Here is a 57,671-nt window from a genome sequence, read left to right as displayed (position 1 = left end):
GGGGCTATGCCAGCCTCGACTACGAGCCGGCCGGGGAGCAGTTGGCCGATCTGGTGAAGGTCGACATCCTGTTGCAGGGGGAGACTGTCGATGCCTTCTCGGCGATCGTGCACCGTGAGAAGGCCTACGCCTACGGCGTGTCCATGACGACCAAGCTGCGCGAGCTGATTCCGCGCCAGCAGTTCGAGGTGCCGATCCAGGCTGCGATCGGCAGCCGGATCATCGCGCGGGAGAACATCCGCGCCATCCGCAAGGACGTGCTCGCCAAGTGCTACGGCGGCGACATCACCCGCAAGCGCAAGCTGCTCGAGAAGCAGAAGGAGGGCAAGAAGCGGATGAAGACGATCGGTCGGGTCGAGGTGCCGCAGGAGGCCTTCATCGCGGCGCTGTCCACGGACACCGGCAAACCGGCGGTGAAGTGAGTCCGGTGCGGGGCCGACGCGGGACCGTGGTGCCATCCGCCTGTTCAGTGAGTCGGCCGTTCAGYGGGTCGGCAGGGGGCTGGCCGGGAGGCGGATCGGTTCGGTGGCCGGTTCGGGGAACGACAGGTCCGCGACAGGGGCGGCGGCGCTGGAACGGTACACGGTGGTTCGGGGCGGGAGCAGTTCGAAGATCTCGTCGAGAACGGCCCTGGCGTCGTCGTCCATGACCGGATCTTTTCGCACCGACGTCGATCGGTCCATGGTGAACCACCCATATTTTCCCTTCTGTGCCCAACGATGACAAAATGTCATTACACCCGGCCAACATCGCCGAAGTGGGTATTCCGRCCTTATCCCTAGGTGGTCCTCGTGTGGCCACCCCTGGCCCGCCCGCGTGGTTGGCAAACGTAGCGTTGCCGCGAGAGCACACGTTGGGGGCACACTGGGGGCATGYCACAAAAGCCTCCCGACGGCTCGCTTCCGCCGGACGACGGTGCCCTCCCGGCGGCCGCRCTGGCCGAGGTGACCCGGCGGCCGTTCGGGGTCTACGTGCATGTGCCCTATTGCGCGGCGCGCTGCGGCTACTGCGACTTCAACACCTACACGGYGGCCGACCTAGGCGGCGCCCTGGTGTCGTCGGTGGGCCTCACGACGTTCGTCGACATCGCGACCGGCGAGGTCCGGCTCGCGCGTACCGTGCTTGGTGAGCAGGAGCTGGTGGTCTCCACGGTCTTCGTCGGTGGCGGCACGCCGACCCTGTTGACCGCGGACGATCTCGGGCGGCTGTTGCGGATCCTGGACGACGGGTTCGGGCTGGCGTCCGACGCGGAGATCACCACCGAGGCGAATCCGGAGTCGGTGGATCCGGCGCAACTGGAGCAGCTGCGCGCCGCCGGTTACACCCGGATCTCCTTCGGGATGCAGAGTAGCCGTCCGCACGTCCTCGCCGCCCTGGACCGGCGGCACACCCCTGGCCGCGTGCCCGAGGTGATGCGCTGGGCCCGCAAGGCGGGCTTTGACCAGGTCAGCCTGGACCTCATCTACGGGGCTCCGGGCGAGTCGGAGGCGGACTGGGCGGCKAGCCTGGACGCGGCGATCCAGCTCGGCCCGGACCACGTCAGTGCCTACGCGCTGACGGTTGAGGAGGGCACGAAACTGTCCCGCCGGGTCCGCCGGGGCGAGCTGCTCGAACCCGACGACGACCTGCTTGCCGACCGCTACCTGCAGGCCGATGACGCTCTGTGCGCGGCCGGCCTGACCAGCTACGAGGTCAGCAACTGGTCGCGGGGGACCGATACCCGGTGTCGGCACAATCTGGGGTACTGGCGCGGAGATCACTGGTGGGGGATCGGTCCGGGCGCGCACAGCCACGTCGGCGGGGTGCGATGGTGGAACGTGCGTCATCCGGCGGAGTACGCGGCCCGGCTGGGGGCCGGGCGCAGTCCCGCGGCCGCCCGGGAGGAGCTCGACGCGCAGGCCCGCCGGGTCGAGCGGGTCATGCTGGGCGTCCGGTTGGCCGAGGGACTGGCCGTCGGTGAGCTGGACGGGCCCGGCCGGGAGGCCACCGCCGGGCTCGCGAAGTCCGGCCTGGTGGAACCCGGTGCCCTGGAGTTCGGCCGGGTGCGTCTCACTCGTCGCGGTCGTCTGCTCACCGACACGGTCGTGCGAGCCCTGCTGCCCGACTGACGCCGCTGCCCGACCGGCGGCCGTCCGGTGGCCCGATCGGGCGGGACCGGAACCTGGGTACCGGCATGCTCGTTTCGTTACGAGGACGTCGCCGGGCCCTTACCGGTCATTCGCGGGGTGGCTCATGTTCTGTGCTTCGACCTGAGCAGGCGGCTACACTTGGCACTCACTGCGGCCGAGTGCCAAGCTGGGTGTCCGCCGCTGCACACACCGTGGCCCGGCCACGTCCCGCCTGGTGAAGGGGGTGCGACCGCGTGCTGGAGGATCGGCGGCTCGAAGTCCTTCGGGCGATTGTTGAGGACTTTGTGCTGAGCAACGAGCCGGTGGGTTCCAAGGCGCTGGCGGAGCGGCATAATCTCGGTGTATCGCCAGCTACTGTCCGTAATGACATGTCCGCCCTGGAGGAAGAGGGGTATATCACACAGCCTCATACCAGCGCAGGACGGATACCGACGGACAAGGGCTACCGGTTGTTCGTGGACCGGTTGTCGGGGGTGAAGCCGCTGTCCCGGGCCGAACGTCGGGCGATCCAGAGCTTCCTGGAGGGCGCCGTCGACCTGGACGACGTGGTGCGCCGCTCCGTGCGGCTACTCGCCCAGCTCACCCGGCAGGTGGCCGTCGTGCAGTACCCCTCCTTGTCGAGCAGCAGCATCCGGCACATCGAGGTTGTCACGCTCGGCCCGTACCGCCTGCTGATGGTCCTCATCACCGACACCGGCCGGGTCGARCAGCGTATCGTCGACAGCCTCGTAYCCGTTGACGACGAGGTCGCCGGCGAGCTGCGTTCCGTGCTCAACTGCGCGCTGGCCGGCCGGCGCYTGGTCGACGCCCCCGACATCGTCGCGGCCCTGYCCGACAGCACCCGCTCCGAGCTGCGCCCCTACCTGACCACGGTGRCCGGTGCCGTGCTGGAGTCGCTGGTCGAGCGGCAGGAGGAGCGCATCGCGATGGCTGGGACGGCGAATCTCACGCGGTCCCCGGTCGACTTCGCCGACTCGTTGCGGTCGATACTTGAGGCGTTAGAAGAACAGGTCGTGCTGATGAAACTCATCGGCTCGGCGCGGGAGACCGGTACTGTAACGGTACKGATCGGTCGCGAAACGGATGTGGACGCCCTCCGGTCCACCGCGGTGGTGGCCACGGGATACGGTCGTGGTCCCTTCGCGCTGGGTGGGATGGGGGTGCTCGKCCCGATGCGCATGGACTATCCGGGGACGATGGCGGCCGTCCGGGCCGTCGCCAAATACGTGGGTGAACTCTTGGGTGCCGACTGATGGCAGTGGATTATTACGCCGTTCTGGGCGTACGCCGGGAAGCGTCGAACGACGAGATCAAGCGGGCCTACCRCAAACTGGCCCGTGAGCTGCATCCGGATGTCAATCCAGATCCGGATGCACAGCAGCGCTTCCGGGGCGTCACGGCCGCGTACGAGGTGCTCTCCGACCCGGAGAAGCGCCAGATCGTCGACCTGGGCGGCGATCCGCTCGCGCCCGGTGGCAGCGGCGGTGGCGGTTCGCCGTTCGGCGCCGGTTTCGGCGGCCTCGGTGACATCATGGACGCCTTCTTCGGCGGCGGGTCGAGCCGTGGGCCCCGGTCCCGGGTCCGGYGCGGCAACGACGCGCTGCTGCGCATCGAGCTCGACCTGTCCGAGACCGCGTTCGGCGCCACGCGCGAGATCACCGTGGACACGKCGGCGGTGTGCTCGACGTGTACCGGTGCCGGTGCGGCTCCCGGCACGCACCCGTCGACCTGCGGCACCTGCGGCGGGCGGGGCGAGGTCCAGCAGGTCACCCGTTCCTTCCTCGGCCAGATGGTGACCTCCCGGCCCTGTCCGCGGTGTTCGGGTACCGGCACCGTGATCGAGCATCCCTGCCGGGACTGCGGCGGCGACGGCAGGGTGCGCAAGCGCCGGACGCTCACTGTGAAGATCCCCTCCGGGGTCGAGGACGGCATGCGCATCCGGCTGTCGGGCGAGGGCGAGGTCGGGCCCGGCGGTGGGCCGCCCGGTGACCTTTACGTCGAGGTCTCCGAGAAGCAGCACCCGGTTTTCACCCGGGAGGGCGACGATCTGCACTGTGAGCTGCCGCTGCCGATGACCTCGGCGGCGCTCGGCACCTCCGCCACGCTGGAGACCCTCGACGGCACCGAGACCATCGCCGTGAAGCCCGGCACCCAGCCCGGTGAGGTCATCAAGCTCGCCGGCCGCGGGGTTCCGCATCTGCGGGCCGCCGGGCGCGGTCATCTGCACATCCACATCAACGTCGAGACTCCGACGAAGCTGGACGGCGAGCAGGAGCGGCTGCTACGAGAGCTGGCGAAGCTGCGCGACGAGGAGGCACCGGCCGTCGTGGGCGGATCCGCCGGCGGCGCGGCGGGGCTATTCCGGCGGCGGGGCACGCGCCGCGGCCGTTAGCCCGGTCATCGGCCGTGACCGCTGCGGAGAGGATGCATCCTGACCAGCGCCCTGTTCCGGCTGTCGCCGCTGCCGATCGCGGACTCGTTCACCCTCGCCGGTCCGGAGGGTCGCCATGCGGCCATGGTGCGCCGGCTGCGGCCGGGGGAGCCGGTCGACGTGACCGACGGTCTCGGCCGTGCGGTGGAGTGCGAGGTCGTTGCCGCCCGGCGGGATGAGATCGACTGCGCGGTCCGGCGCCGGGTCGCCGCCGCGGCCCCGAGCCCCCGACTGGTTGTCGTGCAGGCCCTTGCCAAGGGGGATCGGGGCGAGCGGGCGGTGGAGATGCTGACCGAGGTCGGTGTCGACGAGATCGTCCCGTGGTCGGCGGCCCGGTCCGTGGCCCGCTGGGAGGGTGTCCGTGGCGTGCGGGCCCGGGAACGCTGGGTCAGAGCCGCGGAGGAGKCGTCGAAGCAGTCCCACCGACTGCACTGGCCGGTGGTGGGCGAGTTGGCCGGCCTGAAGGAGGTTGTCGAGCGGGTGCGGGCGGCGGCGCTTGCCGTCCTCCTGCACGAGGAGGCGACCATCCCGTTGGTTGGCCTGGCCCGCTCGGTTGAGGTGTCGGAGCGAGTGRCTCCGGCCGCCTCGGCGGCGGAGCTGGTGCTCGTCGTGGGCCCCGAGGGAGGGGTGTCCGAGTTGGAACTGGCCACGCTGGGCGAGGCCGGAGCGATCGTGTCGCGGCTCGGTTCGACGGTGCTGCGCACATCCACCGCCGGCGTCGTGGCCRCGGCGGTCGTGTTCGCGGACCTCGGTCGTTGGGACGGCCCGGCGCGATGATGGATAGACTGGTCAGGTAGCGTCCGTGGTCCGCCTCGCTGGGCGGTCCCTCCGGCTGGAGGGGTTCTGTCCGGTGTCGGCCGTCCGCGCCGCGCCACCCACCGCGATCATCAATCCTGAGAGGTGCCCCGGCCTCGCTGGCCGCTCTTTATGCCCGAATCCGTTACGCCACCCGTCGCGCCCGACACCAGGGTCCAGACGCGCATTGTCGTACCCGGTCCGCACAGCATGGTGAGTCTGCTCGGTCACCAGGATCAGCTGCTCCGTACCATCGAGAAGGCTTTCTCCTCGGATATCCACGTGCGTGGCAACGAGATCACCATTACCGGCGCTCCGGCTGAGAACGAGCTCGCCGCCAGGTTGTTCSCTGAGCTCATCGCGCTGCTCGACGCCGGGACGGAGCTCAGCCCGCAGCATGTCGACCATTCGCTGGCGATGCTGCGCAGCGGCGCCGAGGAGCGGCCGGCCGAGGTTCTCACCCTCAACATCCTCTCCAGCCGGGGCCGGACGATACGGCCGAAGACGCTGAACCAGAAGCGGTACGTCGACGCGATCGACCAGCACACCATCGTTTTCGGGATCGGGCCGGCCGGCACCGGCAAGACCTACCTCGCCATGGCGAAGGCCGTTCAGGCGTTGCAGGCCAAGAAGGTGAACCGGATCATTCTGACCCGCCCCGCGGTCGAGGCGGGGGAACGCCTCGGGTTCCTGCCGGGGACCCTGTACGAGAAGATCGATCCCTACCTGCGGCCGCTCTACGACGCGCTGCATGACATGATCGATCCGGACTCGATCCCGCGGCTGATGCAGAGCGGCACGATCGAGGTGGCCCCACTGGCCTACATGCGCGGCCGGACGCTGAACGACGCCTTCATCATCCTCGACGAGGCCCAGAACACCTCGCCGGAACAGATGAAGATGTTCCTTACCCGGCTCGGCTTCGGCGCGAAGATCGTCGTTACCGGGGACRTGACCCAGGTCGACCTCCCCAGCGGCACCCGCAGCGGGCTGCGGGTGGTCCGGGAGATCCTCGACGGCCTCGGCGACGTCCATTTTGCATCCCTGACCAGCTCCGATGTGGTTCGGCACCGGCTCGTGAGCGAGATCGTCGACGCCTACGCCCGCTGGGACGCGGCCAGTGCGCCGCCACCCGCTCCGGCCCGGTCTGCTCGTCGGGACCGACGGTGACCGTCGCCGCGGTCGGAGAGGACCGCTGATGGCCGTATTCGTTGCCAACGAGTCGGGCGCGAGTGACGTCGACGAGGTGAGGCTGGCCGCGCTCGCCCGGTTCGTGCTCGACGCCATGAAGGTGAACCCGCTCGCCGAGCTCTCGGTGATGCTGGTAGAGCCGAAGGCGATGACCGATCTGCACGTCCGGTACATGGGCGAGGAGGGTCCGACCGACGTCCTGTCCTTCCCGCAGGACGATGCCTTTGACGCCTCGTGGTCGGAGTCGGTCGACGACGATCCGACTACCCTGCTCGGCGACGTCGTGCTGTGCCCGGACGTCGCGCGGCGGCAGGCGGAGCAGGCCGGTCACTCCTTCGATCGCGAGCTGTCCCTGCTGTGCACCCACGGCATCCTGCACCTGCTCGGCTACGACCACGCCGAGCCGGACGAGGAACGCGAGATGTGGAAGGTACAGAGCCAGCTGCTCGCGTCGTGGGACGGCGCGGACGGCGCGGACGGCGCCCGCGGTGCCGCGGACGGCGGCGAGGGCCGCCGTGGTGACCAGGGCCGCCGTGGTGACCAGGGCCGTGGCGGTGGCGCCGGAGAGCCCCCTGCCGCGCCCGCACGCTGACCCGGCACAAGGGGGTCCGCATGAGTTCCGGTGATCTTTTTCTCGTCTTCATCGCCGTGATGGGCTCGCTTGCCGCGGCGGGTCTCGGCGGCATCGACGCGGCCCTGACCCGGGTCTCCCGGGTGACGGTCGAGGGTTTCTCCCGCCAGGGCCGGGCCGGCGCCCGGAACCTGGCGACCGTCGTGGCCGATCCGGGCCGCTACCTCGCGCTGCTGCTGCTCCTGCGCATCGTCGCGGAGATGCTCGCCGCGGCCTGTATCACGGTGCTGTTCGTGCACGCCTACGGGGCCGGGTTCGCCGCGATCGGCCTMGGGACGCTGGCCTCGACCCTGGTCGCGTACATCCTCGTCGGGGTGATGTTCCGCACCCTGGGCCGCCAGCACGCCCCTGCGGTGGCGTTGGCCAGCGCCGGTCTCACGGTCCGGCTGGCGCGGATCTTCGGGCCGTTGCCCCGGCTGCTGATCGCGTTCGGCAACGCGGTCACCCCCGGTCCTGGTTTCCGGGATGGTCCCTTCGCATCCGAGGCCGAGCTGCGCGATCTCGTCGACCTCGCCGAGGAGAACGAGGTCATCGAGCGTGAGGAACGCGACATGATCGCGTCGGTGTTCGAGCTCGGGGACACCCTGGTGCGCGAGGTGATGGTGCCGCGTCCGGACATGGTCTTCATCGAGTCGACGAAGACCGTCCGGCAGGCTCTCGCGCTGGCCCTGCGCAGCGGCTTCTCGCGGATCCCCGTCATCGGGGAGAGCGTCGACGACGTGGTGGGGATCGCCTTCCTCAAGGACATGGTCCGCCGGGAACGGGAGGGGGGCGAGGATGGTGCGATCGCCGAGATCATGCGTTCACCCGCACTCGTGCCCGAGAGCAAGCCCGCGGACGACCTGCTCCGTGAGATGCAGGCGTCGCGTACCCACATGGCGATCGTCATCGACGAGTACGGTGGAACCGCCGGACTCGTMACCATCGAGGACATCCTTGAGGAGATCGTCGGTGAGATCACCGACGAGTACGACAACGAGGTTCCGCCGGTGGAGTGGATCGACGCCAACACCGCGCGGGTGACCGCCCGGCTCGACGTCGACGATCTGGCGAAGCTGTTTGACTTCGACGTGGACGACCTGCCCGGTGCGGATGACAGCCTCACCGTCGGTGGCCTGCTGGCCACGGCCCTGGGACGGGTGCCCATCCCGGGTGMGACGGTCACGGTCGGTGGGTTGCGGCTGTCGGCGGAACGGGCCGCCGGCCGGCGTAACCAGATTGGCACCGTGGTCGTCCAGCGGTTGCCGCATCCGTCGAACGGCGACGACGGCTCGCCGCCTCCCCGATCCGACGACGGCGGCGAACCMGTGCGCAGCTCGTCGTCGGACAGAAAGGTGAATTCGTGACCGCCGACGCGACCCGGTCGGGAACCGTGCCTGCCGATGGCAACTCGGCCGACGGCGCCCCGGCTCTCGACCTCGCCGCAGAGGACGCGAAGCTCGTGGTGCTGGCCAGGGCGGCGCGGCTGCGTGCCTACGCCCCCTCGGGCGACCCTGCGGAGGGTGCGGCGCTGCGCGACACCGACGGTCGCACCTACGCGGCGGCGACTCTCGGCCTGGGCCGGGCCGAGCTAGCGATCTCGGCGCTGCGCGCGGCGGTGGCCGCCGCGGTCTCCAGCGGCGCCCGCCGGTTCGAAGCCGCCGCGGTGGTCACGCAGAAGGACGAGCTCGACCGCGCCGACCTGGCGACGTTGGCCGAGTTCGGCGCCGGGATCCCGGTGTTCCTCGCCGGCTCGGACGGCGTCGCCCGGACCAGGGTGACCACCTAGCGTGTCGACAACGACCTCGGTGCCGTTCCGGGCCGGCTTCGCCTGCCTCGTCGGGCGACCCAACGCCGGCAAGTCGACGCTGACGAACGCGCTGGTAGGGACGAAGGTCGCCATCACCAGCGGGCGACCACAGACCACTCGGCACGCCATCCGCGGCATCGTCCACCGCGACGACGCCCAGCTCGTCCTGGTCGACACCCCGGGGTTGCACCGGCCRCGCACGCTGCTCGGGCAGCGRCTCAATGACGTGGTGCGGGCCACGCTGTCCGAGGTCGACGTCGTCGGTTTCTGCATGCCCGCGGACGAGCCGGTCGGCCGGGGGGACCRCTTCATCGCCGAGGAGCTGTCCCGGCTGCCCAAGCGCACCCCGGTGGTCGCCATCCTCACCAAGACAGACCGGGTCGCCGATCCCGATCGGATCGGCGCCCGCCTGCTCGAGATCGCCGGGCTCGGCGAGTTCAGTGACATCGTTCCAGTCAGCGCGGTGCGCTCCTACCAGGTCGACGTGCTTGCCGACGTGCTTGTCGCCCGGCTGCCCGCCGGGCCCGCGCTGTACCCCGGTGGGGAGCTGACCGACGAACCGGAACAGGTGATGGTCGCCGAACTCGTCCGTGAGGCCGCGTTGGAGGGGGTCYGCGACGAGTTGCCGCACTCGCTCGCCGTCGTGGTGGAGGAGATGGTCTCCCGGGAGGGCAGGCCGGCGCAGCGTCCTCTCCTCGACGTCCGGGTGAACGTCTTCGTCGAGCGGCCCAGCCAGAAGGCGATCGTCATCGGGACCGGCGGATCCCGCCTCAAGGAGGTCGGTTCYCGCGCCCGCACGCAGATCGAGGCGCTGCTCGGTACCCCGGTCTTCCTCGATCTACATGTCAAGGTCGCCAAGGACTGGCAGCGCGATCCGCGCCAGCTGCGTCGCCTGGGGTTCTGAGCCGGCTCGCCGCCGGCCCCACCGAGGCGCCGTCAGCACCGCATCCATGCCGCATCCATGCCGCAATGTACTGMCATACCTACCCCCCGGCTATGGACCGGGATGTCCTGCGGGTTCCTCAGGAGAACATCCGGCCGGTACCGGCCATCTGCCGGGCGACCTCGCTTCACCGCATGAACTCGGGACCGTGCAACCATGGGCGGGTGCCGGTGTATCGCGACGAAGGTGTCGTCCTACGCACGGCCCCCCTCGCCGAGGCCGACCGCATCATCACCGTGCTCACCCGTCGGACCGGTCGGGTGCGGGCCGTCGCCAAGGGTGTCCGCAAGACGTCCTCGCGGTTCGGGTCGCGGCTGGAGCCGGGCACGTACGTCGATCTGCTGCTGCATTCCGGCCGGGCGCTGGACACGGTCACCCAGGCGGACATCATCTCTCCCTACGGCGCCACGATCGCCGTTGACTACCCGAGGTACACTGCGGCCGCGGTGATGCTCGAGACCGCCGAGCRGTTGACCAGCGAKGAACSCCAGCCCGCCCTGCGGCTGTTCCTCCTGCTCGTGGGTGGTCTGCGTACGCTCGCCGGCGGCGAGCGCCCACCCGCGCTCGTCCTCGACGCGTTCCTGTTGCGGGCGCTCGCGGTGTCCGGGTATGGGATGGCCCTGGACCACTGCGCGCGTTGCGGTGGGCCCGGGCTGCACCTGTCGTTGTCCGTGCCGGGCGGYGGCGTAGTGTGCCCGCAATGTCGCCCGCACGGTGCGGCGTCGGTGTCCGCGGGTGCGGTGCGGCTGCTCGCGGATCTGTTGCGCGGTGACTGGGACGGTGCACTGGTCAGTGACGCCCGCGCCCGGCGGGAGGCCGGTGGCATCGCCGCCGCCTATCTCCAGTGGCATCTCGAACGCGGGCTTCGCGCACTGCCTTATCTGGAGAGGGCGTGACGCGGCCGGGCGCCGTGGTGGAGGTCTTGCGTGTGGGCCGGGACGGTCATCCCCGCGAGGCGGGCCGGGCGGCCTGGGTGCGACCGCCGGSGAACGGGACCATGAGAGCGGGACGGCGGTGGGACGGGCCGTGGCGGAAGGACGAGGACGGACATGGTGAGGCGGAAAGCGGCGGTGGGTGCGTCCGGCGCGACCCGGCGCCGACGGGGGGACGATGTGGTGATGGCTGGGACCGGCAGGACGGATTGCGGCGTGAAGCCGCCCCGGACGGGTGCGGGGAGGTAGGCGGTGGCGCTGCGTAATGATGTGAAGACGCGGTTTCGCGATCCGCATCCCCATCCCTCCGGCGCGCGACCTCCGGTCCTGCCGTCGCGTCTCGTCCCGCGGCATGTGGGCATCGTCATGGACGGCAACGGACGGTGGGCGAAGATGCGCGGGCTGGCGCGAACAAAAGGACACGAGGCCGGCGAGGACGCCCTGTTCGACTGCGTCGAGGGCGCGATCGAGCTCGGGGTCCGATGGTTGTCGGTGTTCGCTTTCTCCACGGAGAACTGGAAACGGTCACCGGACGAGGTGGCGTTCCTGATGCGCTTCACCGACGGGGTGTTCGGCCGGCGCATCGAGGACATGCACGCGCTCGGTGTGCGGGTTCGCTGGGCGGGTCGTCGTCCCCGGCTGTGGGGGAACGTGATCAGGCGGCTGGAGTCGTCCGAGGAACGTACCCGTGACAACGACCGGCTCACCTTGGTGATGTGCGTGAACTACGGCGGCCGGGCCGAGATCGCCGATGCCGCGGCGGCGATCGCCCGGGACGTGCGGGAGGGCCGGCTGCGCGTCGATCGGATCGATGAGGCGACCATCGGCCGTTACCTGGACGAGCCCGACATGCCCGATCTGGACCTCGTCATTCGGACTTCCGGGGAGCAGAGGCTCAGCAACTTCCTGCTCTGGCAGGCCGCCTATGCCGAGTTCTCGTTCGTCGAGACGCTCTGGCCGGACTTCGACCGGCGCGATCTGTGGTCCGCCTGTGAGGACTTCGCCCGACGGGACCGGCGCTACGGCGGAACCGTCGCCCATCACGTCTGATGCCCGGGCCCGACGTTCCGACCGTGCCCGACGTTCCGACCGTGCCCGACGTTCCGACCGTGCCCGACGTTCCGACCGTGCCCGACGTTCCGACCGTGCCCGACGTTCCGACCGGACCCGACGTTCCGACCGGACCCGACGCTTCCACCGTGCCCGACTGGGCGGCGCCGACGGCCGGTGCTCCGGTCGTCGCCCAGATCGCCTTCGCCGTGCCCGGGGACGCCGTACCGGGGGACGCCGTGCCGGGCGGGGCGGGGTTCGCCGCGGCGGCACGTCCGGCGCTTGACGCGCTCGCCCGGGCCCCGGGATTTCGTGGTGGGCGGATCGCCCAGGCGCTCGACGAACCCGGCTCGTGGCTGATGACCACCGAGTGGGACGGGCCGGGCGCGTGGCGTCGCGCGTTGTCCGCCTTCGAGGTGCGATACGCGCTGACGCCGCTGCTCGTCTTCGCGGTTGACGGGCCTGGCACCTTCGAGGTGCTGGTGTCGGTGGACGGGCCGGGCGGCTCGGCGCGGACCCATCGGTCCGACCGTACGCCGGACGCCGACACCGCGGCCCCCGGCGAGCCGCCGCGCTCCGTCGGTGCGCCGGGCGCCGGCCGGCCGTGACCAACCGCGGGATTGTCGGTGGGTACCGGTAGCCTCGACTCAGCATCATGGAATCTACGATCTATGGATTGTGGATCTATGATTTGCAGATCTATTGATCATGAATCTATGGATCATGGATTCGGAGTGTCGATGTCCCGTGGACAGTCCCCTCCCTGATCGCCTGACCGCTCTCTTCGGACACCGGTCGCCGGCGGACCGGTGTCCGGTCCCCGGAGCCGGGGTGTCCCGCACCACTCGTGACCGCGACAGCGAAATGCCGAGGCTCGCTCGATGTTGACCATGCAGGACGCGCTGCTGGCGCTGACCCGTTACTGGACCGACCGTGGCTGCATGATCGTACAGCCGTTCAACACCGAGGTCGGCGCCGGTACGCTCAACCCAGCCACGGTGCTGCGGGTGCTCGGACCGGAGCCGTGGCGGGTCGCGTACGTCGAACCTTCGGTCCGTCCCGACGACTCCCGCTACGGCCACAACCCGAACCGGCTGCAGACCCACACCCAGTTCCAGGTCATCCTCAAACCGGATCCGGGTAACCCCCAGGAGCTCTACCTGGGTAGCCTCGCGGCGCTCGGCATCGACACCGCCGCCCACGATGTCCGGTTCGTCGAGGACAACTGGGCCTCGCCCGCGTTCGGTGCCTGGGGGCTGGGCTGGGAGGTCTGGCTCGACGGCCTGGAGATCACCCAGTTCACCTACTTCCAGCAGGCCGGTGGCCAGACGCTCGACACCGTCAGCGTCGAGATCACCTATGGCGTGGAACGCATCCTCATGGCCCTGCAGGGCGTCCGCCACTTCAGCGAGATCGCTTACGCCCCCGGCATCTCCTACGGCGAGGTGTTCGGCCAGGCCGAGTACGAGATGTCCCGGTACTACCTCGACGACGCCGACATCGACACCGTGCGCCGGCTCTACGCCGACTACGCCGCCGAGGCCCGCCGGCTCATCGACGCCCGGCTGCCCGTCCCCGCGCACTCCTACGTGCTGAAGTGCTCGCACGCCTTCAACATCCTCGACTCCCGGGGCGCGGTCTCTACCACCGAGCGGGCCACYTCCTTCGCGCAGATGCGTGGACTGTCGCGGGAGGTCGCGACGCTGTGGCGGGACCGTCGCGAGGAGCTCGGCCATCCCCTCGGGGCGGCTTCCCCGCCACCGGCCGCGGTGCCCGCCGCGGTGACCACCCGGGCCGAGGAGCCGGCCACCCTGCTGTTCGAGATCGGGACGGAGGAGCTCCCGGCGGCCGAGGTGACCCGGACCGTCGAGGCGGTGYGCGCCGGCCTCGTTGAGCGGCTGGCGGCCACCCGCCTCACGCACGGTGCGGTCCGGGTGCTGGGCACTCCCCGGCGCATCGTGGCGATCGTTGACGAGGTGGCGCCCCGGGAACCGGACGTCGAGCGGGTCGTCCGCGGCCCGCGCGTCTCGGCCGCCTACGACGCCGCCGGCGCGCCGACGAAGGCCGCCGTCGGGTTCGCGCGTGGTCAGGGTGCGGATCCCGCCGGCCTCCAGGTCGTCACCCACCGCGGTGTCGAGCATGTCGCGCTCGTGCGCACCGAGGCCGGCCGGGACGCCGCCCGGGTGCTGGCCGGGGTGCTCGGTGAGCTGGTGGTGGGGCTGCGCGCGGAGCGCAACATGCGCTGGAACGATCCGACCTTGTCGTTCAGCCGGCCGGTGCGCTGGCTGCTCGCCCTGCTCGGCGAGACCGTGGTGCCGGTGACGGTGTCGACGCTCGCGGCCGGTCGGACCACCCGCGGCCACCGGCGGGCCGGCTCCCCGCCGCTGGACGTGCCGAGCGCGTCCGGCTACCCAGAACTGCTCGCTGCCCGGTCGATCCTGCTCGACCCGGTGGTTCGCCGCGAGCTCGTCGTCGAGGAGGCGGCCAAGCTCACCGCGGACTCCGGCGGTCACATCGACCTCGTCGCCGAGGCGGACGTGCTCACCGAGGTGGCGAACCTCGTCGAGTTCCCGTGCCCGATCCTCGGGTCCTTCGAGGAACGCTTTCTGGACCTGCCGGCGGAGATCCTCACCACCGTCATGCGCAAGCACCAGCGCTACCTGCCGGTGCGTGACGCCGCCGGGCGGCTGCTGCCGTCGTTCGTAGCCGTCGCCGATGGTAAGGTCGACCAAGCGCTGGTCCGCGCCGGCAACGAGGACGTCATCCGGGCCCGGTTCACCGACGCCGCGTTCTTCTACGACGCCGACATCACGGTGCCGCTCGAGACGTTCCGGGCGGAGCTCGCGAAGCTGACGTTCGAGCAGCGGCTCGGCTCCGTCGCGGACCGGGCCGACCGCATCGCGGCGCTGGCGCGTGACCTCGCCGAGGAGATCGACCTCGGTGAGGACGACCGGGCCACCCTGGACCGGGCGGCCGCGCTCGCCAAGTTCGATCTGGCCACCCAGATGGTCATCGAGCTGTCGAGCCTCGCCGGCACGATGGCGCGGGAGTATGCCCGCCGGGCCGGTGAGCCCGAGGCGGTCGCCGTCGCCCTCTTTGAGATGGAGCTGCCCCGCCGGGCCGGTGACCAGCTGCCCGATACCGCCCCCGGTGGCCTGCTGGCCCTCRCCGACCGGCTCGATCTGCTTGTCGGGCTGTTCGCGCTCGACGCGGCCCCCACGGGGAGTTCGGATCCGTTCGGGTTGCGCCGGGCCGCGCTCGGGGTCGCCGCGATCCTGGGCAGCCGGCCTGAGCTCGCCGGCCTCACCGTCACCGGCGCGCTGGCCCGCGCCGCCCGGCTCACCCCGGTGCCGGTGTCCGCCGAGGCGCTCGAGGCCGCCGAGACGTTTGTCCGTGGCCGCTACGTCCAGCAACTACTCGATACCGGAGTGGACCACCGCCTGGTCGGCGCGGTCGGGCCGCTCACCGGCACGCCGGCCCGCGCGGCCGCCACCTTGGTGACACTGCGGCAGCTCGTCCAGGGGGAGTCCGCACCCGCCGCCGGCTTCGCCGCCCTGGCCGCCGCGTTGCAGCGGGTCCGCCGGATCGTGCCGGCCGGGACCCCGGCGGTGCTCGACGCGCAGCGCCTCACCGAACCCGCCGAGATCGACCTGCTGGAGGTCGTGACGGCGCTCGTCCGGCGGCTCGCGTCCTCCGGCGCCGATTCGGCTGTCACCGCGGAGACGGCGGCCGGAGCGATCTCCCTTGATGAGCTGGTCGTCGCAGCCGGAGACCTGCCGGCCGCCGTCGACGCGTTCTTCGACGCGGTGATGGTGATGGCCGACGACCCGGCGGTGCGGGCGGCGCGGCTCGGTCTGCTGGCCTGGATCCGGGACCTGACGACCGGAGCTCTCGACTGGGAGGCTCTCGGYTCGCTGTCCGCCTCCGGTCGCTGATCATGGGCATTCTGGCTGCGCATACCGTTACCGCGGGTTAGCGTCTGGGTATCACTCCGGGGCGGAAGGGACGACCATGGCGCGCTACGTGTATGGCTTCCACCAGGGCAACAAGGACATGAAGGATCTTCTCGGTGGTAAGGGTGCGAACCTCGCCGAGATGACGAATCTCGGCCTGCCTGTCCCGCCCGGGTTCACTATCAGCACCCAGGCATGCCGGGAGTACCTTGCCGGCGGCGAACCGGTCGGGCTACGGGCGGAGATCGATCATCATCTTGCCACCCTGGAGACCGCCCGGGGACGGCGGCTCGGCCAGGCCGACGATCCGCTGCTGGTGTCGGTGCGTTCCGGCGCGAAGTTCTCCATGCCCGGGATGATGGACACCATTCTGAACATCGGCCTGACCGATCAGGCCGTCTTGGGCCTGGCCGARCAGTCAGGTTCGCCGCGGTTCGCCTGGGACTCCTACCGCCGGCTGCTGGCCATGTTCGGCCGGACCGTCCTCGGCGTCGGCGAGCCGTCGTTCGACGCGGCCCTCGAGGCGGCGAAGCGGGCCAAGGGCACCAGTAGCGACCTCGACCTCGACGAGAACGACCTGCGGGCGCTCGTCGCGACCTACCAGCGGATCGTGCTCGAGCGCACCGGCCGCCCCTTCCCCCAGGATCCCCGCGAGCAGCTGGATCTCGCGATCCGAGCGGTGTTCGACTCCTGGAACGGGCCGCGGGCCCGGCTGTACCGCCGTACCGAGCGCATTCCGGACGATCTCGGGACGGCAGTGAGCGTCGTCGCGATGGTGTTCGGCAACCTTGGAACGGATTCGGGCACCGGGGTGGCCTTCACCCGGGATCCGGGCAGCGGCGAACCCGGCGTGTACGGAGACTATTTGCCCAATGCCCAGGGCGAGGATGTGGTGGCCGGGATCCGTAACCCGGTTCCCCTCGCCGAGCTGGAGCGGATCGACCCGGCATCCTTCACCGAACTGCGCGAGATCATGACGCGCCTGGAGAAGCACTACCGGGACCTGTGCGACATCGAGTTCACGATCGAACATGGCAGGTTGTGGATCCTGCAGACCCGCGTCGGCAAACGCACTGCCGCGGCGGCTTTCCGGATCGCCGCCATGCTCGCCGAAGGCGGTGTCATCGACGACGACGAGGCGCTGTGCCGGGTGAGCGGCGACCAGCTCGCCACCCTGATGTTCCCGCGCTTCGACGACACGGCCCGGCCCGCCCCGATCGCGACGGGAGTGAACGCCGCGCCCGGGGCGGCGGTGGGGGAGGCCGTCTTCGACGCCGCCGAGGCGGTGCGGGTGGCGGCCGAGGGCCGACCGGTCATCCTCGTCCGCCGCGAGACGAATCCCGATGACCTCGCGGGCATGCTCGCGGCGCGCGGAATCCTGACCTCCCGAGGCGGCCGGACGTCGCATGCCGCCGTCGTCGCCAGAGGATTGGGCCGGACCTGCGTGTGCGGGGCCGAGGAGATCGAGGTCGATCCCGCCGGTCGCCGCCTCACCACCGGGCGGGGCGTGGTCGTGCGGGAGGGGGACATCCTCTCCATCGACGGGACCATCGGCGCGGTATACCCCGGTTCCGTACCACTCGTCCCGTCACCAGTCGTCGAGTACTTCGAGGCCGGCCGTCCCGACCATCCCCGGCCGGGCGGGGACCTGGTCGCCGCCGTGGATCGGCTGATGCGGCACGCCGACCGGTCCCGCCGGCTGCGGGTCCGCGCGAATGCCGACACCGGGCCGGACGCCGCGCGGGCCCGCCGGTTCGGCGCCGCGGGCATCGGGCTGTGCCGCACCGAGCACATGTTCCTCGGGGATCGTCGTACCCTGGTCGAGCAGATGATCCTCGCGGGAACGCCGGCTGAGCGGACCGAGGCGCTCAGCCGGCTGYTTCCCCCGCAACGGGAGGATTTCGTCGAGATCTTCACCGCGATGGACGGTCTGCCCGTCACGGTCCGGCTGCTCGATCCGCCGTTGCACGAGTTCCTCCCGGACCTCACCGAGCTGTCCGTGTCGATCGCCGCCGCGGACGCCGCCGGAAGGCCGGTCGACGACGCCGACCGGGAGAGGCTGGCGGTCCTGCGCAGCATGCACGAGACCAACCCGATGCTGGGTCGCCGCGGCGTCCGACTCGCTCTCACCGTCCCGGGGCTGGTGGARCTGCAGGCGCGGGCGATCGCCGAGRCGCTGGTGCGCTGCCGCCGCGTAGGCGGTGATCCCCGTCCCGAGATCATGGTTCCGTTCATCTCCACCGCGACGGAGCTGGATGCCATCCGGGACCGGGTGCGCGGGGTGCTGGCCGAGGTCGGCACCGAGAGCGGCCTGGAGATCGACCTGCCGATCGGCACGATGATCGAGGTTCCGCGGGCGGCGCTCACCGCGGACCAGATCGCCCGCCGCGCCGAGTTCTTCTCGTTCGGCACCAACGACCTCACCCAGCTGCTCTGGGGTTTCTCCCGGGATGACGTCGAGGCATCGTTGCTGCCGCGCTACCTCGACCTCGGCATCCTCGCCGGGTCGCCGTTCGCGTCGGTGGACCGCGACGGGGTGGGCGCCCTGATGAGGACGGCGGTCCGGGCTGGGCGGGGCGCTCGGCCCGATCTCGGCCTCGGCGTCTGTGGCGAGCACGGCGGCGATCCCGATTCCGTGCACTTCTTCGCCGAACTCGGGCTCGACTACGTCTCCTGTTCGCCGTTCCGGGTGCCGGTGGCCCGGCTGGAGGCCGGGCGTGCCGCGGTTCTCGGCCGGTCGACGGTCGGGTGAGTTTCCGCCTGGCCCGTTTCCTGCCCTTTCCGGGCCGGGATCCCGATCGGGGCTGGGCGGATGAAGGGGGCAGTTGCCCTGTGATGTCGGTCGTGTGCCCATAGGGACGCTACTGTTCGTTCGTGTGGGCCTGTCCCGTCCTCGTCTCATCGTCAACCCGTTTCGCGTGACCTGGTACCGCGTGCCATGGTGGCGTTGGATGATGCGGGCGGTGGCGGCTGTCCTCCTCGGCATCATGGTTCTCGCCGTGGTGACGTTTCTGCAGGTCTGGTGGGTGGGCAGGGAGGATCACCGGCCCCGGTCCGACGTCCTCGTGGTGCTCGGTGCTTCGCAGTACGACGGKCGTCCCTCGGCGGTCCTCGCCGCCCGTCTCGACCACGTGCTGGAGCTCTACCGGGAGGGAATCGCCCCTCAGGTGATCACAGTCGGTGGGAAGCAGCCGGGCGACCGTTACACCGAGGGCGAGGCCAGTGCGACCTATCTGCGGCAGCGGGGTATCCCCCCGGATCGGGTGCTCGTCCTACCCGAGGGTTCGAACACGCTCGGGTCGCTGACCGCCGTAGCCGGGTTGATGAACTCGCGGCACTGGCACACCGCCGTGCTGGTCACCGATCCCTGGCACAGCCTGCGTTCTCGGACGATGGCCCGTGACCTMGGTGTTGACGCCGTCACCTCCCCGGCCGACCGGGGGCCGGCCGTCCACGGCTTCGGCACGCAGGTCCGGTACATCATCCGCGAGGGGATCGGTTACCGGTGGTACCAGCTCTTCCGCCAGGCATCACCACCTTCGGCGACCACCCGGGCCGTCTGACACCGGGTCGACGTTCGTCGGCAGCAGCGGATACGAACCCGTGACGCCTCTGACATATCAAGGCCCGCTTCGGCCCTCTTTGCCGTCGGCCGCCGCTGATACGGTTCGGATCGCCGGGTGAGGGGGTAGTGCGACACGTGGTAGTGAGGCAAAGCGGCGGAGTCGGCTGCCCGCGGCGCGAGAGAACCCTCCGGAGATTACCTTCCGGGTGTGGAACGACACTGTAAGGAGACTGGTGTGGCAACTCCCGTATCCGAGAGCACGGTCGGGACGGCCGACCTGGAGACGGTTCGGGAACTCGCGCAGCAACTGCGGGTCGACTCGGTGCGCAGCAGCACCTCGGCGGGTTCCGGGCATCCCACCTCGTCGATGTCGGCCGCGGACGTGCTGGCGGTTCTCGTCGCGCGCCACCTTCGGTACGACTGGGACAACCCGGCGGACCCGGYGAACGATCATCTGATCTTTTCGAAGGGGCACGCATCCCCGCTGATCTACTCCATCTTCAAGGCGGTCGGGGTCGTCGGTGACGACGAGTTGATCAATGGTTACCGCCGTTTCGGTGAGCGGCTTCAGGGCCACCCGACGCCTGTCCTGCCGTGGGTCGACGTCGCGACCGGGTCGCTCGGGCAGGGCCTGCCCGACGGCGTGGGCGTCGCGCTCGCCGGTAAGTACCTGGACAAGGTGCCCTACCGGGTCTGGGTGATCTGCGGTGACAGCGAGATGGCGGAGGGCTCGGTCTGGGAGGCACTGGACAAGGCCTCCTACTACAACCTCTCCAACCTCATCGCGATCGTCGACGTCAACCGGCTCGGCCAGCGCGGCCCGACCGAGCTCGGCTGGGACCTCGACACCTACGCCAGGCGGGTGGAGTCCTTCGGCGCCCGCGCGGTCGTCGTTGACGGCCACGACATCGCCGCGATCGACGCGGTGCTCGCCGACGCCGAGGACGTCACCCGGCCGACCGTCATCCTCGCCCGCACCCGCAAGGGCGAGGGCTTCTCCGAGACCGCGGACGTCGAGGGCTGGCACGGCAAGCCGTTCCCCGCCGACATGGCCGACCGCGCCATCGCCGAGCTCGGCGGCCTGCGCGACCTGCGGGTTCGCGGTCCGGTGCCGCCCGCGGACCTCCCCCGACCGGCGCCGGTCGAGCGGCCCGTCATCACACTGCCCACCTACGATCTCGGCGCCAAGGTGGCGACTCGGCGCGCCTACGGCCAGGCGCTCGCCGCGCTCGGAGCCCGCACCGACGTGGTGGCGCTCGACGCGGAGGTCRGCAACTCGACCTACTCCGAGGACTTCGCCAAGATCTACCCGGACCGCTTCTTCGAGATCTTCATCGCCGAGCAGCAGCTCGTCGCGGCGGCGGTCGGGCTGTCGGTGCGTGGCTACGTGCCCTTCGCCTCCACGTTCGCGGCGTTCTTCTCCCGGGCCTACGACTTCATCCGGATGGCGGCGATCTCCCAGGCCGACATCCGGCTGTCCGGCAGCCACGCGGGAGTCGAGATCGGCGCCGACGGGCCGTCGCAGATGGCGCTCGAGGACATCGCCATGATGCGGGCGGTCGGCGGCTCGACGGTGCTCTACCCGAGCGATGCGACGTCCGCCGCGAAGCTCGTCGAGGCGATGGCGGATCTGCCCGGGGTCAGCTACCTGCGCACCACCCGTGGAGCCTACCCCGTGCTCTATGGCCCGGACGAGCCGTTTGCCCCCGGTGGTTCCAAGGTGCTCCGCCGATCGAATGCCGACACCGTCACGCTCATCGGTGCCGGTGTCACCCTGCACGAGTCGCTGGCCGCGGCGGACACCCTCGTGGCCGAGGGGATCGCGGCCCGCGTGATCGACCTGTATTCCGTGAAGCCGGTCGACGCGGCGACGCTCGCCGACGCCGCCCAGGCCACCGGCGGGCGCATCGTCGTCACCGAGGATCACTACCCGGAGGGTGGACTGGCCAGCGCGGTGCTGGAAGCGCTCAGCGACGGCGGCGTGCCGCTGTCGGTCCGTCATCTCGCGGTGCGGTCGCTGCCGGGTTCCGGGACGTCTCAGGAGCTCCTGGACGCGGCCGGCATCTCCGCGAGGCACATCGTCGAGGCCGCCCGCGACCTGCTGCGCTGACCCGTCCAGGGCCGGCGGCCGGCGGTCGAGAAGGCACGAGGCTGGGACATCCGGTGGGACCGGGGGAGATCCCCCCGGTCCCACCAGGCCGTCCCTCAGTCGTCTCCGGCTGGGGCGGGTGCTCCACCGAAGGTCATGTCGACCAGGGTGAGGTAGAGCCGGTCTGGACGCGGCAGGAACTGGATCTTGGAAAGCGCCTGGTCCTGGCCGGCGGACTCCACGACGAACTCGCCGTACCCGAGCAACCGGCCAAGCGGATCCCGGTTGTACGTGAGATCCGTGATCTTGGAAAGTGGCATCGTCTGGACCTTGCGGAAAAAGATCCCGGACACCTTCAGGAGCCGTTTGTCGGTGATCATAAGGTGCTCGAACTGCCAGTCGGCGACCCTCCACAGCATCCTCAAGATCATGAAGAGGGCGAAGTACCACAGCAGCGTGGTGATGATGCCGGCGTCGACGTCCTGCGAGGCGAACAGGATGTTCGCCACGAGCGCGAGCAGTACGGCCCCGACGGTCTGCAGGAAGATGGGCAGCAGGACCGCCCAGTGCAACCGCACCATCATCACCAGGCGTTCCTGGGATGCGAGGTACTTGGTGTCGCGCTGAGCCAGGTCCGGAAGCTGGAGTCTCACCACGCCGGCAGTGTCCCAGACATCAAGAGTGGCCGGGTAGCCATTACAGAGCGGTATCGGTTACGAACTGGGACACCCCGTTACCGACGGACTGCAGCCAGTCGAAGGCGCGGCCGACGATACTGGCCGCGCTGTTGGGCGCGGTCACCACGAAGAAGATGAGGAACGCGATCGCCCCATACCTAATGATCTTGTCCACGGCAGGCCTCCGGGCCGATTCGGGGAAGGGTGCGCACAAAGTATCGCCGCTGAGCTCGATGGAGGTCGCGGAATCGCGCCGATACTCTCAAACTCGTGGTCAGTGAGTGGTATGACACCTCGGACACGGCCCGTCGGATCGTGGAACGCCCGAAGGCCACACCGGCTCAGCGTCGTCCCTTCGCCCGGGACCGAGCCCGGGTGCTGCACTCCAGCGCGCTGCGCAGGCTGGCGGGAAAAACCCAGGTCGTGGGCCCGCTCGACGACGACTTCCCGCGTACCCGGCTGACCCACTCCCTGGAGACCGCCCAGGTGGGCCGGGAGCTCGCCGAGGAACTGGGAGCGGACCCCGACCTGGTCGAGGCGGCGTGCCTCGCGCATGATCTGGGTCATCCCCCTTTCGGGCATAACGGCGAGCTGGCGCTTGACGAGGCCGCAGCCGCCTGCGGTGGCTTCGAGGGCAACGCCCAGAGTCTGCGCGAGCTGACCAGGCTCGAAGTCAAGATCGTCGACTGTGACGGTCGCAGCGCGGGCCTGAACCTTACCCGGGCGACCCTGGACGCGGCGACGAAGTACCCGTGGCCGCGCCGCCCTGGGCCCCGGGCGGACAGCACGAAGTTCGGCGCCTACGCCGACGACCTGTCCGTGCTCCGCTGGGTCCGGGAGGGCGCACCGGCCGCCCGGCGCTGTATCGAGACGCAGATCATGGACTGGGCGGACGACGTGGCCTATTCGGTGCACGACCTCGAGGACGGGGTCGTTGCCGGACACATCGATCTGGCCGCCCTCGACGATTCCGGCCGCCGGGCGGAGCTCGCCGCCGCGACCGCCGTCCGCTACCCGGGGCCGTCCGCCGAGGCGGTGGCGGCCGCCCTGGGCACCCTGCGGTCCCAGCCCTGGTGGGTCCGCTCCGAGATCACCTCGGCCCGGGGCCAGGCCGCTCTGCGGGCGATGACCAGCGAGCTCATCGCCCGGTTCGCGCACAGCGCGGTCCGTGCCACCCGGGCGTGCCATCCCGACGGTCCGCTGTGGCGCTATGGCGCGGATCTGGTGGTGGATCCGGACACCGTGGCCGAGTGCGCGGCGCTCAAGGGGGTCACCGCCTGGTATGTGATGGAGCGGCCGGGTGCCCGCGCCCGGCAGTCCCGGCAGCGGGAGGTGGTCGCGGAGCTCGTGGCGATGCTCTCCCGGGGCGCGCCGGACGTGCTCGAGCCGTCGTTGCGCGCGGCCTACCGCATGGCCGCTGACGATGCGGCACGGCTACGGGTCGTCATCGACCAGGTGGCGCGTCTGACCGACGCCAGCGCCGAGCGGCGGTATGCGTTGCTGTGTGGACGACCGGCGCCGCGGGTCCTGTGAGCCACGAGCCCGGTGTGCGGGGGACCCGGTGCGAGAGGGGTTCGGTGCGTGCCGGATCCGTACGTGGTGGGTCCGTGTCCGCCGGATCCGTGCGTGGTGGGTTCGGTGGGTGTCCTCTGCTGGCCCGATGGCCCGACGGTGTTTCGGGTGTTCCCCCGTTCGGGGGGACACCCGCTCCCTCGGCTGGGGGAGCGAGCCGGCGCGCGGTCCGCGGCCCGACATCGCAGCTCGGCATGCACGTCACGGCCCCTGTCCCCAACATTCACGTGGCATGATCGGTACTGTCGTGCTTACGACACGTACCATCGCAGCGGTAGGACCGATGTGAGGGGCGCCGCGTCACTCGTCGACAGGCCGGGCAGGCCGGCGGGTGGTGGTCCTAGCATCGATCCGGYGGGAATGGACGTGGCAAACATATTGACGGGCACTCTGCCCCGGGCGAGCTACCTCTCGTTCGGGTACCCGCAGAGTCTCGACGCGGACTTGGGAGGGGCGGGTGGGGGGACGAATCCGTGACGCCGACGTCGCCCTGGTCCGGGAGCGCTCGCCGATTGCGGACGTCGTGGCCGAGCACGTACAACTGCGTCCGGCGGGGCGTAACGAGCTCGTCGGGCTGTGCCCGTTCCATGACGAGAAGTCACCCTCCTTCTACGTCAATGCGGCAACCGGCCTGTTCCACTGTTTCGGATGCCAGCAGGGTKGTGACGTCTACTCCTTCGTGCGGGAGATCGACGGGCTGACCTTCCGGGAGGCGGCGGAGCGCCTGGCGCGCCGGGCCGGGGTGGCGCTGACCTACGAGGGCGGTGGGACCACCGACCGTACGGTGTCCAGCCAGCGGCAGCGGCTGCTGGAGACGCACCGGGCGGCCGCCGAATTCTACGCCGAGCAGCTAGAGTCGCAGGCCTCCGCGCGCGCCGGCTGGGACTTCCTCGCTGCGCGGGGATTCGATCTCACCACGGCGGCGCGCTTCGAGGTCGGCTACGCCCCGACCGGCTGGGACACCCTCACTCGGCATCTGCTCGCCCGGCGCTTCACCGGCGAGGAGCTGGTGCTCGGGGGGCTGGCCAAACAGGGCGCCCGCGGGGGTCTGATCGACCGTTTCCATCATCGGCTGATGTGGCCGATCAGGGATCTCGCCGGTGAGGTGGTCGGCTTCGGTGGGAGGCGCCTCGCCGAGGACGACGCCCCGAACGCCGGGCCGAAGTACCTCAACACGCCGGACACGCCGTTGTTCAAGAAGGCGAACCTGCTCTACGGCGCCGATCTCGCCCGCCGTGACATCGCCCGCCGCTACCAGGTCGTGGTGGTCGAAGGCTATACCGACGTCATGGCCTGCCATCTCGCCGGGGTCACCACGGCCGTGGCGACCTGTGGCACCGCCTTCGGCTCCGAGCACGTCGCGGTGGTCCGCCGGCTGCTCATGGACTCCGACGAGCGTCGCGGTGAAGTGATTTTCACGTTCGACGGCGACGCGGCCGGGCAGAAGGCGGCGCTACGCGCCTTCGAGCACGAGGAGCGCTTCGCCACCCAGACCTTCGTGGCGGTGGAGCCCTCCGGCCGCGACCCCTGCGAGCTGTGGATGAGCGGTGGCGACGGCGCCGTGCGGGATCTGGTGGCCAGCCGGGTGCCGCTGGTCGAGTTCGCGATCCGCGGGGTGCTCGACCGCTACGACCTCAACACCACCGAGGGCCGGCTCGCAGCCTTGGACGCCGCCGCGCCGCTGGTCAACCGGCTCAAGGACGCCGCGTTGCGGCACCGGTACGCGGTGAACCTGGACCGCTGGCTGGGTTTCCTCGACGAGCGGTTCGTGGTGGGCCGGGTGGCCGAGCACCGGTCGAGGCAGGGGGGCGAGCGGGCTGGTGCCCGTTCCGCGCCGATGCGCCGGCGCGGGGCGGGGGCCGATGACGCGGCGGTCATCGTGGAGCGTGAGGCGCTCAAGCTGGCCGTTCAGTATCCCGGGCTGGCGGGCCCGATGTTCGACACGCTGGGTCCGGAGATGTTCACTGTTCCCGCGCACCGTGCCGTCCGTGACCTCATCGCCGAGGCCGGTGGGGTGTGCGCGGGGCTGGCGAGGTCCGGTGAGGTCACCACCTGGGTGACCGAGCTGGCCGCGGCGGCTTCGGAGGAGGAGCTGCGACGCTTCGTCACTGCCCTTGCAGTGGAGAGGGTGCTGTGCGACCACGATGTGGATGATCGTTATGTCGACGAACAGATGTCGCGGGTACAGGAGTTGCATGTGACCCGTCGGATCACGGACCTGAAGTCGCGTGTGCAGCGGCTCAACGGGGTGACCGACGCCGAGGCCCTTCGCCGTGCGTTCGGCGAGCTGATCGCTTTGGAGCAGCACAAGCATCAACTCCGGGAGCGGGGCGTAGGTGCCGCGTAACCTRGGTCGATCCCGAGAAGGAAGTGACGAGATTCCGCCCATGAGTCCTACCGTCCTACCCCGCGAAGCCCAGGTGGACGAGGTCAAGGACCTCATCACCCGGGGCAAGGAGATCGGGTTCCTCACCACCGAGGATGTCACGGTCGCCATCCAGGCCGCGGAGCTGCCCCCGGAGCAGGCCGAGACGGTGCTGCAGGTGCTGAACGACGAGGGCATCGAGGTACTCGAGGCGGGAGGTGAGAGCCCCGACGAGGCGGATCTGCTGGCCCGCCGTCGCCGCGAGGAGGAGGAGCTCGCCCTCAAGGCGCCGACCTCCGACCCGGTGCGCATGTACCTCAAGGAGATCGGCAAGGTCCCCCTGCTCACCGCCGAGGAGGAGGTTGATCTTGCCAAGCGGATCGAGGCGGGGCTGTTCGCCTCCGAGAAGCTGGCGGTGGCCACCAAGAAAACTTCCCCGCAGATGCGGCGGGACCTCGAGGCCATCGAACGCGACGGGCAGATCGCCAAGCGCAAGCTGGTCGAGGCGAACCTGCGTCTCGTCGTCTCGATYGCCAAGCGGTACGTCGGGCGCGGCATGCTGTTCCTGGACCTCATCCAGGAGGGCAACCTCGGCCTGATCCGGGCGGTCGAGAAGTTCGACTACACCAAGGGCTACAAGTTCTCGACCTACGCCACCTGGTGGATCCGGCAGGCGATCACGCGGGCCATCGCCGACCAGGCACGCACCATCCGCATCCCGGTGCACATGGTCGAGACCATCAACAAGCTGATCCGCATCCAGCGGCAGCTCCTGCAGGACCTCGGCCGGGAGCCGAGTCCGGAGGAGATCGCCAAGGAGATGGATCTCACCCCGGACAAGGTGCGTGAGATCCTCAAGGTCTCACAGGAGCCGGTGTCGCTGGAGACCCCCATCGGTGAGGAGGAGGACTCCCACCTTGGCGACTTCATCGAGGACTGCGACGCCGTCGTCCCGGTCGACGCGGCCAGCTTCATCCTGCTTCAGGAGCAGCTCGACTCGGTCCTGCACACCCTGTCCGACCGGGAGAAGAAGGTCATCCAGCTGCGCTTCGGGCTCACTGACGGGCACCCGCGTACGTTGGAGGAGGTCGGGCGCGAGTTCGGGGTCACCCGGGAGCRCATCCGCCAGATCGAGTCGAAGACGCTGTCCAAGCTTCGGCATCCCTCCCGGTCGCAGAAGCTGCGCGACTACCTGGAGTAGGAGCGACCGGCAACCATTTCCGGCTGTTGGCCGCCGATAGCGTTATGGTTACCTCTGGTCGATATTTGATATTCGTAATCCGGATCCGGGAGTCACGCCGATCCGGTGGGAGCATCGGCCCGTGGCGCCCCCCGCCGGGTTCCGGTGCCCGTGGGCTGGACCGGGATGTCCCGGCCCTCGCTGGTCGGTAGCCGTCCGGTCAGGGCGGTGAAAACCGTGCGGAGGTAGTCGTCGGGCCGAGTGGCGGCCTCGGCCCACTCCGCGGCGCGCCGGCCGACGCGGGCCAGTCGCGCTCGGTCGGCGAGCATGCCGTGCAGGACGTCCGCCAGCGCCTGCGCCGACTCGTCCATCGGCGTCTGCCCGGTCACGCCGTCCTGGTAGGCGTCGTGGCTACCGCCTGAGGCGGGTCCGACCACCGCGCACCCGGCGAGCTGCGCCTCGAGCAGCACGATGCCGTAGCCCTCACCGCTGATCCGTGGCCCGCGCGAGCGGGTGCGGGTGCACAGCGCGAACAGGTCGGCGGTGGCGTAGAGGCGTGCCAACGCGTCGTCGGTCGGGGACTCGTGCAGCTCGGTGTCGGGGTGCGCGGACACCAGCTCATGCAGGGCCCCGGGTGCCGGGCCCTGCCCGGCGAACACCAGCCGGACCGGGCCGAGGGTGGCCCGGACGGACTCCACGGCCTCCAGCAGGACCCCCGCACCCTTGYCCACCCAGTCACTGAGCCGGAACACGCTCAGCATGGTCGGTACGGGGGACAACGGCCGGCGGCGGTTCGCCTCGGCCAGCAGGGTCGCCCGCCACGTCGGTGAGATGCCCGGCCGGAGGATGGGGGCCAGACCCAGCGTCGACAGCGCGCCGGCGCTGTAGGAACTGATCGTGACCGGGCGCAGGAGCGGGTCGGCGCGCAGGATCGCGCGGTCGGTGCGGCGCATGCCCCAGATGTCGGTGCCGTAGAGCAGCACCGGGCCGAGACGGGCCCGGGACAGTCGGAGGGCCGCCGCCGCGACAGGGATGAGGTTGGCGTGCCCGGCGACCACGCTGTCGGCCTGGCCGAAGCGGCGCGCCGCGGCGAGCGCGCGCGATGTGAAGCGCGCCCTGATCGCCGGGGTCAGCTCGACGCCTGGCTCCAGCATGTCGACCCGCAGGAGATCGGCCCCACCGGCCCGCAGTGTCTCCTCGATCGTCGAGAGATAACGCTCGATCCCGCCACCGAGGCCGCGGGAACTGCTCAGCAGTAGAACCCGGGCGGGTCGATCGGTGAGGGAGGCGGTCGGGGCGGTGGATCGACGCGAGATCTGCACGGAGAGTGATTTTAATGTCTCTCCAGGTGCTAGTCCTGTGCTGCGGAGCGTGTCATAGTAACGTTTCGAGTTCTCTTGACTGCCTGTAGCTTCTCCGATGATGGCGACAAGGGGTCGTGTATGGAAGCCGATCTGCGGTACCGCAACGGTGGTAACCCGCCTCTCCTCGATCTGATCGACATACCGGCGGGTAAGGCGCTGGATTGTGGGTGCGGAGCCGGGGACAACGCGCGGCTGCTGCGGGCCCGGGGCTGGCGGGTGACGGGGGTGACGATTGATCCGTCCGAGCGGGCCGCCGCCACGGCCGAGTGCGACCACGTCGAACTCGCTGATCTGAACGCCGGGCTGCCCTTCGTCCCCGACGGAAGTCACCAGCTCGTGCTGCTTTCCCACATCCTCGAGCACCTGGCGGATCCGGTGCCGTTGCTCGTAGAGGCCCGGCGGGCGCTGGCACCCGGCGGCCGGGTCCTGGTGGCGCTGCCGAACGTGCTGCACTACCGGCAGCGCGCACTGTTCCTGCGGGGTCGGTTTGAGTACACCGAGACCGGTCTCATGGACGCTACCCACCTGCGGTTCTACACTGTCAACTCGGCCCGGCGGCTGTTGGAGGACAACGGACTGCGCATCGTCGCCACCGCCACCACCGGTGGTCTGCCGTGGTGGCGCACCCGTGAGCTGCTCCCCGGGGAGCTGGTGCGGCGGTGGGATCGTCGCGTTCTGGACCGGTGGCCGAACATGTTCGGCTGGCAGGCGCTGTTCCTCGCGGCGCCACAGGTGACGCGCCGGACCGGCGCATCCGGCGTTGCCGTGGTGCGGCAACGGTCCGCGCCGTCTGGTGACCAGCCCGACTACGGCCAGCTTGTCCAGTGAGCGGCGCGCGGCTCGTCGTCACGTGCCTCTCCCGGCGGGGGAAGCATCGAGAGACCGTCCAGCAGGCCGTGGAGGACGAGGGCCGAGGTCCGGGTGCCGTGCCCGAGGAGCATGTCCAGCGCGACGGCGCGGGGTAGCACGACGACCGCCGTCGCCAGAGCGATCAAGGCGGCCCGGGCTCGCCATCCGCGGACCCGGGCGAACCAGAGCCGGTTGCGCACCCCGTAGTAGGCGTCGCCATGCCGGGGGACGGTCGTGCTCCCGATGCGCTGTGCACGGTGCGGACTGACCACGACGCTCCATCCGGCGTCCCGGACGCGGTAACAGAAGTCGACATCCTCGAACCCGAGGTAGTAACGGCCGTCCAGGGGGATCCGCCGCAGGCAGTCCGCCTTGACGAACATGATCGTGCCTGCGACCCAGTCGGCCTCCAGGGGGCGGTCGCCGGGGGGACRCCGGRCCTTYGGCGCAGCCAGGACCGGGCTTAGCCGCGCCGGGCCCGAGCGCMGACCGTCGTTGTCGACCAGTGTGGGCGCGACCACGCCGATGTTCGTCCCGGCCAGCAGATCCWGGCAGGCGCGCAGCGCCAGGTCCGGGATCCTGACGTGGTTGCCTATCAGGAGATAGGCCTGCGCGGCGGGGTAGCCGTGGCTGGCGAGCCGGAAGCCTCCGCCGAGACCGAGGTCGCGGGGCGGCAGGATCCAGGCGACCGAGGCCGGCAGGTGGTCGGGTCGGTCCGACCGGTCGTTCGCGACCACCGCCACCTGGGCGATGACGGGGCTGCCGTCGAGCCATCTCGCAAGCTCCACGGTCGGCCGGTGCGGACCCCAGTGGACAATCACCGCCACGGTCTTCATCGGACCCCCTGCGTCGCTCGGGTAGAGCATCCGGTCCGGCGGGCGACGAGCCTCCACGGCTCGGAATGAGTATCGAGGGTAACAGAAGTGCCTCTGCATGTAACGGTGAGTGAGGTTCGGGGTGCTGGTGTGACCCGCCGGCGTGGTCCCCGCGCCCATCCGGCCTGCCGGTCCGGTGGACTCCCGGCGGCACGCGCCGGCGAGGGGCCGGCGATACTGAGTGCTCCATGATTCGGCGTGCTCCATGATTCGGTGTGCTCCATGATTCGGTGTGCTCCACGATTCGGTCCAAACCATTCGCCGGCCATTGTGAAAGGTGTCCCCGCCACCGTCCTGCGCCGGGGTCCCGGACATATGCCGGGGACCGCCATGCCCGATGAGCTGGGGAATGTCGTGGTTTCCGGACATCGGACCGCATATAGAAAACCGTTTAGTCGTCTCGATGAGCTGAAGGTTGGGGATCCCTTCMCCGTCGAGGTGCGAGACCGTTACCACGCGTATCGCGTCACCGAATCTGAGGTGGTAGCGCCGACTCGGTTCGACGCCACCTGTCCGATGCCCGGAGAACCCGCTGAGGTGCCGGGCAAGGAGCTGATTACTGTAAGATCTCCGCCCCTGGCGGGGATTTCCCGGAACGGACACGGTGTGGTCCCGGGCGGCAACGGTTTGGATTTCGCCGGTGCCCTTCACGGTGATTAGTGTTACCCGGCGGTTGGCCAACGACGGTGTCGGCGGCCACGGACCGAGCCGATGCCGGTGGAAAGTCGGGCATCGGATACCCTGCGAACTGGCGAACGTTACGCTCGGATAGCGCGGGGATAAACCAGGYGCGTGATGCCGGCGGCGGTGACGTCGTGGGCGGCCATCCTCGACCGGCTGCGGCGGCTCACCCAAGGACGCAGCTCACTCAAGGACATTGCGGGATCGGCTTCGGGGGAATTCGATGAATGGGCGGGATCGGATACGGCGTGGCTCGACGATCCGGCACGGCGGTGCGGGCCGCCCGTCGGGTAGCCGCCGATGGTTGCGCCACGAGGTCGAGGCGGGGATGGCTGTCCCCGGGAGCACGCGGACCGGCGATGTCGGTCCGCGTGCTCGTCCAGGTCATGGATGCGCTGCGGGCGGAGCGACGATGGTCCAGTCAGTTTTGTTCCGGTCGGTGTTGCCCCGGTCGATGCTGGTCCGGCCGGTCTCGGGGGTCGCCGCCCTGATGGGGGGTGCGCTGGGTCTGCTTCTGGGACTGCTCTGTCTCATCGGCGGATGGGGCGGGCCCGCGCCGTCGCCGGTCGCGTTGTCGTGCGTGGTGCTCGCGGCCGCGGCGTTGTCGATCGCGGTGGCGATCCTCGCCGCGGCGGTCTGGCCGGGTCCGAACGGTCCGGCCGACGCGAACGGTCTGGCCGGTTCGGCCGGACCGGACATCCAGCCGTGGGATCCCCGGGGAGGCGTGGGCCGTGCGTGGCCGCGGCGCGGCGTGGTGGATGAGCTGACCGGGCTGCCGGGCCGACGGTACTTCCTCGACGTCGCCAGCCGTTGTCTCACGGGTGGTGAGCACCGGGCGCGTGGCGCGACGTCCGTGTCGGTGCTGCTCATCGATCTCGATCGGATGCGTGATGTCAACGGGGCGCTCGGGCATGAGCATGGGGACCGCCTGCTTGCCACGGTGGGTTGCCGGCTACGCGGAGCGCTGCCCGGATCGGATCTGCTCGCCCGGGTGGACGGCAACGCGTTCGCCGTGCTGTTGCGCGGCGCCGATGTGGCCCGGGCCGAACAGGTCGCTCGGCGGTTGCGGGAGGTGCTGGAACTGCCCGTTCCACTCGCGGGAACTCCGGTGCGGCCCGAGGCGAGCGTGGGGATCGCCCATGCCCCCGAGCACGGCCGTGGCGCGCTGGAGCTCTTTCGTCACGCGGAGGAGGCGATGTACCTGGCGAAGGGGGGCCGTCACGGGCAGACCGTCTACGCCCGCGACCATCCACCGATCAACCGTGCCCGCCTGCTGCTGCGGGCCGAGGTGCGCCATGCGCTGGACTCCGGCCAGATCGAACTGAGTTACCAGCCCAAGGCGGATCTGCGCAGCGGTCGGATCAGCGGTGTGGAGGCCCTCGTCCGCTGGCGCCATCCGGTCGACGGCGTGCGGCAGCCCGACGCCTTCCTGGCGGAGATCGAACGTGCCGGGTTGATGCCGAAGCTCACCGTGCAGGTCCTCGACCAGGCCTTGGCCGACTGCGCGCGCTRGCACGGCCGGGGTGCCCCGCTCGCGGTGTCGGTGAAMGTCCCCGCGTCGGTCATCGTCGACCGCGCCTTCGTCGGCGTGGTGCGGGCCGCGCTCGCCCGGCACCGGCTCCCGCCCTCGGCGCTTGTCATCGAGGTCACCGAGGACTCCCTCATCGTGGCGCGGGAGCTGGCGCAGGGAACCCTGGCGGGGCTGCGCCGGTTCGGTGTGCGGGTCAGCCTGGACGACTACGGCACCGGCTTCTGTTCGCTGTCGTACCTGCGCGAACTGCCGGCCGACGAGGTGAAGCTGGACCGGACCTTCCTGCGTGACCTCGACCGCGATCCGGCCGCGGCCGAGATCGTGCGGTCCACGGTCTCCCTGGCACATGCGCTGCGGTTACGGATTGTCGCCGAGGGGGTCGAAACGCAGCGTTCCTGGACCTCTCTCGCCGCCTGGCAGTGTGACGAGGTCCAGGGGTACTTTGTGTCACGTCCGATGGCGGGGGAACGAGTCGTCGGCTGGTTGCGGGAATGGGGCAGCAGGCTTGCCGTCCATCCCGGGACCGCGCCGCGCGCCGTGGCGGGACCGGTCGACACCTGCGCGGCACAGTCCCCGATCTCCCCAATCGTGGCACCGGCGGTCGAGGCCGTCGCGCCCACGCGGCCGTCAGCGGCGGGACCGGCAACCCGGCGGGCGGTCGGGCGCCGGGTGCCGGCCGACCTTGCGGCGTCCTGATGGCGGGCGATGGCGTGGCGGTCGCACCGGGCCCGTGAGGGCGGTCCGATTCGGGGGTCCGGGCGCCGTCGGCACCAGGACCCCGATGTCCCCGATGTCCGTGATTCCGGTGATCAGGGTTCGGGCCCATCCCGGCCGGCTGCGGCGTCCAGCCGTAGCGTGAGCGCGGCGACGGCGGCGATCTGCCGTGCGTCCTCGCCCGGGGMGCCGGCCACGATGCCCGCGCAGATGTCGCGGTACATGGCCGGGTAGCTGTCGAGCCGGTTGACTCGCCGCCGCCGCAGGATGTGGGACCCGGCCTCCGCGGTGTACTGCGAACCGTCGACGATGGTGGCCGTCACGCCGTTCGCGCGCAGCTGGGACTGTTCCCGCAGACCGTGCCGGCTGCCCCCGGCACTGGTCAGCACGAGCGAGAGGACCGCGTCGTTCTCCAGCTCGACGTACACCGTGAAGGTGTCCGTGCGGGAGCGGGCCACCGTGCTCCGGCGGACCGGCGCGAAGTCGTTGAGCCAGAGGAAGTGGTCGATCCAGTGGCAGCCGTTACTGACCAGCCGGGTGCGTGAGGACGGCCAGCGGTACCAGTGCCGGCGGGGAAGCGGTTCCTCGTACACCACGGCACTGTAGATCAGCGGCTCGTTGCCGTCGGCCAGGCGCAGGTCGGAGCGCAGCCAGGCGTTCATCGGGCTGTGGCGTCGCTGGAAGCAGGCGAACAGGCGCCCGCCGGCGTGAAGGAGTTTCACCAGCCGGCCGAGATCCTCCTCTGTGGTGACAACGGGCTTCTCGACGACGGCCACCGAGCCGAGCCGCAGCGCATCCCGGGCCAGCGGCGCGTGCGTGTGGTGGTAGCCCGCGATGAGGACGACGTCGGCCCGCTCCCCGTCCCGGAGCAGCGCCGCGGTGTCCCAGGAACATCGGTCCGGTCGCCGGGTGCCCAGCTGGACGGGGTCGATCTCATGCACACCGACGAGGTCGAGGTGATCACGGACGTGCGGGACGATCTGCGTCTTGGCATAGTGTCCCAACCCGAACAGGACAGCGGTGGGTCGTCCGGACGCGGATGGCGGGCCATAGCGCCGGGTGCTCTCCGTGATCGGACTGACCCCGGCGAGTGGACGATCCCCGGGGCGGGCCCCGGTCCACTCGGTTGCAAGCCAGGCGACGAGACGGTCGACGGCGCCGGGGTCCACCGGTGCTCCCGACATCGGGGACCAGCCGATGAGCGTGTCGTCCACGGCCGGGAACGCGGTCGCCGGCCGGGCCCGGTAGACGACCGCGGATCGCGGTGGCGGCGGATCGGGGCTGACGAAGCCGAGTGGGTCGGCGGGAGCGCCGGTGGGGCCGCCCGGCCCCACCGGGCGGACGAGGTCCTGATGCAGGACGACGCGTTCCATGCACGCCGGGTGGCAGGGGGCGACGAAAGCGACGGTCGTTCCCGTCGGCGAAGCCGCCCCGCTGACGGGTGGGACCGCCTCGATCAGGGTGCCCAGGCCCATGCCGAAGTAACGCTGGTTGCGGTCGCGTTCCCGCAGCCGGCTGGCCGTTTTGCGGGCGACCGCGCGGATGCCGAACTCGCGGGTGTAGGCGGCGAGGGCCCGGCTGCTGCCCGCCCTGACGAAGAACTGACCGTCCACGGGGAACAGCGTCACCCAGATGTCCGGGCGGATCCGGCAGTGGCCGGGCAGGGGGGTCTCGTCGAGGAAGCCGGCCAGCCACCGGTTCCCGATCAGGATGTTCATCCCGGTGCCGGGGTCCGGTCGACCGGGACATCCGCGAGGCCTGCCGGGCCTGCCGGGTCTGCGGGGTCCGTAGGCGTGACCGCCAGTCGTTCGTGACACGCCTCCGCCAGCAGGGCCATCGGCCGTGACAGCGTCTCTTCGATCATTCGCGCGCAGTTCTCGAACGCATCCCGACCGCCGTCGAGGGGGTCGGCCAGGTCGTCGAGGGCAGCCGGTAGCGCGTGGCCGGCGRCCCGGATCCGCCGGGCCGTGGCGGCGAGATACTCCCCGGCCGCCCGTGTCCCGCCCGGGGGGATGTCGGCGGGGCGGACTCCGGAGGTCAACCGTCCGAACTCGCGCAGGGTGAAGGTACGGCGCATGGCCCGTGGCACAAGGCCCACCACCGTCGAGCGGTGTGCGCGGGTCGCGCACAGCACCAGATCGCTGGCCTGGACCAGATCCGGTGTCAGCAACCTTGCCCGGAAGCCGGACGGGTCGAGCCCCCGCGATGTCAGGATCGCCGCGGCCTGGGGGTACATCGCCTCACCTGCCCGGGCGCATACTCCCGCGCTGCTCACCAGAAGGTCCCCGGCGGGGCTGGGTGGATGCCATCCCTCGGATGAGGACTCGTTACCCCCGGTCCCACCGGATGCCTGCGCGCCGGCCGCGCCGAGGCTGATCTGGTCCAGCGCGGCGCTGAACCGGGCGGCGGCGAGATGCTCGGCCAGGGGCGAGCGGCAGACGTTTCCGGTACACACCATCAGTACTGCCCACGGTCGTTGCCGCACTGCCACCCCTTCCTCCGTCWTCCCTTTCCTCCTCTCTCCGCCGGGGTCGGCGGGGCGCGGACCAGCTCAGCGCGACCGCGAGGGCTCGCTCCGGCGCCAGTAGACGCAGGTCCAGTCGACTTCGATGATCGGCTCGGTCACCCCGTGGGCGGCCCGGTAGTCCTCGACTGCCGCCCGGCAGCCAGGAACGGCTCCATAGTCGTCAACGATGCAGAAGCCGCCGTCGGAGAGCTTCGGGTAGAGCGCCGTCAGCGCGTCGGTGGTGCTCTCGTACATGTCGCCGTCGAGGCGCAGGACCGCGAGGCGCTCGATGGGCGCGGTGGGCAGGGTGTCCCGGAACCAGCCGCGCAGGAAACGGACCTGATCGTCGAGCAGGCCGTAGCGGCGGAAGTTGTCCCGCACCTGCTCGAGGGACACCGACAGCTCCGCGTACTCGTGGTGGCGGTCGCCGGTGTCGGCGGCGTAGCGCCCCGGATTGGGCGCGGGCAGGCCGGCGAACGAGTCGGCGACCCAGACCGTGCGGTCGGGGACGCCGTAGGCGGCGAGCACCCCGCGCATGAGGATGCACGCGCCGCCCCGCCATACCCCGGTCTCGATGAAGTCGCCTGGGACGCCGTCGACGATGACTCGTTCGGCGCACTCCTGGAGGTTGCGCATCCGGCGGTCGCCGGTCATCGTGAGCGCCAGCCGTGGCCAGTCCCGGCCGTCGGTCCGGGCGCCCGGTGCGCTCCTCTTGACGATTTCCATTCCCTGGCTGCGGAAGGCTCGTACCAGCATCCTCTTCGCGCCGGTGCGCGGCTCCCACGCACCGCCGTCCCGACCATCCCAGAGAGAGCAGGTCAGCGTCGCGCGAAGCAGATCGAGGTACCGCACCGAGGTATCGGAAAGATCGTGACGGGCGACGGTCGGGTCGTGCGGGGCGACGGTCGGCGTCGTGGTCATCGTGGCTCCTGATGAGAGGGGTGAGCGCGGAAAGGGGATGGGACCGTGGGCCGTCAGGCTCCGTTCGCTGTCGGGTGAGGCGCCGTCCAGGGGGACRCTGTCGGGTGAGGCGCCTGCCGCGCGGGCGAGCAGGCGGGTACTGGCCAGGTGCAGCGACACGGCCGAGGCGGTGTAGGTGATCCCCGACACCGCGGCCACGATCGGCAGGCGGCCGTCGTGCAGCGCCGCCGCGAGGCCGAGCACGGTCGACAGCGCGACCGGGACCTGGATGGCAAGCACCGTGCGGGCGGCACGGAACCCGAGCAGCACATGGGTGAGCAGGTAGTCGACGGACTGCGGGATGGTCGCCAGCACGAGGACCTGGGCGGCCGGGGCGGCGGGGGCGAACCGCGTGCCGTAGACGATGCGGATGGCCGTCGGCGTGACGAGGGCGATCGTGCCCGCCACCGCGGCGGCGAGGGCGACGGTGGCGATGACCGCGCGGCGCACCACCCGGGCCCGCTGCCGGGGATCGACCAGGGTGCGGAGCCGGCTGAACATCACCATGCCGGTCGCCTGGCAGACGGTCGTGCAGGCGCCGGCGACAGCGACGGCGACGGCGTAGAAGGCCACCTGCTCGGCGGCCAGGAAGGTGGCGACGAGCAGCATGTCCAGCTTGTAGATGAGCTGGGCCCCGACGACGGTGCCGTAGGCCCCCAGGGCGGACCGCATGAAACGGCGCCGGGGCAGCAGGCGTCCCGGCCGCGCGAGGGCGGGAAGGCCGCCGAGCACCGCCACGTGGTACCCGAGTGGGGGTAGCAGGGCCGTCACGCCGAGGGTCAGCATCCACAAGCCTGGATCGCGGACTCCCCTGCCGGCGAGCGCGGCGAACGCGGCCAGTGTCGCCGCCGCCGGTAGCAACCGGACGAGCTGGAACTCGCCGGTCATCCGACCGCGGCGCTGCGCGAGCCCGGCGGCGTTGGAGGCGGCCACGGCCGCGGCGGTGAAGCAGGTCGCGCCCAGCACGGCGACGGCGTCCCAGGCGGCTCCCCGCCCGGCTCCCGTGCCGCCCGAACGGCCCGGGCCCACAGTGATCAGCATCGGCACCACGGTGAACAGCACCGCGGCGAGCAGCGCCGACGCGACGGTCTGGGTGAGCAGCGGGCCGAGCAGCGCGCGGTCCTCACCGTCATCGGTGACCAGCGTCTGGGAAACACCCAGGGCGAACACCATCGCGAGCATGCCCGCCCAGGTCTGCAGCGCGACGAACTCGCCGCGGGCCACCGGCCCCAGAGCGCGGGCGGCCAGGACGCCGGTCGCGGTCCCGACGACCAGCGTGCCCGCGTTGCCGGCGAGTACGGCGACGGTGGAGCGGGGAAGCCGGCTCGCGAGCGGGCCGGTCATGACGGCCCGGCGGCTGACGGCTCTGGTCATCCGCGCCGAGCGGTGTCGCGCACATGGGCAACGGCGCGCAGGAAGCCGTCCACGGACGCGGCGAGCTCGATGTCGCCGATCACCTTCTCCGACTCCTGGGCCATCCTGGCCAGGACGTCGGGGCGCGCGCGCAGCTCCCCGAGGATCCGTGCGAGCGCGTCCACATCGCCGACCGGGTGAACCCGGCCGTTGCGGCCGGGACGGACGTCGTCGGTCGGGCCGGTGGAGCCCACCCGGTCGCTGACCACCACCGGCAGGCCGCAGAGCACCGCCTCCTTGACCGCCAGCGGATGCGGATCCCGCTCGGCGGGGTGCAGGTAGAGGTCGCTGGCCGCGTACAGGCGGGGGAGCCGTTCCTGGTCGGCGAATCCGACCATCCGCAACGCGCCGCCGAGCTCGGCGGCCACCGCATCGAGAGTGGCGCGCAGCACTCCGTCCCCAGCCATGATCACGATGATTTCCCGGTCGACCGGACCCCGGGGCGTGYGGGTGAGGATGCGCAGTGCGTCCGCGATGTCGAGGGGGCGCTTCCGAGAGATCATCTTTCCGGCGAACAAGGCGACAAGGGCGTCCGGGGCGATGCCCAGCTCGGCGCGGATCGCCGTTCGATGCTTGTCCCGATGCGCCAGTACGGCCCGCAGCGCCGTCTCATCGGTGGGATACGGCGTGCGGAACATGCGGGTGGCGGKGACTCCATAGTGGGCCAGGTACGCCTCGTTGTTGTCGCCGATCGTGAGGAATGCGCTCACTGAACGCATCAGGTGGGGCAGCGTGAGCCGTTTGACGGCGCGGACGGCTGGGGTTCGCTGGCCGAGGAGCTCGCTGTCACTGATCATGAGGGCGGGTACGCCTCGTCGCCGGCACCAGGCGAGCGCCGCGAGGGAATGGGCGTACCGGTATCCGTAGACGAGCACGCATGCGGGGCGCAGTCGGTCCAGGGCCGCCCAGGTCCGGGTAACCATCTGCCGGGTGACGTCGGGCTGCCGCCAGCCAGGGCGCAGCGGCAGGTCCGCGATGAACTCGTKGTGATAACCGGTTACGACGTCCGATTTCCACTGCACGTCGAGGCCGAAATCCGCGTCGAAGTAGCGTTCCAGGCCCGATCGGGACAGGAAGAGCACCCGAAGATCCACCTCGTGTTCGGTCAACGCCCGGTACAGCGGCGCGAAATGCTGGATCGCGTGCGATACGACGACTGCCACCGTCGTCGACCTGGGGACGGAGGTCATGAGCCGGCTGTTCCTCCTCGCAATGACCGCTGATCGGACCGGGTGGGCCGTGCGCCAGTACGAATCGATCCGACTCTGTCACTCAAAGTATTAATCGAGCAACTGTCTGTAGATGCGTGTCGTGGGTCGCGGATCGCGGGTGCCGAGTGGCGGTGGGGCCTGAGTGGCGGTGGGGCCTGAGTGGCGGTGGGTGGYGGTTGCGGCGTCATCGGGTGGAGACACGCGGGTTCCCCGCCGTGGTCGTCCTCCTTCTATCACTGTCAGTGATAGAAGGGGGGCTGTCCGAGGGGCGCGCAGTGTCGTTGTCGACCGATGGCGGTACGTGACGCCCATGGCCCGGCTTTCCTTACTCACGGGTGGTGGTTGGAGTGACCAGGCGGGTCGTCGTCGCCGGCGGGGCCGGCTTCCTCGGAAGCCATCTCTGTGACCGCCTGCTGGCTCGGGGTGCCGAGGTGATCTGCGTCGACAACTTCCTCACCGGCCGGCCGGGCAACATCGACCATCTTCGGAGGCATGGCGGGTTCCGCCTGCTGCGGCGGGACGTGACCGAGCCGATCGACGTCACTGGCCCGGTCGACGCCGTGCTGAACTTCGCCTCCCCCGCGTCCCCGGTGGACTATCGGGCCCTGCCCCTGGAGACTCTGTCGGTCGGTGCGTCGGGTACCGCGAACCTGCTGGATCTGGCATATCGCAAGAACGCCCGGTTCCTTCTGGCCTCCACCTCGGAGGTCTATGGCGACCCCCGGGTCCACCCCCAGCCGGAGGAGTACTGGGGCCACGTCAATCCGATCGGTCCGAGGAGCATGTACGACGAGGCCAAGCGCTTCGCCGAGGCGTTKACCACCGCCCACCGCGCCACCCACGGCACGTCCACCGGGATCATCCGGATCTTCAACACCTATGGGCCGAGGATGCGCGCCGACGACGGGCGTGCCATCCCGACCTTCATTGCGCAGGCCCTGCGTGRCCAAGCCGTCACCGTTGCGGGCGAGGGTCGCCAGACCCGGTCGCTGTGCTACGTCGACGATCTGGTGGAGGGGGTCGTGCGCATRCTGGACAGCKACCTTCCCGGTCCGGTKAATCTCGGCAGTCCCCAGGAGATGACGATCATTGATGCGGCGCGGCTCGTCGTGGAGGTATGCGGGGCTGACGTCCCGATCACCTTCGTTCCGCGACCGCAGGACGATCCCACCGTGCGCTGCCCCGACATCACGCTGGCGCGGGAGGCGCTTGGATGGCGACCCCTGGTGGACGTACGGGACGGGCTTGCCCGCACCGTGGCCTGGTTCCACGGACGTGTCGAGCGGCCGCGGTCCCCGTGGCTGGTGCCCCGTCAGGAGCCGCCGGCAGGCTCGGACGTGCTGGGCGGTGACCGCGACGGGTTCACCGTGCGGACYGGTGAACCGGGGCTGGCGGTCAAGGTGGGTGAGGACGACGCGACGGATTCGTGACCTCAATCCATTGCTCTTTGTAAGACGTCGACTACTTTAAGTATGTGACCCAGGATGGCTCTGGAAACCTCGCGGCGATCTCCGGGCATCGTGCCGGTCCGCTGCGCTGGCGGCTGGCGGGACGTCTGGCCGCKGGCCTTCCCAGCCTGCGCGGTCGTGGCTGGCCGACCCGATGGATGCAGGACCCTGCGAACACCTACAGCGGTCCCCGCTATCGGCCACCAGCGCTCGCGCCGGTGTTCGACGCGGTTCTGCGCCCCGGTGACTGTTGCTATGACGTCGCTGCTGGCCTCGGGATCTACACCCTGTGGGCGGCCGGGGTAGTGGGAGCGGCCGGCGAGGTGCATGCCTTCGAGGAAGCACCGCGCACCGGGGCGACGCTCGCGGCACTGGTCGAGCGCAACCGGCTCTCGAGTGTCCACCTGTCCAGTGCCGCGGTGGGTGCCAGTGCCGCGGTGGGTGCCAGTGCCGCGGTGGGTGCCAGTGCCGCGGTGGGTGCCAGTGCCGCGGTGGGCGTCGCGCCCATCCCGGGCGCGACGCCCATCACCCTCGATGCCCACGCCGCGCGGCACCGACCGCCCGCCCTGGTCAGGATCGGTGGTGAGGCCGAGAGCCTCGACGTGCTGCGCGGCGCCGGTGAGCTCCTACGGGCGCATCGGCCGGCCCTCCTGCTGGCGATGCCGCCCCGCCCCGCCCGCCGCGGCGGAGACCGTTCCGGCGAGAACAGCCACCGCGGCGAAGGGGATCGGCGGGCTGCCGGGGAGAATCCCGGTGAGCTGGTCTCGCTGCTGGCCGCCGCCGGCTACCGGATCCTCAATCTGAGCCGGCGCGGGCTGACCGGGCAGGGCGTCTTCTCGCCGAACGTGCTCGCGCTCCACGACGGCTGGGAGCGTTTCGAACAGGTCGCCGTCACCCTGCGGCGTACGCCGCTGCCCCGCGACCGGACGGCGTGAGGTTCGGGCATGCCTGATCTTCTCTGTTGGCGAACTCTCTGCTGGCGGACGTCCCGGGCCGCCTGCCCGCTCGCGGGATGTCCGCGGCGCCACTCAGGTACGCCTGCCGGCGACGCCTCGCCGATCCCCTCGGGTGCGCCGTGGTGATCGCCCCGGCCGTGCCGGGTGGGAGGGTTGCCCACGCCGTCCGCCGTCCGCCGCTGCTGTGGCTGATGATCGTGATGGTCGGCGTGGTGCCGTGGTTCGTCGAGGCGCTCCGGCTGCCGTCCGAGCCCGACCGGGTGGTCCTGCGCTCGGTGGCGTTCACGTTCGAATGCCTCGCCGCGCTGCTCCTGGTCGGTGCGCGAGCGGGGCGTGGTTACGGGCTGGGGTTGTTCCGTCTCGGCCCCTGGTACCTGCTGTGGACCGGGATGTCGTTCGGGCTGGTGTCACTGGTCTGGCACACCCCCCAGCTGGACACTCCGCAGATCCATCTCGACGGCGTGCTGCGGGCACTCGCCCTGGCGAGCCTCGCCCTGCCGCTGTGGACCTGCGGATACCTGCTCGGCCCKGGCCGGCTGGTGACGCGCGCGGCCACCCGGTTTGCCACCGCGGCGGCGCCCGGGACCGGTACCCGGCTGCGCGACCGGAGCGTGCTGTGGATCCTGTGCGGGATCTCGGTGGCGGCCCGGGTCCTGCAGATTCTCCTGGGCCAGTATGCCTACCTGGGCGACGCGTCCCAGAAGGTCTCCGAGGCGAGTGCCTACGCCCAGCCGCTCACCCTGCTCGGCGGCCTCGGGATGTCCGCCCTGCTCATCGCCGCCGTCGATCTGGCCCGGGGCAGGGAAGACGGGGGCGGGGGGCGTCGGCGGACCTTCGTCGCCCTGCTGTCCGTCGAGATCCTCTTCGCTGTCGCCAGYGGGATGAAGGGGGTGTTCGCGACCAGCGTGTGGGGAGTGCTGATCGCGTTCTCCGTCGCCCGCGGCCGGCTTCCGATGCGGTGGATCGTCGCGGCCGCCGCCATCTTCGTCCTCGTGCTGATTCCCTACAACGCCTCCTACCGGGCCCAGGTACGCGGCCAGAGCCACACCATGGACGCTCGGTCGGCGGTGTCCATGGCGCCGACCGTGCTGGGCCGGACGCTGTCCGGGGRCGCCCCCGCGGGGGAAGGCCCCGGGGAGTCACCGTTGGAGTACCTGACCTCGCGGATGCGAGGCATCGACAGTCTGGCCATCGTCGTCCAGCTGTCTCCCGACATCGTTCCCTACCGGGACATCAACGAGCTGTTCCTGGCTCCCGTCCTGACCGCCGTGCCCCGGGCGGTCTGGCCCGACAAACCGATCAGGGCCACCGGCTACGAGTTCAAACAGCAGTACCTCTCGGGGAACGCCCGGATCTACTCCGCGGCCGCTGTCTCCCCCCAGGCCGACCTCTATCTGCACGGGGGCTTGCTTCCCCTGCTGGTCGGCATGGCACTACTGGGCGCCGGTTTCCGACTGATCGACGAGGCGTGGGACCCGATGAAGGATCTACGCTACATCGTGATCTTCGTTCCGCTCTTCCTCCAACTGGTCAACTCCGAGAGCAGCGTGGGGGACCTCCTCGCGGCGTTGCCCATCCAGCTGGCCGTGCTGTTCCTGACGGCACGCTTCGCCTACGGTGGCGCCCGGCCCGCAACGAAGGGAAAAAATCTTGCTTATGGACGCCAGTGATGTTCTTTACCGAACCAAGATCTCGATCGCCGGTGCCCTGACGTCCCCGGCGGTGGGAACGGTCATCGCGGCGGCCACCCGCAACCGGGTCCCCAACCACGGGCTGCGTTTCGACGTGGCTGACCGCGACTTCACCCCGCAGGCGCGGGCGGCGCTGTTCTGGCGGCTGTACGAAGGGGCCGAGATCCGGATGATCCGCCGTCATCTCACGACCTCGGGCACCGTCGTGGAACTTGGTGCGAGTCTGGGCATCACCAGCGCGCATATCGCCTCGCGGCTGGCACCCGGCTCGCGGCTGGTGTGTGTGGAGGCCAATCCCCACCTCATCGAGGGCCTCACGCGACGCCTGGCCGCGTACGCCGGGCACATCACCCTGGACGTGGAGAACAGGGCGATCACGCAGGCCGTGGGTCCGGTGGCGTTCGCCCTCGTCGGGAACAACCTCGGTTCCCGGTTGTGGGACGACGCGTCACGGCGGACCGTCACCATTCCGGCGGCCACGCTTCGGGACCTGCTGGTACGCAAGAGGATCGCTGAGTTCGACCTCGTCAGCGACATCGAGGGTGCGGAGGCGTCGTTTCTGCTGGGGGATCCGGGCGCGCTGGACCGGTGCCGTCGAGCGGTGTTCGAGATGCACGACACGACCTTCGAGGGACGGCCCGTCACCGCGGCGGACCTGCTCGACGCCGCGCGTGGACTGGGCTTCCAGGTGGTCGACCGCCACGGAGTGGTGGTCACGCTCAGCCGGGACGGGTGAGCTCCCCCGTGCCGGCAGCCTTCTCCCGCCGGTCGACTCCCCCCGCGGGGTCCGACGGACCGATCGGCCGGTCCTGGGCCGGGCGAGGACGCGGGACGGAGYGGGCCTCGCGTGTCCACGTACTCCACCGGGACGCCCGGGGTTCCCCGGGCAGGGTCTGGTCGATGTCGGGGATGCGGGCGAGACCGTCCACGACGCCGCGCAGGCCGCAGTGGACGCGGACGATTCCGCGCCGGCGCACCAGCTCGGACACGGCGACCCGGGGCAGCACCGCCAGGAGCAGCCAGGCGGTCACCAGCGCCACCTGCCGCGGGCGGCCGTGGATGCGGGCGAACCACAGCCGGTTGCGCACCGTGTAGTAGGTGTAGCCGTTGCCGGGTACCGTCCCCCCACCGGTGTGCCAGGCCTGGGCCGGACTGACGAGGACACGCCACCCGGCCGCCCGAGCGCGCTGGCAGAGATCCACGTCCTCGTAGTACAGGAAGTACCGAACGGCCATCGGCACCTGCCGATGACACTCGGCCTTGACAAAGGTGATCGCGCCGGTGACCCACGGCACGTCATCGGCGTGGTCCGTGGGGGTCCGGCGGGCGCGCGGCACGGTGAAGACGCGGGTGAGCCCGGCGAAGCCCGGATGCAGACCGTCGGCGTTGACCAGAGTGGGTCCGACGATGCCCACGCCCGGGCGGGACAGTAGTTCCAGACAGGCGTCGACGGTGGCCGGCACGAGCTGGACGTCATTGTTGAGCAGGAGATAGCAGTCGGTGGCCGGATAGGCGTCACACGCGTGCCGGAAGCCGCCGCCGAAACCGAGGTTGYCGGGGGGGACGAGCCAGGCCGTCTCCTCCCCGAGGCCGTCGGGTCGTCCTCGCAGGTCGTTCGCCACCACGACGACCTCGCTGATCTGAGGCATCGCCGCCAGCTGCGCGGCCAGATCCATCGTCGGCCCGGTCGGCCCCCAGTGGACGATGACCGCCGTGGTCCTCATGCGCGCACCAGGGGCTCGGGAACCTGCCCGGACGCGGGTCGCGGAGTGGAGGGCGGGACGTCTGGCACGGCCAACGTGGACCAGGGTGCCGCCGTCAGGGGCCGCCGGGCCGGCGGCGGAACCTCCGCGTCGACGATGCGGTACCCGTGCCCGCGCAGCAGGTCGCCGACGGCCTCGGCGTTGCGTCCGGTGACCTCGCAGATCACGGTCGGGCGGATGTCGCCCAGAAGCCGGCGCCCACCGCTGAGGACCGCGTGCTCGGCCCCCTCCACGTCGATTTTCACGACGTCCGGTGCCGGGAAATGGGTGAGCAGGCCGTCCAGGGTGAAGGTCGGCACGASCTGTGCCGCGCGGGTGCCGCCGGTCTGGCTGCTGCCGAATCCGTCCAGATGGCTGGTCGCGCGGTTGCGACTCGCGATGTGGAACGTGCTGATCCCCGGGGCCGCACCGACCGCGGCGGGCAGGATCTTCACCGTGGYGCGGCCATCGGTGGCCGATGATCCGCCGTGGCGTGGTGACCGTGTCTGCGACCGGCGCAACATCCCGACCAGCCAGGTGTCGGGCTCGACCGCGACGACTGTGCCGGACGACGTCGCGGCGGACGCGGCGGCGAAGGCGAACAGTCCCACGTTCGCGCCGATGTCCCAGACCACGTGGCCGGGGCGCACGACCTCGCCGACCAGGTCGGTCAGGACCGGATCGACGGCGGCGAGACTGGGGCGCAGATACTTCAGACCCGCCTCGGAAGAGACGTAGATGCGCGTCGCCTGGAAGGGAGGCGGCAGGCGGCGGGCCACCACCAGATGGTGGGTGAGCCGTTCCGCGAGAGGGCGTAGGACGGACAGGGTCGGCACGGTGTTCTCCCGTCGGGAAGTTTGTTCGGTTTCGTGGTGATTCGGTGCGACCGGGGCGGGTCAGGTCCGGGTGTGCGTCAGAGGCGGGCGGGCGACGATTCCGTGTCGCYGGAGCGCAGGTTGCCGGAGCGCGGGCCGCCGGAGCGGACTTCGTGGACGACCGTGGTGCGTACCGCGACAGGCAGCTCGGCATCGATCACGTACGCGGCGGTGTACGCCGGCACCGTACGGCTCCATCCGACCGCCCGGCGGGTGGAGCGCACCACCCACCGCCCCGGTCCGCCGGCCCGCAGGACCARCCGCCCCTGGGAGGTGGTCACCGTGAGCGCATCCGTGGCCCCGCTCCGGGTGGCCGCGTTCCGGCTGGTCCCGATCGAGGTGGTCCCGATCGAGGTGGTACTGGTTCGCCTGGTATCGGCCGCCGCGGCGGTGACGGACACCCCGGGGGCGAAGTGGAACAGCACCTCGACGTGGTGGCGGCCCTCCCCGGTGATCCGATCGTCGACGGACAACCCACTCGGGTCGAGTCGCCACGTCCGCCAGTGCACGGGTCGCCCGGGAAGGTGGCGGTAGCCGTCATGGCCGGCGGCCAACGTCGCCACGTTTTCGTGGTGGCACATCGTGACAAGAGTGGGACGGGCCCGGCGGCCCGCCCGGAACGCGCCCCAGACCTCGGTCGAGTCGGCGTGATCGACGATGACGGTCGAGTGGGCGGCGGTACCGCGTTCGGCGTCCCGATCCGGTCCGGGGGCGTAGGTCGAGGTCCCGGTATCCACCAGGAGCGGCCGGCCGTCGTGCCAGAGCAGAAACGCGAGGGTGTCGGCGTGGGCGTGGGCCGGAAGGTCCTCGGGACAGGGCAGGCCCACGTCGGCGAGCAGATGCCACGGTCCAGCCGTCAGCACGGCGAGACCGCTGTCGACCAGCAGAAGGGCGTCGGCCCGGTCAGATGCGGGCGTCCGCGGACGGGGCACGGTCCCCACGGTCGACTGYGACGTCGAGGTGGGCATCTCGGCCAGGCGCGGTGCCGGGATCGGAACGGGACCCGGACCCTGGACTGCGATCGGCGTCGGTCTTACCGGAGCCGGGAGAAGCAGCCGCAGAGCCTCGGCGGGCACCGCGAACCCGTCGTTGAGCGTGGGAACCACGCCGTCCGGTCCGAGTACGGCCGTCAGCCAGGCCCGCATCCTGCCGGCCGCGTCGAGCAGGGCGCCGGACACCACGTGGCCCGCCGCGGTGAGCAGCCCGGCGACGTCGTCGAGGTCGGCCAGCACCTGACAGTGATAGGTGGGGGAGCGCTCGTAGTGTCCACCGTCGCTGAGGACCTGCCGATCGAGCTCGCGCAGCAGCGCGTCGACCCATCGTCGGCGGCCGCGGGCGTCGTCATCGGCGACCGCCAGCCCGATCAGCGCCTTGTAGTTCTTCAGCAGGTGGTTCCCGCCGACGTCGGTCTCCAGATGAGTGCGCAGGAAGGACCGGCAGACGCCGAGGTCGGCGAGGACCGCCATCTCGGCGGGCGTTCCCCGCGCGAGCCGGGGCCACAAGGCACACAGCGTCCAGGCCCGGAGTGACACGACGTAGGGCGACCAGGCAACCGGATCGCCCAGGGCCACCGAGGTCCGCCAGGCCAGATACAGCCGGGCGAACATCGCGGGCCCCTGGACAGCCTCGGTGGTGAATGCCCATGCCCAGTCCCAGTAGTGCAGATGGTAGCGCCACAGCAGCGGAGCGTCGGCCTGCCTCCAGTCCCATCGGGCGGGGGCCGCGGCGGCGCCGGCCCCCGCGGCGGCGCCGGTCGTGGGGGTGGGGGGTACGGGGGTTCCAGTAGCGGGAGTGTTGGAGTCCCGGGGACACAGATCGCGGGAGTGACCGAGCAGGGTTAGGCGGCCCGCGACGATCTCGTCGAACATCGGCCGAGCCGGCGGGCATCTGCCGTCGAACGGCAGGAACCCGATCGGCCAGGATTCCGCTGGCGGCCTGCCGCGCAGCAGCATCTCGCCCAGGCCCGGGTGGCGACTCAGGACGGCCCGTTGCCCGCRCAGCCGGACACGGGCACCGAGCTGGACCGGTCGCAGTCCCGCGGTGGTGCGCAGGTAGCGACCGAGCGGAACCGACGCGGTCACCGGTGAACGGACCGAGTCAGTGCGCCGATCGTGAGCTCATACCAGGCGTAGTAGAGACAGAACAGCAGCCCCTGCCGCCCATCCCGCCATCCGCTCCGTAGCAGGTACATGTAGCAGARGAGGAGCGCCGGCTTGGCCGGAACCAGCGGGAAGATCACGTCCCTCGCGATGGTCCGGGTGAGCGGTCGGGTCGACCCGGTGGGCCGGCGCACCTCCTCGCGGACCCGCRCCAACCGCTCCCGGACAGCGGGCTGCGTCACGCGGCGCGCCGCCTCCAGTTCGGCGTAGCGCACGTGCTTGCGTAGCCAGGCGGCGAGTCCCTTGTGGTCCTCGTCGATCAGGTCGGCGGACAGCCGTCCGACCTCACCAGTGACCACGGCCCGTTCGCTGTAGGTGACGGCGGCGTCGAAGTACGCCACCCGCCGATCGAGCAGCCGCGCCTGCCAGCTGTTCGCGTACCACCCGCAATGCGCGATCCAGCGGCCTTCGAACACCAGCCGGCGTCGTTGGCTGTAGGCCGCGCAGTCCGCCGTCCCCAGCCGGGCGGCGATCTCGGCGGCGAGCGCGGTCGACACCCATTCGTCGCTGTCGAGGAAGTACACCCAGTCGTGGGCGATCCCCGGGTTGGTCATCGCCCACTGCCGCTGGCCGGCGAACCCACGCCAGGGCTCGTGCCAGACGGTCGCACCGATGGCGCGGGCCAGATCCGCGGTGCCGTCGGTGGAACCCGAGTCCACGACGACGACCTGTCGACACCAACCGGCGGACCTGATCGCCCGGACGATGTTTGGTGCCTCGTTGTGGGCGAGGATGATCGCGGTGACGGGAACCGATCCCGGCGCCGGCTGTGGCTGTGTCGATCCGGCGGGGGCGGCGGTGTCATAGGGGGTCGGCCAGTTCGCTCGGCGCGGGGTTCGCGTCGTTGCTGGTTCTGGCGCGGCTGGTTCTGGCGCGGCCGGTGCTGGCGTTGCCGGTTCTGGTGCGGCCGGTGGTGCCGCGGGGAACGACGGGCCCTGGCGCGGCGGGATTCGGTGGGTCTGCGTCGTCACGGTGAGCTCTCTCCTGCGTCGAGCAACCAGTCGAAGTAACGCGTCGGATCGAAGGGGTTTCCCGTCTCGGGCCGTGGTGTGAACGTGAGCGCCGTGCGCAGCGCCACGGCGAGATCATCCGCCGACTCCCGGGAGTACGGCACCAGAACCGGGCCGGCCACCTCGCGGTTGTGTGAGGTGTCGCGGGCGATGACGGGTATCCCGGCGAGCCGTGCCTCGGCGAGCGGGTAGCCGAAGGACTCCATCGTCGTCGGCTGCAGCAACGCGCCGGCATCGCGTTGGTGGGCCCGCAGCTCGGCCGGCGTCAGCCGGCCCACGAACCGCAGCGTCCGACAGTGGGACAGGCCGTGTTCGTGGGCCTCGCGATCGGTCGCGGTGACCGTGATCGCGAGGTGGGCTCCGATCTCCTCCTGAAGCCGGGTCGCGGCGGCATCGACCATGCGGAGCAAGTGCCCCATCGGTTTGAACGGCGCGAACAACACGGGACACAGAAACCGGCCCGGCGTACGGGCCTGGGGAGGGGTCGGATCGGGGGACAGCGGATGGGGCCGGACCACCAGCCTGGCGGACAGGCTAGGAAGTATGGTGAGAACCCGGTCCGCCATCGTGGTCGTCGGTACGACGACCACGTCCGCACGACGGGCGAACAGCCGCACGAGACGTGCTGTCCGTGCCACGCCGTCGGGCAGGCCGCCGGGTAGCCGCCGGGCCTCCTCCGCCGGCAGGAAGTGCAGCACGTTGCGCAGCAGGACCCACCGTTCGCCGCGGGTCGCGAGGAAGCCGACGTTGTTGAGGGCGATCGCGCGCGCGTACCGCCCAGGCCGCTCCCGGCGGGCGAGCCAGCCCGGTCCGATCCGGCGATCTCGGCCGACCAGATGGACCTGCAGGCCCGGCCGAAAACTCAGGTAACCGTCCAGTTCGGTCAGGAACCGCAATGCCCCGCCCATCCGGGCACCGGCACAGTCGACCAGGATCGGGTGGGTGCTGGACATCGGCCTCACGCCGAGACACCCCGCGGTGCGGGGTCGTCGACGAAACCGGGCTCGGATGACGGGCGGCTGCCGGGTACMGACACCGGGCGACCGTCGGGCTGCGCGGACCCGCGGATGGCCCGGGTCGTCGATCGGGTCCGGCGGGCGTAGAGGTAGCCCGACGCCGCGTCGCCCAGATGGGCAGTCGGCACCAGGTCGTTACCGAGCAGAGTGACCTCGAAGCCGTGCCGGACCAGCAGGTCGTCGAGCGTACGGGGATCGCCGAACCCGGTGTGCACCTCCATCACGATCCGACCAACCRCGTCCAGCCATCCAGGCTCGTCGAACAGGGCGAACTCGGAGCCTTCGATGTCCAGCTTGACGAGGTCGACCTGGTCGACCCCGCCAGCCTCGAACACCTCTGCCATGGTGAGGACGTCGACGTCCCCGTCCCAGTGTGTCGCGTTCCGGCGGGCCCGCGGATCGGCGAACACGCCGGCGGTCGGACCGACCAGGGCGTGGAGCAGCTGGATGTGGTTCGACACACCGTTGCCGGCGGCATGGTTGATGAAGGCGGGGGCGAACCCGCGCTGCGCCTCGAYGGCAATCACATCGGCGCCCGCTCGCGCCGCGAGCACCGAGAACAGGCCCTGGTTTGCGCCGAGGTCGACGACGACCTMGCCGGCCGCCGGCGCGTACCCGGGGAGGGCGTGGTAGACCCCGCGGCAGTACATCTCGCGCGCGCCGCCGAACGCGGTGCCGGGCAACATGACCGTCACCCCGGGCAGCGGCCGGTAGGTGTGGCCGCCGGCGGCCATCGCTCGGTCGGCGGCATCCAGGTTGCCCGCCCGGCGGATGGTCGGAGCATGCCGGGCCACGGCGGCACCGAAGCGCAGCGCCGTCGGGGGACCAGCCACCCTGGCGATCCGTTGGAGGTCCTGGAGCAGCTGGGTGGCCTGGTCGATCCGGAACATCCGGGTCTCCGTTCGGTCGGGAGAGCGGCTTGGGGTCACCCGATAGGGTGATGAGGTGGCCTGCGCCGCGATACCGGCCGCGAACGGCCGCGGACGATGGTCCAGGTCGCGGCGGGCCGCGTCGATCGCGAACGCCTTGTCCTCGATGAGCCGGGCGATCTGTTCGGCCTTCAACCTTGGCGAGGACACCCGCCGCTCGTAGGCGCGGGTCACGGCGATGACGGGGCGGACCGGCACGGGCACGCAGATCACCCGCCGGCCGACGGCGGCGCCGGCCGTGATCACGACCTGCCGGAACGTCAATGCCTCCGGCCCGGCGACGTCATAGGCGCGTCCGATCGCCGCCGCGGTCGTCGTTGCGCGCAGCACGGTGYGGGCCAGGTCCTCGACGTGCACCGGCTRCTGCAGATGATGCCCCCCGCCGGGGACCGGCAGCACCGGAACGCGCCGGAGCAGCGCCAGCAGCCGGGCCATGTTCCGGTCGTCGGGACCCCCGTAGATCATCGTCGGTCGGATGATCGTCCAGTCCAGCCCGCTCGCCGCGATGGTCCCCTCGGCCGCTACCCGGATCCGCTTCGAGGGTGGATCGAGCGTGGTGAAGATCCCGGTGGTGGAAAGGAAGACGGCCCGGCGAATGCCGGCCGCACGGGCGGCGGTCACGATCGTCTCCGCATGGCCGAACCCGAGTGAGGCGATGTTGATCAGCGCCTCGCAGTTCGCCTCGCGGAACGCCGGGAGCAACGTCGCCGGATCGTCGAGGTCACCGCGCACAGTCCCCGCGCCGTGTCGGCGCAGCTTCGTCGCCGCCGCGTCGCTGCGCGCCAGCCCGACGACCCGGTGTCCGTCCGCGAGCGCCCGGTCGACCACCCGGCTTCCGAGGAAACCGGTGCCACCGGTGATGAGGAACCTCATGCGACCACGTCCGGTGCAGGTACCGGTGCAGGTACCTGCACCGGTGGGGAAAGGGTCGTCGGTGGAGGCGGCGCCGGGAACGGTGCGTTGTCGAACAGCAGCGTCTGGTACCGGCGGGCCAGATCGTCGCGATCGTAGTGGGCCTCGACGTGCGCCCGCCCGCCGCGGGCCATCCGCGCCCGGCGGTCCGGGTCCGCCGCCAGGACCAGGATCGCCTCCGCCAGCGCGGCCGAGTCCTCGGGGGGCACGACCATCTGCCCGGCGGCAAGGAGGATCCGGGCCGCCTCGCCGCGGACCGCCCCGATCACCGGGCGGCCCGCGGCGAGGAACTCGAACATCTTCGACGGGATGAACGTGTCGAACATCGGCACGTCCCGCAGTGGGACAACGCAGATGTCGGCGGTCGCGACGACGGCGGGTACCTCCTCGCGGGCAACCCCGTCGCGCAGCACCGTGTTGGCCAGTCCCAGGCTCTCGACGTGCCCGACGAGCCTGCGTTTCTCGGCCCCCTCACCGACGAAGGCGAACCGGATCGGCCGGCCGGTCACCCGGGCGGCCGCGTCGGCGATCGAGGTCAGTCCGTGCGAGATGCCGTGGGCGCCGAGGTAGAGCACGAGGGTGTCGCCGTCGGTGGCGCCCAGCCAGGCCCGGATGTCGGCCGAGGCCGCGGTCGTCGGGTGGAACCGGCGGAGGTCCACGCCGTTGGGAATCACGTGCACCTTGCGCGGCGCGATGCCTCGTCGCACGATGTCCTCCCGGAACCCCTCCGTCACCGTGACAACGGCGTCGGCGGCCCGGTAGGCGGCGAGTTCGAGGCGTTCGAGAACGCCGAGGACCCGCCGGTCGGTGAGGACGCCGAGGTGCTCGAAGATGGCCGGCCACAGGTCGCGGACCTCCACAACCAGCCGGGCGCCGCGCAGCCTGGCGAGCAGCCAGGCCGAGCCGAGGGGAAAGAAGGTCGGCGAGGACACCACCACCACGTCGGCCGGGCCGGCGGGCCGGCCGCCGAGCAGGACGCTGGTGACCATGAACGACAGATGACCGAGGGTCTTGCGGGCGATCCCCTCGTTGGGAGTGGCATAGAGCCAGGTGCGTACGACGCGGTACCCGTCGACCCGCTCGGTCCGCAGCCAGGCGCCGCGATAGGCGGCAGGGATCTTGCCCGTCGGGTGGTTCGGCATGCCGGTGAGTACGGTGACGTCGAGCCCGTTCGCYGCCCACGCGCGTGCCGTCTCCGACAACCGGGACTGGGGAGCTCCGGTCTCCGGGGGGAAGTAGTGYGTCACCAGCAGGACGCGCGACCGGACAGGAGAGGGGAYCACCGACCTCGACCTCCAGTCGCCCTTTACATACTTCACCATGAGTAATGTATTGTATTCTGTGAGTGACTAAACGTAGGCGATGTCGCATCGCGTGTGTCGCGCTTCGTATCGATCTCATTGCCATCCGTCGTCGTTGTCGGCCGCCTGGCGGTCGCGGGGTACGAGCCGATCAGTGGCTTCGACCGGCATCCCCCAGTGGCCGGGTCCCGTCGGTCCGGTCTGTCCTGTCCGGGTTCGTCGGCCGGCGTTGCGACGGGATCGCCGCGACTCCGGACGCGGCCGGTGTGGGGGACGCGGCCGGCATGGGGGACGCGGCCGGCATGGGGGACGGGTGCGGGCGGGCGGGAACGGCGCGCGAGTGGCGGGCGGAGTCCCGTCCCGCCGCGACGCGCTGTGGAGCGTTCAGGTACCCGAGGAGCACCAGCCCGGCCGCCGTGTCGGCGAGCAGGCGAACGGGCAGTGGTCCGTCCGCGGCGAATCCCAAGGCGACGAGGACCGCCGTCAGGACGCCAACCAGCCCGGTCACCCGGGTGTGTGACCACCCGGCGGTGGTGAGTCGCTGGTAGGCATGGGTGCGGTGGGGCAGGTACCACTGTTCCTTCGCCCGCACCCGGCGTAGCAGAGTCCAGGCGGTGTCGGCCAGGTACAGCGCCGTCGGTGCCAAGGCGGTCTCCACCGGTATTCCCGCCAGGACCGCCCGCACCGCCAGGAGCGCGATCGCGGCTCCCAGCGAATAGCTGCCCACGTCCCCGAGGAAGATGCGGGCCCGAGGAAAGTTGAACGGGCCGAAACCGAGCGCTGCGGCCGCCGTGAGAGCACCGCCGGTCGTGATCGCGTCCACGTGTTGGACGGCTCCGAGCACCGTGAACGCCGCCCCGGCCAGGACCGCCGTCGTCACCGAGATGCCGTTGATGCCGTCCATGAAGTTGAAGACGTTGACGAACGCGGTGATCCAGACCGGTGCGATGATCGTGACGAGCAGGACGGTTGTGCCGCTCGGAACCGGGTCGTCGAGCACCGCCCCGCGCACCGCCGTCACCGCGACGACGGCCGCGGTGACGTGCAGGGCCAGCCGGCGCGGCGGAGCGATGCCGCTGAGGTCCTCGACGAGTCCGATCAGGCCGAACGGGGCGATGCCGATGGTCAACGACAGCAGGTCGCGGGCGTCGCCGGGCCCAGGGATGCACACCGCCAGGCCGATGCCCGCGAACAGCCCGAGGACGACTGCGATACCGCCGCCACGCGGGGTCGGGACCTGGTGCGAGGACCGCGCGGTGACCTCGTCGATCGCCGCCATCCGACGCATGCCGACGATGACGATCGGGGTCGCCGCGAGGGTGACGATGCACGCGGCGGCCGACGCTTCGAGCATGCCGTTCCTCCGGGTCTGACACTTCGAATGGGCGAGGCCGATGTTCATCGCTGAATGTAATGCATCAACTACACTGCGCAGCATGATGCGAGCGTGGGCGCCCCCGACGCCCTCACTTCCCCCGGTCGTACCGAAGACTCGGGCCGACACGCCGGTACGGGTCCGCGCGTGGGTGCGGGTCCACCTGCCGGCGCCGACCGTCGGCCGGCGCGGCGGCGCCCTGGTGGCGTGGTGAAGCAGGTGGCGTGGTGAAGCAGGTGGCGTGGTGAAGCAGGTGGTACAGGCGGCGTCCGGCGGGGCGGTGCGCGTCGTCGACGTTCCCGTGCCGGTCATCGGTCCGACCGAGGTGCTGGTGGMGACCGTTGCGACGATCGTGTCCGCCGGCACGGAACGTGCCGTTACCACGCTCGCCCGCTCCGGGCTGCTGACCAAGGCGCGGGCCCGCCCGGACCTTGTCCGCAAGGTCGCGGAGAAGGCGAGGACCGACGGTCTCATCCCGGCCGCGCGTTCGGTCCGGGACCGGCTCGGCGCCGACGTTCCCCTCGGCTACAGCGGATGTGGTCGCGTCGTCGAGGTGGGCTCCGCGGTTGACCGCATCCGCCCCGGTGACCTCGTCGCCACGGGTGGGGCCGGGCGCGCCAACCACGCCGAGTTCCAGGCCGTTCCCGGGTTGCTCTGCGCCCGGGTGCCGGGCGGGGTCGACCCGGGGGCGGCGGCGTTCGCCACGATCGGCTCTATCGCCCTGCACGGGCTGCGCCTGGCGGAGGTGGGCCCCGGGGCGAAGGTGGTGGTCGTCGGGCTGGGGCTGGTCGGTCAGCTCGCAGCCCGGCTCGGGCTCGCCAGCGGATGTGACGTCGCCGGCATCGACCTTGCCGATCTGCCGCTGGTCACCGCCGAGGCGAGCGGTGTCCGTGCGCTGCGGGAGTCCGGCGAGGCCACCACCGCCGCGGTCCGCGCATGGAGCCGGGGCCGTGGTGCCGACGCGGTCCTCATCTGCGCCGCTGGTCGCTCGGCGGAACCGGTCATGCGGGCCACCGCGCTGGCCCGGGACCGGGCGCAGTTGGTCGTGGTGGGTGACGTCGGACTGGGCCTGCTTCGCGCGCCGTTCTACGACAAGGAGCTGACGCTGCGCTTCGCCCGCTCCTACGGACCGGGCCGGTACGAGCGTGGCTACGAGGAGTGGGGGGTTGACTACCCGGCCGGGCAGGTCCGCTGGACCGAGGGACGCAACCAGGAGGCCGTGCTCGACCTGCTCGCGGCCGACCGGCTGCGAGTTGATGATCTTGTCACCCACGCCTTTCCGATCGACGCGGCGCCGCGGGCCTACGAGATCGTCGCCACCCGCAGCGAGCCGTACCTGGGGATCCGTTTCGACTACCCGGCGTCGGCTGCCTCCGAACGGGTCGGGTCCGAACGGGTCGGGTCCGAACGGGTCGGGTCCGAACGGGTCGGGTCCGCGGTGGCCGGGGCTGCACTGGCGCACAGCGCGGGCCCGACCCGGGACCGGTCGGTCAGCCCGCGGCCGCGGGTGCCCCGCCAGCGATCCGCCCCAGCGGGACGTCGGGGCAGCCGGGTCGGCTGGATCGGGGCCGGGACGTTCTCCGGATCGGTTCTGCTGCCCGCCTTCCGGGCGGCCGGGTTTGACCAGTTGGTCACGGTGGCCTCCGCCGGTGGCCGGTCGGCCAGGGCCTTCGCGGACCGGCACGGGTTCGCCGGGGCGGTGGCCGGCGCCGACGCCGTGCTGGACGACGACGACGTCGACGTGGTCGTCATCGCGACGCCGCATGCGACGCATGCCGACCTCGCCGCCCGGGCCCTGGAACGCGGTCGGCACGTATGGTGCGAGAAGCCGCTCGCGCTGAGCCTCGACGAGCTCAACCGGGTGGAGAAGGCGGCGGCGACCGGCGGCGGGGTGCTTGTCGTCGGATACAACCGGCGTTTTTCCCCGGCGGTCACCGCAGCTCGCGCGGCGCTGGCCGACCGGGATGGTCCTCTCACGTTGAGCTATCGGATCGCCGCCGGGCCGGTGCCGGCCGACCACTGGTACAACGACCGGGTCCAGGGTGGCCGGCTGCTCGGTGAGGTCTGCCATTTCGTCGACACCTGTGCCGCGCTCGCCGGCAGCGAGGTGGACACGGTGACGGCGCTCGCCGGGCGGGAGGCCGAGCTGTTGCTTGCTCCCGATGTGGCGGTCACGCTCCGGCATGCCGACGGTTCCCTGTCTGCCATCTCCTACAGTTCCGCCCGTCCCCGCGGAGTGCGTAAGGAGCACCTCGAGGCGCTGGCGGGCAGCCGGCACGTCCGCATCGACGACTACCGCGAACTGGTGATCGATGGACGTTCCACCTGGAAGGGGCCGCAGGACAAGGGGCATCACGCCGCCGCGGCGGCCTTCCTGCGGATGTGCCGCGGCAGCGACACCGGTGTCACCGCGGAGCTGCTCGCCTCGAGCCGGGCGACCCTCGCGGCCGCTGACGCGCTCGGTGCCGAGGTACCGCGAAGCCCGGCCCGGCTGGGTTCCTGAATAGCTGGGAACCCGGCYGAAGATTTTTTCGACGAAAGGATTCGACGTGCCTCGCGCGCTGATTACCGGGATTACCGGTCAGGACGGGTTGTATCTGGGYGAGTTGCTGACCGCGAAGGGTTATGAGGTGTTCGGGTTGGTGCGGGGGCAGTCGAACCCGAAGGTGGCGACGGTGGAGCGGCTGGTGCCGGGGGTGGTGTTGTTGGAGGGGGATCTGACGGATCTTCCGTCGTTGATCGGGGCGGTGGAGATCTCGCAGCCGGACGAGGTGTACAACCTGGGGGCGATCTCGTTCGTGGGGTTGTCGTGGAAGCAGGCGGAGCTGACCGGGGAGACGACGGGGATGGGGGTGCTGCGG

The 57,671-nt window shown here is 70.8% G+C and carries 46 protein-coding genes (1 of these 46 running past the window's edge); 29 read left to right on the top strand and 17 right to left on the bottom strand.

Features of this window, described 5'->3' with window-relative positions; translation table 11 throughout:
* On the top strand, nucleotides 1-422 hold the 3' portion of the coding sequence (gene lepA, locus Manayef4_RS06990; RefSeq protein ID WP_139140027.1) for a translation elongation factor 4. Its footprint begins 1,381 nt before the window's first position; 422 of the gene's 1,803 nt are visible here — the last part of the coding sequence; the start codon falls outside the window, past its left edge; its stop codon occupies nucleotides 420-422.
* A gap of 60 nt (nucleotides 423-482) precedes the next feature.
* On the opposite strand, the gene Manayef4_RS06985 is transcribed toward lepA, so the two are convergent.
* Complete coding sequence (locus tag Manayef4_RS06985) at nucleotides 483-647, bottom strand: hypothetical protein (protein WP_254665502.1); 165 nt, start codon at nucleotides 645-647, stop codon at nucleotides 483-485.
* A gap of 225 nt (nucleotides 648-872) precedes the next feature.
* Here Manayef4_RS06985 and hemW point away from each other — a divergent pair, with 225 nt between their 5' ends.
* From hemW to Manayef4_RS06905, 16 genes are all read left to right on the top strand, one after another.
* Nucleotides 873-2,108 carry a radical SAM family heme chaperone HemW gene (gene hemW, locus Manayef4_RS06980; RefSeq protein ID WP_070131042.1) on the top strand — a complete coding sequence of 412 codons (1,236 nt, stop codon included), beginning with the start codon at nucleotides 873-875 and terminating at the stop codon, nucleotides 2,106-2,108.
* Between the two features lie 254 nt (nucleotides 2,109-2,362).
* Entirely contained in the window at nucleotides 2,363-3,382 is a 1,020-nt protein-coding gene (gene hrcA, locus Manayef4_RS06975) for a heat-inducible transcriptional repressor HrcA (protein ID WP_070131041.1), read from the top strand.
* A complete protein-coding gene (gene dnaJ / locus Manayef4_RS06970; RefSeq protein ID WP_070131040.1) occupies nucleotides 3,382-4,521 on the top strand; it encodes a molecular chaperone DnaJ in 1,140 nt (379 codons plus the stop codon). The genes hrcA and dnaJ overlap by 1 nt, the downstream gene beginning before the upstream one ends.
* 123 nt (nucleotides 4,522-4,644) lie before the next feature.
* Nucleotides 4,645-5,337, top strand: a complete 693-nt coding sequence (locus Manayef4_RS06965; protein WP_070131039.1) for a 16S rRNA (uracil(1498)-N(3))-methyltransferase — start codon at nucleotides 4,645-4,647, stop codon at nucleotides 5,335-5,337.
* Nucleotides 5,338-5,487: 150 nt separating this feature from the next.
* The gene (locus Manayef4_RS06960; RefSeq protein ID WP_070131056.1) at nucleotides 5,488-6,525 is read left to right on the top strand and encodes a PhoH family protein; all 1,038 of its coding nucleotides are present in this window, start codon (nucleotides 5,488-5,490) and stop codon (nucleotides 6,523-6,525) included.
* 28 nt (nucleotides 6,526-6,553) lie between these two features.
* Nucleotides 6,554-7,138: an rRNA maturation RNase YbeY gene (gene ybeY / locus Manayef4_RS06955; RefSeq protein WP_070131055.1), complete on the top strand. Its 585-nt coding sequence runs from the start codon at nucleotides 6,554-6,556 to the stop codon at nucleotides 7,136-7,138.
* A gap of 20 nt (nucleotides 7,139-7,158) precedes the next feature.
* Nucleotides 7,159-8,523, top strand: a complete 1,365-nt coding sequence (locus Manayef4_RS06950) for a hemolysin family protein (protein WP_070131038.1) — start codon at nucleotides 7,159-7,161, stop codon at nucleotides 8,521-8,523.
* A 26-nt stretch (nucleotides 8,524-8,549) separates the two neighbouring features.
* Nucleotides 8,550-8,945 carry a hypothetical protein gene (locus Manayef4_RS06945; RefSeq protein ID WP_049761055.1) on the top strand — a complete coding sequence of 132 codons (396 nt, stop codon included), beginning with the start codon at nucleotides 8,550-8,552 and terminating at the stop codon, nucleotides 8,943-8,945.
* Nucleotide 8,946: 1 nt separating this feature from the next.
* A complete protein-coding gene (gene era, locus Manayef4_RS06940; protein ID WP_070131037.1) occupies nucleotides 8,947-9,870 on the top strand; it encodes a GTPase Era in 924 nt (307 codons plus the stop codon).
* A gap of 203 nt (nucleotides 9,871-10,073) precedes the next feature.
* Nucleotides 10,074-10,805 carry a DNA repair protein RecO gene (gene recO, locus Manayef4_RS06935; protein WP_175443337.1) on the top strand — a complete coding sequence of 244 codons (732 nt, stop codon included), beginning with the start codon at nucleotides 10,074-10,076 and terminating at the stop codon, nucleotides 10,803-10,805.
* Nucleotides 10,806-11,093: 288 nt separating this feature from the next.
* Complete coding sequence (locus tag Manayef4_RS06930) at nucleotides 11,094-11,891, top strand: isoprenyl transferase (protein ID WP_043590755.1); 798 nt, start codon at nucleotides 11,094-11,096, stop codon at nucleotides 11,889-11,891.
* Between the two features lie 23 nt (nucleotides 11,892-11,914).
* Nucleotides 11,915-12,499 carry an antibiotic biosynthesis monooxygenase gene (locus Manayef4_RS06925; protein WP_254665501.1) on the top strand — a complete coding sequence of 195 codons (585 nt, stop codon included), beginning with the start codon at nucleotides 11,915-11,917 and terminating at the stop codon, nucleotides 12,497-12,499.
* Nucleotides 12,500-12,772: 273 nt separating this feature from the next.
* Nucleotides 12,773-15,826: a glycine--tRNA ligase gene (locus Manayef4_RS06920; RefSeq protein ID WP_070131036.1), complete on the top strand. Its 3,054-nt coding sequence runs from the start codon at nucleotides 12,773-12,775 to the stop codon at nucleotides 15,824-15,826.
* Nucleotides 15,827-15,902: 76 nt separating this feature from the next.
* Complete coding sequence (gene ppdK / locus Manayef4_RS06915) at nucleotides 15,903-18,596, top strand: pyruvate, phosphate dikinase (RefSeq protein WP_070131035.1); 2,694 nt, start codon at nucleotides 15,903-15,905, stop codon at nucleotides 18,594-18,596.
* Nucleotides 18,597-18,720: 124 nt separating this feature from the next.
* On the top strand, nucleotides 18,721-19,407 hold the full coding sequence (locus Manayef4_RS06910) for a YdcF family protein (protein ID WP_035730080.1): 687 nt from the start codon (nucleotides 18,721-18,723) through the stop codon (nucleotides 19,405-19,407).
* A 237-nt stretch (nucleotides 19,408-19,644) separates the two neighbouring features.
* Complete coding sequence (locus tag Manayef4_RS06905) at nucleotides 19,645-21,519, top strand: transketolase (RefSeq protein WP_070131034.1); 1,875 nt, start codon at nucleotides 19,645-19,647, stop codon at nucleotides 21,517-21,519.
* Nucleotides 21,520-21,614: 95 nt separating this feature from the next.
* Here Manayef4_RS06905 and Manayef4_RS06900 read toward each other — a convergent pair whose 3' ends face one another.
* Nucleotides 21,615-22,154 (bottom strand): PH domain-containing protein, encoded by a 540-nt coding sequence (locus Manayef4_RS06900; RefSeq protein WP_011435723.1) that lies wholly within the window; start codon nucleotides 22,152-22,154, stop codon nucleotides 21,615-21,617.
* A gap of 40 nt (nucleotides 22,155-22,194) precedes the next feature.
* A complete protein-coding gene (locus Manayef4_RS24800; protein ID WP_011435724.1) occupies nucleotides 22,195-22,350 on the bottom strand; it encodes a hypothetical protein in 156 nt (51 codons plus the stop codon).
* 95 nt (nucleotides 22,351-22,445) lie between these two features.
* Here Manayef4_RS24800 and Manayef4_RS06895 point away from each other — a divergent pair, with 95 nt between their 5' ends.
* The 3 genes from Manayef4_RS06895 (at nucleotide 22,446) to Manayef4_RS06885 (ending at nucleotide 27,313) form a co-directional block, all read left to right on the top strand.
* Nucleotides 22,446-23,708, top strand: coding sequence for a deoxyguanosinetriphosphate triphosphohydrolase (locus tag Manayef4_RS06895; protein ID WP_011435725.1), 1,263 nt, complete (start codon nucleotides 22,446-22,448; stop codon nucleotides 23,706-23,708).
* 496 nt (nucleotides 23,709-24,204) lie between these two features.
* Complete coding sequence (gene dnaG / locus Manayef4_RS06890) at nucleotides 24,205-26,094, top strand: DNA primase (protein ID WP_070131033.1); 1,890 nt, start codon at nucleotides 24,205-24,207, stop codon at nucleotides 26,092-26,094.
* Nucleotides 26,095-26,134: 40 nt separating this feature from the next.
* Entirely contained in the window at nucleotides 26,135-27,313 is a 1,179-nt protein-coding gene (locus tag Manayef4_RS06885; RefSeq protein WP_070131032.1) for an RNA polymerase sigma factor, read from the top strand.
* Between the two features lie 92 nt (nucleotides 27,314-27,405).
* Here Manayef4_RS06885 and Manayef4_RS06880 read toward each other — a convergent pair whose 3' ends face one another.
* Nucleotides 27,406-28,614, bottom strand: a complete 1,209-nt coding sequence (locus Manayef4_RS06880) for a glycosyltransferase family 4 protein (RefSeq protein ID WP_070131031.1) — start codon at nucleotides 28,612-28,614, stop codon at nucleotides 27,406-27,408.
* Nucleotides 28,615-28,734: 120 nt separating this feature from the next.
* On the opposite strand from Manayef4_RS06880, the gene Manayef4_RS06875 reads away from it, so the two are divergent.
* The gene (locus Manayef4_RS06875) at nucleotides 28,735-29,484 is read left to right on the top strand and encodes a class I SAM-dependent methyltransferase (protein ID WP_011435729.1); all 750 of its coding nucleotides are present in this window, start codon (nucleotides 28,735-28,737) and stop codon (nucleotides 29,482-29,484) included.
* Here Manayef4_RS06875 and Manayef4_RS06870 read toward each other — a convergent pair.
* On the bottom strand, nucleotides 29,463-30,341 hold the full coding sequence (locus tag Manayef4_RS06870; RefSeq protein WP_070131053.1) for a glycosyltransferase family 2 protein: 879 nt from the start codon (nucleotides 30,339-30,341) through the stop codon (nucleotides 29,463-29,465). The genes Manayef4_RS06875 and Manayef4_RS06870 overlap by 22 nt on opposite strands.
* A gap of 261 nt (nucleotides 30,342-30,602) precedes the next feature.
* Here Manayef4_RS06870 and Manayef4_RS22575 point away from each other — a divergent pair, with 261 nt between their 5' ends.
* Entirely contained in the window at nucleotides 30,603-31,040 is a 438-nt protein-coding gene (locus Manayef4_RS22575) for a sortase (RefSeq protein WP_083282318.1), read from the top strand.
* Between the two features lie 433 nt (nucleotides 31,041-31,473).
* Nucleotides 31,474-33,288, top strand: a complete 1,815-nt coding sequence (locus Manayef4_RS06865) for a bifunctional diguanylate cyclase/phosphodiesterase (RefSeq protein WP_070131030.1) — start codon at nucleotides 31,474-31,476, stop codon at nucleotides 33,286-33,288.
* 113 nt (nucleotides 33,289-33,401) lie between these two features.
* Here the strand turns inward: Manayef4_RS06865 and Manayef4_RS06860 are convergent, their stop codons facing one another.
* The 4 genes from Manayef4_RS06860 to Manayef4_RS06845 all read right to left on the bottom strand — a co-directional run bounded on the left by Manayef4_RS06860 (nucleotide 33,402) and on the right by Manayef4_RS06845 (nucleotide 39,375).
* Nucleotides 33,402-35,024 (bottom strand): Gfo/Idh/MocA family oxidoreductase, encoded by a 1,623-nt coding sequence (locus tag Manayef4_RS06860; RefSeq protein WP_070131029.1) that lies wholly within the window; start codon nucleotides 35,022-35,024, stop codon nucleotides 33,402-33,404.
* On the bottom strand, nucleotides 35,021-35,791 hold the full coding sequence (locus Manayef4_RS06855) for a protein-tyrosine-phosphatase (protein WP_254665499.1): 771 nt from the start codon (nucleotides 35,789-35,791) through the stop codon (nucleotides 35,021-35,023). The genes Manayef4_RS06860 and Manayef4_RS06855 overlap by 4 nt, the downstream gene beginning before the upstream one ends.
* 66 nt (nucleotides 35,792-35,857) lie before the next feature.
* The gene (locus Manayef4_RS26585) at nucleotides 35,858-38,146 is read right to left on the bottom strand and encodes a TylF/MycF/NovP-related O-methyltransferase (protein ID WP_308726842.1); all 2,289 of its coding nucleotides are present in this window, start codon (nucleotides 38,144-38,146) and stop codon (nucleotides 35,858-35,860) included.
* Nucleotides 38,143-39,375, bottom strand: a complete 1,233-nt coding sequence (locus Manayef4_RS06845) for a glycosyltransferase family 4 protein (RefSeq protein WP_070131027.1) — start codon at nucleotides 39,373-39,375, stop codon at nucleotides 38,143-38,145. Before Manayef4_RS06845 ends, Manayef4_RS26585 begins: the two co-directional genes overlap by 4 nt.
* 368 nt (nucleotides 39,376-39,743) lie before the next feature.
* Here Manayef4_RS06845 and Manayef4_RS06840 point away from each other — a divergent pair, with 368 nt between their 5' ends.
* From Manayef4_RS06840 to Manayef4_RS06825, 4 genes are read left to right on the top strand one after another with little or no spacing between them, the layout of a single operon-like run.
* On the top strand, nucleotides 39,744-40,826 hold the full coding sequence (locus Manayef4_RS06840; protein ID WP_070131052.1) for a UDP-glucuronic acid decarboxylase family protein: 1,083 nt from the start codon (nucleotides 39,744-39,746) through the stop codon (nucleotides 40,824-40,826).
* A 44-nt stretch (nucleotides 40,827-40,870) separates the two neighbouring features.
* Nucleotides 40,871-41,779: a hypothetical protein gene (locus Manayef4_RS23985; protein WP_051569445.1), complete on the top strand. Its 909-nt coding sequence runs from the start codon at nucleotides 40,871-40,873 to the stop codon at nucleotides 41,777-41,779.
* A gap of 26 nt (nucleotides 41,780-41,805) precedes the next feature.
* Nucleotides 41,806-43,470, top strand: coding sequence for a hypothetical protein (locus tag Manayef4_RS06830; protein ID WP_070131026.1), 1,665 nt, complete (start codon nucleotides 41,806-41,808; stop codon nucleotides 43,468-43,470).
* On the top strand, nucleotides 43,457-44,227 hold the full coding sequence (locus Manayef4_RS06825; RefSeq protein ID WP_023840571.1) for an FkbM family methyltransferase: 771 nt from the start codon (nucleotides 43,457-43,459) through the stop codon (nucleotides 44,225-44,227). The genes Manayef4_RS06830 and Manayef4_RS06825 overlap by 14 nt, the downstream gene beginning before the upstream one ends.
* On the opposite strand, the gene Manayef4_RS06820 is transcribed toward Manayef4_RS06825, so the two are convergent.
* The 8 genes from Manayef4_RS06820 to Manayef4_RS06785 form a co-directional block, all read right to left on the bottom strand.
* Nucleotides 44,211-45,215, bottom strand: a complete 1,005-nt coding sequence (locus Manayef4_RS06820; RefSeq protein WP_070131025.1) for a glycosyltransferase family 2 protein — start codon at nucleotides 45,213-45,215, stop codon at nucleotides 44,211-44,213. The two genes, Manayef4_RS06825 and Manayef4_RS06820, sit on opposite strands and share 17 nt — an antisense overlap.
* Nucleotides 45,212-46,069 (bottom strand): FkbM family methyltransferase, encoded by an 858-nt coding sequence (locus Manayef4_RS06815; RefSeq protein ID WP_070131024.1) that lies wholly within the window; start codon nucleotides 46,067-46,069, stop codon nucleotides 45,212-45,214. The genes Manayef4_RS06820 and Manayef4_RS06815 overlap by 4 nt, the downstream gene beginning before the upstream one ends.
* Before the next feature lie 77 nt (nucleotides 46,070-46,146).
* On the bottom strand, nucleotides 46,147-48,189 hold the full coding sequence (locus Manayef4_RS06810; protein ID WP_070131023.1) for a heparinase II/III family protein: 2,043 nt from the start codon (nucleotides 48,187-48,189) through the stop codon (nucleotides 46,147-46,149).
* Complete coding sequence (locus Manayef4_RS06805) at nucleotides 48,186-49,238, bottom strand: glycosyltransferase family 2 protein (RefSeq protein WP_070131022.1); 1,053 nt, start codon at nucleotides 49,236-49,238, stop codon at nucleotides 48,186-48,188. The genes Manayef4_RS06810 and Manayef4_RS06805 overlap by 4 nt, the downstream gene beginning before the upstream one ends.
* Nucleotides 49,235-50,230 carry a glycosyltransferase gene (locus tag Manayef4_RS06800; protein WP_023840573.1) on the bottom strand — a complete coding sequence of 332 codons (996 nt, stop codon included), beginning with the start codon at nucleotides 50,228-50,230 and terminating at the stop codon, nucleotides 49,235-49,237. Before Manayef4_RS06800 ends, Manayef4_RS06805 begins: the two co-directional genes overlap by 4 nt.
* A gap of 5 nt (nucleotides 50,231-50,235) precedes the next feature.
* Nucleotides 50,236-52,095, bottom strand: coding sequence for an FkbM family methyltransferase (locus Manayef4_RS06795; RefSeq protein WP_070131021.1), 1,860 nt, complete (start codon nucleotides 52,093-52,095; stop codon nucleotides 50,236-50,238).
* A complete protein-coding gene (locus tag Manayef4_RS06790; RefSeq protein ID WP_070131020.1) occupies nucleotides 52,092-53,417 on the bottom strand; it encodes a glycosyltransferase family 4 protein in 1,326 nt (441 codons plus the stop codon). The genes Manayef4_RS06795 and Manayef4_RS06790 overlap by 4 nt, the downstream gene beginning before the upstream one ends.
* 169 nt (nucleotides 53,418-53,586) lie before the next feature.
* Nucleotides 53,587-54,789, bottom strand: coding sequence for a glycosyl transferase (locus Manayef4_RS06785; protein ID WP_254665497.1), 1,203 nt, complete (start codon nucleotides 54,787-54,789; stop codon nucleotides 53,587-53,589).
* Nucleotides 54,790-55,054: 265 nt separating this feature from the next.
* On the opposite strand from Manayef4_RS06785, the gene Manayef4_RS06780 reads away from it, so the two are divergent.
* Together Manayef4_RS06780 and Manayef4_RS06775 are read left to right on the top strand one after the other, a co-directional pair.
* Nucleotides 55,055-57,313: a bi-domain-containing oxidoreductase gene (locus Manayef4_RS06780; protein WP_070131051.1), complete on the top strand. Its 2,259-nt coding sequence runs from the start codon at nucleotides 55,055-55,057 to the stop codon at nucleotides 57,311-57,313.
* A gap of 46 nt (nucleotides 57,314-57,359) precedes the next feature.
* A partial coding sequence (locus Manayef4_RS06775; protein WP_139140025.1) for a GDP-mannose 4,6-dehydratase occupies nucleotides 57,360-57,671 on the top strand: 312 nt, incomplete at its 3' end.

This window comes from Frankia sp. CgMI4, assembly GCF_001756285.1.
GTDB lineage: Bacteria > Actinomycetota > Actinomycetes > Frankiales > Frankiaceae > Frankia > Frankia casuarinae.
The sequence above is the reverse complement of the archived record's forward strand: the minus strand, read 5'-3'. Positions and strand labels throughout refer to the sequence as shown.

Coding starts and splice junctions, on each gene's coding strand:
- ybeY (WP_070131055.1), top strand. CDS start 6,554: ATGGCCGTATTCGTTGCCAACGAGTCGGGCGCGAGTGACGTCGACGAG.
- Manayef4_RS06875 (WP_011435729.1), top strand. CDS start 28,735: ATGGAAGCCGATCTGCGGTACCGCAACGGTGGTAACCCGCCTCTCCTC.
- Manayef4_RS06825 (WP_023840571.1), top strand. CDS start 43,457: ATGGACGCCAGTGATGTTCTTTACCGAACCAAGATCTCGATCGCCGGT.
- Manayef4_RS06800 (WP_023840573.1), bottom strand. CDS start 50,230: ATGTCCAGCACCCACCCGATCCTGGTCGACTGTGCCGGTGCCCGGATG.
- Manayef4_RS06785 (WP_254665497.1), bottom strand. CDS start 54,789: ATGCTCGAAGCGTCGGCCGCCGCGTGCATCGTCACCCTCGCGGCGACC.